This window comes from Nonomuraea sp. NPDC048916, from assembly GCF_040649575.1.
Taxonomy (GTDB): Bacteria; Actinomycetota; Actinomycetes; order Streptosporangiales; family Streptosporangiaceae; genus Nonomuraea.
Window position 1 is genome coordinate 1 of the sequence record NZ_JBEZFS010000046.1, and the last position, 52,948, is coordinate 52,948.

General features: G+C 67.1%; 44 protein-coding genes and 1 pseudogene. 29 read left to right on the forward strand and 16 right to left on the reverse strand.

The features are described 5' to 3' along the window. Window positions 1-149: 149 nt before the first annotated feature. A complete protein-coding gene (locus AB0C16_RS34540; protein WP_357689334.1) occupies window positions 150-1,151 on the reverse strand; it encodes a hypothetical protein in 1,002 nt (333 codons plus the stop codon). A 1,594-nt stretch (window positions 1,152-2,745) separates the two neighbouring features. Next, window positions 2,746-3,663: a hypothetical protein gene (locus AB0C16_RS34545; RefSeq protein ID WP_357689336.1), complete on the reverse strand. Its 918-nt coding sequence runs from the start codon at window positions 3,661-3,663 to the stop codon at window positions 2,746-2,748. A 1,457-nt stretch (window positions 3,664-5,120) separates the two neighbouring features. Between AB0C16_RS34545 and AB0C16_RS34550 the strand changes: the two genes are divergently transcribed. Further along, the gene (locus tag AB0C16_RS34550; RefSeq protein WP_357689338.1) at window positions 5,121-9,641 is read left to right on the forward strand and encodes a hypothetical protein; all 4,521 of its coding nucleotides are present in this window, start codon (window positions 5,121-5,123) and stop codon (window positions 9,639-9,641) included. 965 nt (window positions 9,642-10,606) lie between these two features. On the opposite strand, the gene AB0C16_RS34555 is transcribed toward AB0C16_RS34550, so the two are convergent. The 4 genes from AB0C16_RS34555 to AB0C16_RS34570 form a co-directional block, all read right to left on the reverse strand. Further along, window positions 10,607-11,338, reverse strand: a complete 732-nt coding sequence (locus AB0C16_RS34555; protein ID WP_357689340.1) for a M15 family metallopeptidase — start codon at window positions 11,336-11,338, stop codon at window positions 10,607-10,609. Between the two features lie 115 nt (window positions 11,339-11,453). Next, complete coding sequence (locus tag AB0C16_RS34560; RefSeq protein ID WP_357689342.1) at window positions 11,454-11,690, reverse strand: hypothetical protein; 237 nt, start codon at window positions 11,688-11,690, stop codon at window positions 11,454-11,456. Further along, complete coding sequence (locus tag AB0C16_RS34565) at window positions 11,687-12,106, reverse strand: hypothetical protein (protein WP_357689344.1); 420 nt, start codon at window positions 12,104-12,106, stop codon at window positions 11,687-11,689. The genes AB0C16_RS34560 and AB0C16_RS34565 overlap by 4 nt, the downstream gene beginning before the upstream one ends. Next, on the reverse strand, window positions 12,103-13,887 hold the full coding sequence (locus tag AB0C16_RS34570) for an MDR family MFS transporter (protein WP_357689346.1): 1,785 nt from the start codon (window positions 13,885-13,887) through the stop codon (window positions 12,103-12,105). Before AB0C16_RS34570 ends, AB0C16_RS34565 begins: the two co-directional genes overlap by 4 nt. Before the next feature lie 99 nt (window positions 13,888-13,986). Between AB0C16_RS34570 and AB0C16_RS34575 the strand changes: the two genes are divergently transcribed. Next, a complete protein-coding gene (locus AB0C16_RS34575) occupies window positions 13,987-14,550 on the forward strand; it encodes a TetR family transcriptional regulator (RefSeq protein WP_357689348.1) in 564 nt (187 codons plus the stop codon). 130 nt (window positions 14,551-14,680) lie between these two features. Here the strand turns inward: AB0C16_RS34575 and AB0C16_RS34580 are convergent, their stop codons facing one another. Continuing rightward, entirely contained in the window at window positions 14,681-15,217 is a 537-nt protein-coding gene (locus AB0C16_RS34580) for a gamma carbonic anhydrase family protein (protein ID WP_357689350.1), read from the reverse strand. Between the two features lie 148 nt (window positions 15,218-15,365). Here AB0C16_RS34580 and AB0C16_RS34585 point away from each other — a divergent pair, with 148 nt between their 5' ends. The 14 genes and pseudogenes from AB0C16_RS34585 (at window position 15,366) to AB0C16_RS34650 (ending at window position 32,043) form a co-directional block, all read left to right on the forward strand. Beyond that, window positions 15,366-16,652 carry a CoA transferase gene (locus tag AB0C16_RS34585; RefSeq protein ID WP_357689352.1) on the forward strand — a complete coding sequence of 429 codons (1,287 nt, stop codon included), beginning with the start codon at window positions 15,366-15,368 and terminating at the stop codon, window positions 16,650-16,652. A gap of 63 nt (window positions 16,653-16,715) precedes the next feature. Further along, complete coding sequence (locus tag AB0C16_RS34590; protein ID WP_357689354.1) at window positions 16,716-17,492, forward strand: enoyl-CoA hydratase/isomerase family protein; 777 nt, start codon at window positions 16,716-16,718, stop codon at window positions 17,490-17,492. A gap of 34 nt (window positions 17,493-17,526) precedes the next feature. Next, on the forward strand, window positions 17,527-18,909 hold the full coding sequence (locus tag AB0C16_RS34595) for an FAD-linked oxidase C-terminal domain-containing protein (protein ID WP_357689356.1): 1,383 nt from the start codon (window positions 17,527-17,529) through the stop codon (window positions 18,907-18,909). After that, window positions 18,906-19,991, forward strand: a complete 1,086-nt coding sequence (locus tag AB0C16_RS34600) for a (Fe-S)-binding protein (protein WP_357689358.1) — start codon at window positions 18,906-18,908, stop codon at window positions 19,989-19,991. The genes AB0C16_RS34595 and AB0C16_RS34600 overlap by 4 nt, the downstream gene beginning before the upstream one ends. 270 nt (window positions 19,992-20,261) lie before the next feature. After that, entirely contained in the window at window positions 20,262-21,443 is a 1,182-nt protein-coding gene (locus AB0C16_RS34605; RefSeq protein WP_357689360.1) for a substrate-binding domain-containing protein, read from the forward strand. 102 nt (window positions 21,444-21,545) lie between these two features. Continuing rightward, window positions 21,546-23,144, forward strand: coding sequence for a sugar ABC transporter ATP-binding protein (locus tag AB0C16_RS34610; RefSeq protein ID WP_357689362.1), 1,599 nt, complete (start codon window positions 21,546-21,548; stop codon window positions 23,142-23,144). A 62-nt stretch (window positions 23,145-23,206) separates the two neighbouring features. Beyond that, window positions 23,207-24,184: an ABC transporter permease gene (locus tag AB0C16_RS34615; RefSeq protein WP_357689364.1), complete on the forward strand. Its 978-nt coding sequence runs from the start codon at window positions 23,207-23,209 to the stop codon at window positions 24,182-24,184. Window positions 24,185-24,282: 98 nt separating this feature from the next. After that, window positions 24,283-24,990: a GntR family transcriptional regulator gene (locus AB0C16_RS34620; protein ID WP_357689366.1), complete on the forward strand. Its 708-nt coding sequence runs from the start codon at window positions 24,283-24,285 to the stop codon at window positions 24,988-24,990. Continuing rightward, the gene (locus tag AB0C16_RS34625) at window positions 24,990-26,459 is read left to right on the forward strand and encodes an amidase (protein ID WP_357689367.1); all 1,470 of its coding nucleotides are present in this window, start codon (window positions 24,990-24,992) and stop codon (window positions 26,457-26,459) included. Before AB0C16_RS34620 ends, AB0C16_RS34625 begins: the two co-directional genes overlap by 1 nt. A 101-nt stretch (window positions 26,460-26,560) precedes the next feature. Continuing rightward, window positions 26,561-27,484, forward strand: a pseudogene (locus AB0C16_RS34630) (NAD(P)-dependent oxidoreductase); the annotation flags it as partial. A 73-nt stretch (window positions 27,485-27,557) separates the two neighbouring features. Continuing rightward, window positions 27,558-28,370, forward strand: a complete 813-nt coding sequence (locus AB0C16_RS34635) for a hypothetical protein (RefSeq protein WP_357689369.1) — start codon at window positions 27,558-27,560, stop codon at window positions 28,368-28,370. Window positions 28,371-28,395: 25 nt separating this feature from the next. Beyond that, complete coding sequence (locus AB0C16_RS34640) at window positions 28,396-29,784, forward strand: amidohydrolase family protein (RefSeq protein WP_357689371.1); 1,389 nt, start codon at window positions 28,396-28,398, stop codon at window positions 29,782-29,784. A 170-nt stretch (window positions 29,785-29,954) separates the two neighbouring features. After that, window positions 29,955-31,019 (forward strand): zinc-binding dehydrogenase, encoded by a 1,065-nt coding sequence (locus AB0C16_RS34645; RefSeq protein WP_357689372.1) that lies wholly within the window; start codon window positions 29,955-29,957, stop codon window positions 31,017-31,019. Between the two features lie 394 nt (window positions 31,020-31,413). Continuing rightward, complete coding sequence (locus AB0C16_RS34650; RefSeq protein WP_357689375.1) at window positions 31,414-32,043, forward strand: GAP family protein; 630 nt, start codon at window positions 31,414-31,416, stop codon at window positions 32,041-32,043. Window positions 32,044-32,047: 4 nt separating this feature from the next. Here the strand turns inward: AB0C16_RS34650 and AB0C16_RS34655 are convergent, their stop codons facing one another. Beyond that, window positions 32,048-32,440: an SHOCT domain-containing protein gene (locus AB0C16_RS34655; protein ID WP_357689376.1), complete on the reverse strand. Its 393-nt coding sequence runs from the start codon at window positions 32,438-32,440 to the stop codon at window positions 32,048-32,050. A gap of 543 nt (window positions 32,441-32,983) precedes the next feature. Here AB0C16_RS34655 and AB0C16_RS34660 point away from each other — a divergent pair. The 8 genes from AB0C16_RS34660 to AB0C16_RS34695 all read left to right on the forward strand — a co-directional run bounded on the left by AB0C16_RS34660 (window position 32,984) and on the right by AB0C16_RS34695 (window position 42,338). Further along, window positions 32,984-33,670 (forward strand): response regulator transcription factor, encoded by a 687-nt coding sequence (locus AB0C16_RS34660; RefSeq protein WP_357689379.1) that lies wholly within the window; start codon window positions 32,984-32,986, stop codon window positions 33,668-33,670. Next, window positions 33,667-35,199 (forward strand): HAMP domain-containing sensor histidine kinase, encoded by a 1,533-nt coding sequence (locus tag AB0C16_RS34665; RefSeq protein ID WP_357689381.1) that lies wholly within the window; start codon window positions 33,667-33,669, stop codon window positions 35,197-35,199. The genes AB0C16_RS34660 and AB0C16_RS34665 overlap by 4 nt, the downstream gene beginning before the upstream one ends. A gap of 116 nt (window positions 35,200-35,315) precedes the next feature. Continuing rightward, window positions 35,316-36,401, forward strand: coding sequence for a serine hydrolase domain-containing protein (locus AB0C16_RS34670; protein WP_357689384.1), 1,086 nt, complete (start codon window positions 35,316-35,318; stop codon window positions 36,399-36,401). Window positions 36,402-36,621: 220 nt separating this feature from the next. Then, the gene (locus AB0C16_RS34675) at window positions 36,622-36,918 is read left to right on the forward strand and encodes a hypothetical protein (RefSeq protein WP_357689386.1); all 297 of its coding nucleotides are present in this window, start codon (window positions 36,622-36,624) and stop codon (window positions 36,916-36,918) included. A gap of 3 nt (window positions 36,919-36,921) precedes the next feature. Continuing rightward, window positions 36,922-40,179, forward strand: a complete 3,258-nt coding sequence (gene fdh / locus AB0C16_RS34680) for a formate dehydrogenase (RefSeq protein WP_357689388.1) — start codon at window positions 36,922-36,924, stop codon at window positions 40,177-40,179. A gap of 88 nt (window positions 40,180-40,267) precedes the next feature. Continuing rightward, a complete protein-coding gene (locus AB0C16_RS34685) occupies window positions 40,268-41,155 on the forward strand; it encodes a 4Fe-4S dicluster domain-containing protein (RefSeq protein ID WP_357689422.1) in 888 nt (295 codons plus the stop codon). Beyond that, the gene (gene nrfD / locus AB0C16_RS34690; protein WP_357689390.1) at window positions 41,152-42,195 is read left to right on the forward strand and encodes an NrfD/PsrC family molybdoenzyme membrane anchor subunit; all 1,044 of its coding nucleotides are present in this window, start codon (window positions 41,152-41,154) and stop codon (window positions 42,193-42,195) included. Before AB0C16_RS34685 ends, nrfD begins: the two co-directional genes overlap by 4 nt. After that, complete coding sequence (locus AB0C16_RS34695; protein ID WP_357689392.1) at window positions 42,192-42,338, forward strand: hypothetical protein; 147 nt, start codon at window positions 42,192-42,194, stop codon at window positions 42,336-42,338. The genes nrfD and AB0C16_RS34695 overlap by 4 nt, the downstream gene beginning before the upstream one ends. A gap of 24 nt (window positions 42,339-42,362) precedes the next feature. On the opposite strand, the gene AB0C16_RS34700 is transcribed toward AB0C16_RS34695, so the two are convergent. The 6 genes from AB0C16_RS34700 to AB0C16_RS34725 form a co-directional block, all read right to left on the reverse strand. Then, on the reverse strand, window positions 42,363-44,261 hold the full coding sequence (locus AB0C16_RS34700; protein ID WP_357689394.1) for an ABC transporter ATP-binding protein: 1,899 nt from the start codon (window positions 44,259-44,261) through the stop codon (window positions 42,363-42,365). Continuing rightward, window positions 44,258-44,797 (reverse strand): hypothetical protein, encoded by a 540-nt coding sequence (locus tag AB0C16_RS34705; RefSeq protein WP_357689397.1) that lies wholly within the window; start codon window positions 44,795-44,797, stop codon window positions 44,258-44,260. The genes AB0C16_RS34700 and AB0C16_RS34705 overlap by 4 nt, the downstream gene beginning before the upstream one ends. Window positions 44,798-44,809: 12 nt before the next feature. Continuing rightward, on the reverse strand, window positions 44,810-45,451 hold the full coding sequence (locus AB0C16_RS34710) for a MauE/DoxX family redox-associated membrane protein (protein ID WP_357689399.1): 642 nt from the start codon (window positions 45,449-45,451) through the stop codon (window positions 44,810-44,812). Further along, window positions 45,348-45,560, reverse strand: coding sequence for a hypothetical protein (locus tag AB0C16_RS34715; RefSeq protein WP_357689402.1), 213 nt, complete (start codon window positions 45,558-45,560; stop codon window positions 45,348-45,350). Before AB0C16_RS34715 ends, AB0C16_RS34710 begins: the two co-directional genes overlap by 104 nt. 155 nt (window positions 45,561-45,715) lie before the next feature. Beyond that, entirely contained in the window at window positions 45,716-46,189 is a 474-nt protein-coding gene (locus AB0C16_RS34720) for a S26 family signal peptidase (protein WP_357689424.1), read from the reverse strand. A gap of 17 nt (window positions 46,190-46,206) precedes the next feature. After that, entirely contained in the window at window positions 46,207-46,968 is a 762-nt protein-coding gene (locus AB0C16_RS34725; protein WP_357689404.1) for a BTAD domain-containing putative transcriptional regulator, read from the reverse strand. A 335-nt stretch (window positions 46,969-47,303) separates the two neighbouring features. On the opposite strand from AB0C16_RS34725, the gene AB0C16_RS34730 reads away from it, so the two are divergent. Together AB0C16_RS34730 and AB0C16_RS34735 are read left to right on the forward strand one after the other, a co-directional pair. Next, complete coding sequence (locus AB0C16_RS34730; RefSeq protein WP_357689406.1) at window positions 47,304-48,053, forward strand: hypothetical protein; 750 nt, start codon at window positions 47,304-47,306, stop codon at window positions 48,051-48,053. 40 nt (window positions 48,054-48,093) lie between these two features. Next, window positions 48,094-48,579, forward strand: a complete 486-nt coding sequence (locus AB0C16_RS34735; protein ID WP_357689409.1) for a GNAT family N-acetyltransferase — start codon at window positions 48,094-48,096, stop codon at window positions 48,577-48,579. Between the two features lie 29 nt (window positions 48,580-48,608). Here AB0C16_RS34735 and AB0C16_RS34740 read toward each other — a convergent pair whose 3' ends face one another. Further along, window positions 48,609-49,055: a hypothetical protein gene (locus tag AB0C16_RS34740; protein ID WP_357689411.1), complete on the reverse strand. Its 447-nt coding sequence runs from the start codon at window positions 49,053-49,055 to the stop codon at window positions 48,609-48,611. 161 nt (window positions 49,056-49,216) lie between these two features. Between AB0C16_RS34740 and AB0C16_RS34745 the strand changes: the two genes are divergently transcribed. From AB0C16_RS34745 to AB0C16_RS34755, 3 genes are all read left to right on the forward strand, one after another. Then, window positions 49,217-49,501, forward strand: a complete 285-nt coding sequence (locus AB0C16_RS34745) for a helix-turn-helix domain-containing protein (protein ID WP_357689413.1) — start codon at window positions 49,217-49,219, stop codon at window positions 49,499-49,501. Between the two features lie 72 nt (window positions 49,502-49,573). Continuing rightward, a complete protein-coding gene (locus AB0C16_RS34750) occupies window positions 49,574-50,107 on the forward strand; it encodes a GNAT family N-acetyltransferase (protein WP_357689415.1) in 534 nt (177 codons plus the stop codon). Between the two features lie 121 nt (window positions 50,108-50,228). Beyond that, a complete protein-coding gene (locus AB0C16_RS34755) occupies window positions 50,229-50,810 on the forward strand; it encodes a YdeI/OmpD-associated family protein (RefSeq protein WP_357689418.1) in 582 nt (193 codons plus the stop codon). 549 nt (window positions 50,811-51,359) lie between these two features. Here the strand turns inward: AB0C16_RS34755 and AB0C16_RS34760 are convergent. Continuing rightward, window positions 51,360-52,736, reverse strand: coding sequence for an IS1380 family transposase (locus tag AB0C16_RS34760; RefSeq protein ID WP_357689420.1), 1,377 nt, complete (start codon window positions 52,734-52,736; stop codon window positions 51,360-51,362). Window positions 52,737-52,948: the final 212 nt, after the last annotated feature.

Below are 52,948 nucleotides of genomic sequence, written 5' to 3' on the forward strand. Positions count from 1 at the left end.
ATCAGCGATCCGCGAGGTCACCGTCGCGAGTTCGGCATCCCAGGACACGACGAGATCGTAGGTGAGGCACAAGGTCACTTGCAGACCATCACCGATACACCCGCAGTCACGCTGGCGAACGACTTAAAGATCTACCGATGTAGTACCAGTTACCCCAGTTGGAGAAGGTGTGATCCGTGTGCTGGCAGCTTGTTATGCGGAATACCTTGAAGCAGAATGTTCAAAAGTGATGACTCCTCGCTGGTGGCATAAATTACTTGGCCTAGCCCGGAGTCCCCATGTAGGCGTTGTAAAAACGCTTCTAGGCTACGACGATCAGTCTCTTGCTGCCTAGGCTCGTCCAGTATAAGAAAACCCAAGTGACGCCCTTCCTCATGTGCAAAGGCAGCTTCCAAGAGTGCAGTATGGTATGCCCATTTCGTTCGGATAGCATCAGAGGCGCTTATCCCCAATGCGACATCGAAGCTCAGCTCAAAACCATCATTTATTGGAAGTAGAGTTCGCTCGTCAATAGTGACTTCTGCTGGGGAAAGGCTGCGCAGGCCGTAGGCGGAAAGCTGTTGTTGAAAGCTGGACCGGAAGGAGCGCAACAGCACTCTATCGCGTGGATTGCTGTCGCTTTCCCCGAGTCGAGCTCGCCTGGTTCTTACGTCGTCTAGACGGAGTGCAAGGCTGTCTAAAGCTTCGTCTATGGCGCCGATAAGCGCACCCAGTCGTTCAGCACCACTTAGTCTGCTCTCAAGGAACAGCCTCTCCTGCACCTCGGCAAGGCTCGGCAAATTTGATGGTCCCACCAATTCATCACGCAAGAGCCTAACCCTGTCGCGTGCCTCGGATAGTCTGCTCTCGGTTGCAGCTACAGAGCTTGCAAGATTAACTGCCTTGATTTCGGCAGACGCCTGCATGTTGAGTAACGTGGATCTCTCGGCATCCAGAAGACTGAGGTTATCTTCAACGGTACTTACAGTACCCGTCTCGACGCTTCTGCTATCGAGGTCCTGCTGACAGGTCGGGCATCGTCCTTCTGCGACAAGCGGGAGTTGAAGCTCGCCTCCGAGGATTCGCACTCTCTGTATATCCTGAAGTCGATGCCGATCTTGTTCGACGTGCGCCAGACGAGAAGCCAAAACATCTTGTTCGCCCTGAGACATAGTCAGTTCTTCGCGTAGGCTACGAACTATTGCGCCCAGATTGCGGACCTGCTGCTCTGCTACCTCGAGGTCTGATCGGCTTAGGACTGTGCGCTCTCCTCCCGTTATGACGTCTCCTGAGAGGGAAGCTAGCTTCTCCCGCCAACTCTGCTCAGCTGAAGGTAAGGAGACCCAACGATCCCCCTCATTCACTTCAACTATTGATCCCTGTCTCTGTGAATATGCAACGGGAGAAGAGTCGAAAATCAATGCTCTACAGCCCTCAGCAAGTGCTGCATCTTTGGCTCGCGTAACAGCCTGTCCCCACTCCCGAGCTATCGCTGCCTCTTCTTGTCGTAGGACCTCCAGAGCACGAATTCGATCTAAGGTGGATAACCCCAGTACATACTCGACAGCTCTCCTCAACGGATCGCGGATACCGTAGTGGGTAGGGACGCGAGGTGCTATGCCGGACCAGCCGAATTTCTGTTCGACATAGAAAAGTGGGAAAAGTACTTCCAAGTATAAAGGTGTTTCCCCACCCGAGTGATCTGGCACACGAGGCAGAGCCCAGCCTAGAAAATTCTCGAGAATCCTATGGAAGCCTAGTGCACTGGTTGTAGCTCTACGTTCGCGAACGAACATATCGAGGCGAGGAGCCGAAACTAGCCCTTCCTGAGTGTCAGAAAGCCATACGTGCACAAGAGTTCTTTCAACGTCAGGACTGATGGCCCAACGCTGTACGCGCAGATACTGTCCGGACGAGTTCCGCAAAGTAACTGACGCGGACGACTCCACCACCCCTACTCTTCCAGTATCTGTATCGATAGCCTGCGTCATCGCTGGCCCAAGGGGGGTACGTCGCGATGCTGAAAGAGATCCTTCGAGGCCTAAAGCAAATACGACGCTCTGGAGCAGAGTTGATTTTCCCCAACTATTATCTGCATTAAGAACATTAAGTCCAGGCTGTAAGTGTGCCCTATAGCGCGCGCGCCCTTGCGTCGTATTGACATCTAAGGCCACCGTCACGATGCTTATCACTATCGTTCCCTATTGTTTGGCTGCGTACCGGATCTCCCCTGACGTTTGCCCAGTCTTTCCCACATGCCCGATTCTGTAAACGCACCAAATCGGGAGAGCGTTCGACGCTCTTCTTGTAGTGGCATATCAACATCATTGCGTAGAGCATTCACTAAGCGGAGCCCAGCAGGTGTTAGCACTTGCCGGCCAGTGCTCTTCTGCTCGACAAGTCCAGCTGCTCGGGACAATTTCAAGGTGTCCTCTAGATGGGAATCCCAGGCCCTTAAAATCTCAGGGGCGCCAGGCTGTTTGTTCCATACAGCGCTTAGCTGTGCTGCGTTCTCAGGGTCGCGTATAAGCCACGATAGGACATGCAATTGTTCCACCGTAGCTGACTTGCCGCGACAGACAGACAGACATAGGAGAATCGAAACAACACGCCACACAACTCGGTCTCTGCCTGATAAGGGAAGCGGAACTTGCCTTACCTCAAGCCCGCTCGTGGGATGGGGGAAGCGTCGTACTCGACGAGCTCGTAGAGTACGTCCGGGTGCCGCAGTCGATTCTGCTACTTCGACTCGCGGCTCATCAGAGTTCATGCTGATGCCCTAAAACGTAGCGGACATGTTATCCACCATGCTGCGACATAGTGTTGCGCAAGTTGTTGGCAGGCGACTCTATCTAATACTGGTATGTCGTTGATGAAACCGTCAGCAAGCTCTTGCGTTAGAGCCTCTATATCACTCGCGCCGCCGTTTCCCGCCGCTAAGCGACGGTACAATTTACGATAAGTTGCATTAGCGCGCCTTGATACCGTTTCGTATGCTAACGGGTAACGGTCTTGCAGTTGCTCAAGATAGTTTTTTCCATAAATATAGTCGAAAAGTGTCTCATCGCGATATCCCGCAAGATACTCCGTGTCAGTTGCGAAGGAAGGATCGACCAGAAGTTTTTTTGTTAGGGAATCAGTTATATTTGGCTCTACGTGGACACTAAGGTCTCCATGATGTGGCTCTTGAATCTGTAACCGTATCGTGCCCGCAGGCTCGCGATACAACGCAGCCATCTCTACAGCAAAAAGAGTTCGATCGGTGTGCATAACAATCTCGAACGTGGCGTGGCACCATTTTGGGCGCGGATTCTCTCTTACCTTTTCACTCTTCTCCCGCGCATACTTAACAAGCTCCTTGTCGTCGTACTCGGGAGTAAGTAGAACCCAACGACGCACCATATATCCTGACCCAAGTAAGGCAACAGTGTCTAGTGGATTATCGACAAGCTTTCGGATATCGTCACGAATTTTTTTCTTTTGGGCGTTTGTTTGAGCCTCGACCGTGAAGCAATCTTTAGGGGCATAACATTGATATACAATTGTGTCGTCAAGGCGATATGCTTCTAGTCCGCCATCTCCCCGCACGCGATCGGGGACGAACTGTATGTCTTCTCCGTGTTTTAGGCCCAGAAGCTTGCAGCAATGCTGCTGCCACTCGCCACCGTCCCATTGCTCTCGCACTGACATTAAGCGGCCAGCGTCTGAGTGATTTTATGCAAAGCTGCCTCACTATGGTTTAGATGTGCAAGCTACAAGCCGGGGTCTCCTGACTCGGTGATGCTTTTGTCTATAAATAAAGCGTGATCGTGTAACAATTTGAATACAGAAGGCAGTGCTGTCGAAGCGTCGCATGTGGATAGATCGTCAAGTAGTCATATAGTGACTCGATACTCTTAGCTGGTCAAGGCGTTCATTGTCGATTTGGTGCATGAATCGGCTGTATGCCGGAGATGCCCAGCCGCTGGGTCGTCGCATCTCACACTTGGTGATACATCGGTTGAACTGGTAGGGCCTGGCCACGAGATCGTCATGGACCGATGGTCGACCCGGTACCGATCAGGCGGCCTGCGATCAGTCTTATGGGCCGAATGGGATCTTTGCGCCCTGCCTGTGACCATGCGGACGGCGCCCAATAGGACTCAGTCCACCCATCGGGCACGATGGCGTACGTGACCGCTTGGCAGCAGCGACCACTTGCGGAGACATCCACTGGCCGACAGCCTCCCCGTGCACTGGCCGGCGAGTGCCTTGAGCGGCATAGTCCGCCGGAAAACTAAAGGTCATGCTGCCGCGTGGCCTCCGCTCTCGGGCCTGGCAGTCCTGCGGGCGGGGTCCTCTTGCCACCGAGCGAGAAGGCGCAGGTGGGCGGGGCGTTGTACAGCAGCTAGATATAGCGACGGGGCTGGACGATGGCGTATCTCGGTGAACGTCGTCACACACCTGATGAGGCCGATGAGCCCTCTACGTCGGGGCTGGCTCCTGTATGCAGCAGGCGCTCCGACTGTGTGAGCCGTAGGGAAGATCGGTAAGCGATCTGTTGCCGCCTTGACGATCGCTGACTTCGGCATTCGCCATACGGGTTGGGGCGATCGACGCCGAGGCCCTCCTTCGTCGGGACTCGGCACCCGGGGAACCATGGCTGAGGTGACAGCAGCGCTGACAGCAACATCCCCATACGCCAGCGCCTCTGGACCGCCGTCCACGGACCTCTGACCTTGGCCTTGATCGACCGAGCAGGATGATGGGCCCGCCTGAAAAACGGACGGTCATGCTGCGGTGCGGCTCACGTTCTTCGGGCCGTGTAGAGGGCTCACCTCCGCGACGTGGGTGTTCGAGGAAGTGTGGACCTCGTCGGTGTTTCACACACCGTGCTAGTAGCATCGGGGGTTACCTCTGGGCCAACCGACACGTTACGGCCCCATCGCCGCTGTCGTAGGCTGTTTCGCACCGCCGCGGCTGTGTACGCCGCTAATGTTCTATGTGAACCATCCAACGTCACCGGCCTGCGCTCAGCGGGTCGGCGGCCGGATGGTGTCGCTGCTGGAGCGGCGGCAGCGCTCCAAACCACGCGAATCCGAGCGTGAGCGATCAGGAATATTCCAAATTGGGACGGAGTGGCATGCGGGGGGGTATCCACGTTGAGCTTCGACACGCTGCGTATGTGGAACGGTGAACAGAGCCGGGCGTTCGAGGAACTCTCCTTCCAGCTACTCAAGGATCATGTGCCATTCGGTACGCGTGCGATTCGGACCGGCAACCCTGACGGGGGTGTGGAGTGGTACGCCGTACTACCGAATGGAACCGAATGGGGTTGGCAGGCCAAGCATGTCAAGGGCATCGATGCCCTCATAACCGCCATGACTGATTCGGTCAAGCGGGTAGCTAAAGAGCGCCCAGATTTGCGCAAGCTGACTTTCGTCATCTCCTGGAATTTGGCGACCGGCAAGGCAGGGAAGGGCGGTCGGCAGCGCAAGTCCCAGCGGGAGAAGTACGAAGACAAGGTCGCAACCTGGCAGAAGACAATCCCCGGCGCAGACAAAATCGCGTTTGAGCTGGTACAGGAGAGTGACCTGCTAAATGAGCTGGCCAAGCCAGAGCATAACGGCCGGCGCTGGTTCTGGTGGGACGACTTAGTTCTCGGCCAGGACTGGCTGGAGCAACGCTACAAGCAGCAAGCCGCTGCCGCTAGCGAGAAGTACCGCCCTGATCTGCAGGTCGACGTACCTATCCAGGAAGACCTGCTTGCGCTCGGCTTCGACCAGTCGATCCTTGCCATTTTCGACCGGCTGCGCCGAGATGTCATCTCGGCTATTGCTGATCTGCACATGTCGCCAAGGGACGAAGACGAGGCTGGTGCCTCGCTCTACCAGGCCATCCAAGGCACGGCTGCAGCATTGAAAGCCACAGCAGGCGCGCTCGCGTTGCAAGCGGCCGATACTCCGACCGTCCTCGAACCGCTTAACCAGCAACTGTCGGCCTGTATGCAGGCTATCGATGCCGCCGAGGAGTACGAGCGCAGGTTGGCGGCCGAGTGGCGGGAGCTGCCGGACGACGACCCTGAAAAGGCCAAGAGACCACCGGAGCGTGCTAGTAGCTACGGCGCAGGCGGACTGCACATGGCGATCAGCGAGTTGGTTTCGTGGCTCGAATCGTCAGCAGGTCGCTCGTTTCAGCGCCGCACCTACTTTCTGACCGGTCAGGCTGGATCGGGCAAGACGCACCTGCTCCTCGACGCCACCCGGCGGGCCCTCGACGCCGGTCGACCTGCGGTGTTCCTAGCGGGCGCGCAGTTCGGTCAGAGTAACCTGTGGGCGAGCATCGCAGACCAACTCGGCCTGCAGCCAGTCGGGGCGGATGTGCTGCTCCGCTCCATGGACGCGGCTGGGGAAGCCGCCTCGATTTCCGGGCGCCGGTTCGTGATCTTCGTCGATGCGCTCAACGAGACCACGCCCGCCGAGTTCTGGCGCATTCATCTGCCTATGCTTCGAGCAGCAATAGCGCCGTACCCGCATGTCGCGCTCGCAGTCTCCTGCCGGGACACCTACCAGAATCTCGTCCTGGAAGGCGAGGAAGGCTCCTACTACGTGCGTCGCACGCACCCAGGTTTCGCTGAGCGGGAAGTCGAAGCTACGCAGCGATACTTCGCGCACTACGGTCTCGAAGCTCCCAAGATTCCGCTGCTGACTCCCGAGTTTACGCTGCCGTTGTTCCTGCGCCTGTACTGCGAGAGTCTGTCACAGACCGACGCGCGCTCCATCCCCGCCGGTCACCAGGGGCGTGTCGCCATCTTCGAGCGCTACCTTGCCGCGAAGATCTCGACAGTGTCTCGGCGCTTTCGGCCGAACGTCAGCTCCGGCTATGAGTTGGACGCGGCGAACACCCAAGTCAGCCGGGTTCTCGACGCGCTGCTTGACGAGCTCTCGCGTCTCGGTCGCGAGAGCATGAGCACTAGCCTCGCTGAGGCAACTGCCCGAGAGGCGCTACACGGCTCCAGCTTCGACGCCACGAGAATCATAGGCCTGCTTCAGGAAGAAGGAGTCCTCACCCGCGAACGCCTCTACATGGGCAACGGCAACTTCGACGAAGGTATCCGGATCGTCTTCCAGGCCTTCGCCGACTTCCTGCTCCTGAAGCGCCGGCTGGTGCTGTCCGACGACCCGTTGAACGACCAGGCGGTCAGATCATGGCTGGCAGATGACTGCAGTTGGGGGATCAACGAGGCGGCGACTGTCCTATTTCCCGAGGTGTACGGCGTTGAGGTGCCGGACTTCTTGGGCATCAAGCCAACAACCGGACCAAAACGGGAGGAGGACCGTGCCGTCAGGGAGCAGCACAACCGTGCTCGCCAGCTCTACCGCTCGCTCGTCGAGACCCTGCCATATCGCGACTCGCAGGCGATCTCCCAGCGCACCATCGACCTCCTGAATGATGCGCAGCCCTACCTGCTCCGCGACGAGTTCTACCGAGTGCTGTTCACGCTCGCGCCGCAACCTGGCAACCGCCTTAACGGCAACGGGCTGCACCAGTACCTTCTTCGGCAGCGTATGCCGCGACGTGACAGTGACTTCGGGTTCGCGACGTACCACGAGTTGTCTGAAGCCTTCAACCCCGCAGCTCGTCTCGCGCGCTGGGCGGCAGCCGGGCCGTACCCATCGTACGACGCTGAAGTCATTGAGCTGGCGTGCATCCCGCTGTGCTGGCTCCTGTCCTCTCCGAACCGCTTCATGCGCGACTGGGTCACCAAGTCGTTGGTGCAGCTGCTACGCGGTCACCTCGACGTCATGCGTGCACTGGTCGAGCGCTTCTGGACGGTTGATGACCCGTACGTGGTACAGCGCGTTATGGCCATCGCCTACGGCTCGCTGCTCCGCAGCACCCCGGCGCAGGCCAACCAGGCCAAGGCGGTTGCCGAGCTGGTACTCGCCTTGGTCTTTACCCGACCGATTCGGCCGGATGAGCTGCTGCTGGACGCTGCGCGCGGCGTCGTGCGATGGGCGGTTGCTCACCAGCTACTGCCCGCCTCAGCTGTGGGCTTGTCGCAGCGTCCATACGGGCTGAAGCCGCCAGGTCCGCCACCAACGGAGGCGACGATCGAGGCCAGTTATGGCTGGCATAAGGACCAGCCCGACGACGAAAGCTATTCGTCGATCAGTTTCTCGTTGCTCAGCATGGGAGACTTCGGCCGTTACGTGGTAGAGGCCGGCCTGCGTCACTTCTCGCGTTACCGCACGGGACAGGACTATCCCAAACGCGAATACCGAAAGCCACGCTTCATCAAGCGAAGTTGGCAGGCATTCCTCGCCTCGCTGGACGATGACCAGAAGCGGAATCTCGGTGCGTTGATAAACGACCCGGAGCAAATGGCTCATAGCAGATTGAGCTTCCTGTATAGGGGAGTCGACGATCCCCTTACCGAAGAGCAGCGGAAGTTGCTCGATGCCGTTTTCGTGTACCCCAAACCAGTCAACGACGATTACCCGGCTGACGGTGCCCGCCGTTGGATCTTCCGGCGCACCATTAGCCTGGGCTGGACGCCGAAGCTGTTCGGCCGTAAGGACCGCAACATCGGTCATGGTCGCGGGCGGGAGGGCCACAAGGCCGAGCGCTGGGGGAAGAAGTACCAGTGGATGGCGTACCACGAACTGCTGGCCCGCGTGGCGGATAACTATCAGACCTCTTGGTGGTACGGCGACAGCGAACCGTACGAGGGACTGCACCAGATCATCGGCGAGAGGGAGATCGATCCCAGCCTGCCCACGATCGATTACCGGGCCTTCAACGATAACGGTGGCAACGACACCGCGGCCTGGGACCCGCCGCTGATCCAATTGCAGGAGTGGCCGCCCGCGCGTCTTGACTTCGGCCGCTACCAGGGAGATGTCAGGCGGTTCCTGTCTGACACCGAATCCGAGCCGACGGTTGCCCGGTCCACGTTCGTCCGGGACCGCAGCGACGATGAATGGGTGGTGCTAGAAAGCTTCATAAAGCAGGTCGATCCGCTGGCCGACAAGGGGTGGCGTGGCCTTCAGGAACGCAGCGCGATCGACACACTGCTCATCGCGGCCGGTGACGCCGAGGCGTTCCTCGCCGCGCTGTCGGCCAAACCGCGCCATGAGATCCGTGACCTAGTCGACTCGCACGGCCACATCGACTGCTGCTATGTGGGCGAGGTCGGTCGCGTTGGCCCAGACTGCCCGCACCGGCACAGTACGCTCCGACCAGTAACAATCGGAGAAGAGTCATTTCAGGTCGTGCCGACCATCGAGCAGTACACATGGGAGGGCAGCATCCTTGACTGCTCCATCGGCGAATCCGCGACCACGATCCTGCCCTCAACGTTCATACAGCAGGCCGCGGGATTGACCTTCGACATGCGAGGCCCGAGCTGGCTGGATGCTGCAGGCGCGCCCGTTTTCACCTACTACGAGGTTCCAGGGAACGACAGCCGAGCGCTGCTGGTGCGGGCTTCCTTCTTGCGAGATTTCCTGGCAGCGCAGAAGCTTCAACTCATCGTATTGCATTGGTTCGAGCGGATGCGGCTTAACGATGACTATCACGGCGAGCATCCATACGTGGAGTCGAGCATCGATGCCTGGCTTGCATCGGATCTGGGTATGCGAGAGAAAAAGCCGAGGAGAACTGAACGCGACTTAGTGTGAGGGTTGGCATAGTCAGGAGATCGGGGAGATCAATCTTCGTTGCTACCTTCGCTCCCCCTGATACGAAGACATCTCTCGCACCATGCGTGATCTTGCTAACGAGAATGCTAACGGCGTTCCCGGATGTGAGTGGACATCCATGGAAGACGATCAAGTGAGAGTCCTCTCGGAGCAGGATTTTCTGACACCGGTGGACGCCTGTGGATGATCTCGAACTGGCTACGGATCAGAAGGTGCCTGGTCGGTGCTCGACTTGTCTCGACTCCAAATCTGAGTGCATCGAGGGAGGTCTTCGATGCCGCCACCCTCCGGGATCATGCCCCAGAGGAAGGGGATCAGGTACTGAGGCGGTTCGCCCAGGAGCGCGGCCAGTTCGTCCTCGGTGACGGTGAGGGTGAATGCTGAGCCCAGTCGTCCCGAGTTCCATCCTTGTTCGACGGCCCGTCTGATGCATCCGACGACAAGGACGGGACGGATCGTGATCGTTCGCTCTCCTGACCAGTTGTCCGGCCGGGCGCAGGGGAGTGACACCACAAGGACGCGGCCTGGTTCCTCGCTCGCTCAACGGCGAAGGTGAGGGGGCTCCAGCTGTTGCCTTGGCTGTAGGTCGGCTTGTGGCTGACCCGCCAGCGGTAGACGGCGCCGTCGACGGTGATGATCCGCGAGCCCTTCTTTGGCATTGCCACAGGCGCCTCCAAGCTCTGTTCTTGTTCCGTCGCTGTTCCGTGGGAGTACCGGAATCAGCGAGAAGTGATGCGAGACGTCTGCAAGCGTAACCCCTGCTCATCAACATGATCGAGCTGTTTTCGCAGGTGGCCAGATCGAAGGTCGGAGATCACCCAGATCTTCGAGGGCAGGCAGGGCACAACGAGGGCACATGAGGTTGTGAGACACCAGGAAACGCTGAGAGCTGTTGAGTGGACGAACCGCAGGTCAGGCCCAGAGCGGTGACATCGCCCCAGCTCTCAGCCGCCACCCTTGCTGAAGTGCTGGTAGTCCTTGGTGCCTGACCAGTAGCCGCCCCACTCCCAGCCGACCGAGGAGAAGGCGCGCACCACCTTGTCGCCCGGGTTGATCACGCCCTTGCCCTTCATGGGGCGCTTGGTGAACTGTTTGGCGTTCTGGTGGGCGGTGCCGCCGCCGGCGGTGACGTACGGGTTCTCGCGCGGGTTGATGTCCACGGCCTGGCCGTAGGCGTGCTTGGACCAGCTGCTCGATCCGGTGGCCGGGCGGCAGTTGAAGGCCGAGGTGTTGTCCGCCTCGATCGAGTCGAAGTCGTCGCCCTTGTAGACGTCGACGAGCCGCATCTGCTTGATCGGGAAGCGCATGTCGTACAGCTTCTTGAAGGCGGTCGTGATGTCGTCGGCGACGGTGTCGCGGACGACGAGTTCGCCGGTGTGCGCCCGGTTGTCGAAGCCCCAATAGGTCATGGTGACCAGGCGCAGGTCCTGGTAGCCGACGGGGCAGCCGGGGCGCCAGGAGTAGGGCAGCCGGTCGCGGGCGATCTTGGTGACCTTGGCGGTGAACTCCGGCGGGCCCGTCCGCGTAGGCGAAGGCGAAGGCGACGGTGAGACCGGGGCTGAAGGAGTGGCCTGCGCCGGCTCCAGCCCGGTGCGGTCCGGTTGCGCGGCCGGGGTCTGCCCGGCGCATGCGACGACCGTGAGAGTCAGGCAGGCGAGGACGGCAGAACGCTTCATCCCGCCACCATATGCGACGTCTTGCCAGCTCAGAGGGCTATCAGCGCGGTACGGCGAGCCCGTTCGGTGGCGAACTCGCCGAATCATGCCGACGCCGTGGCGTGGGCCAGAACAGCTAGTCGGCGGCGTGCTTGCCGCGGCCGGTGATTTCGCGCAGCGCGTCGGCCGCGTACGCCACGAGGGTGACGAACGACCCGCCGGACAGCAGGCCGCCCACCCACAGGTCGTTGACGGTCGCGTCGGTGTAGGCGGCGCCGCGGGGCTGGTGGCCGGTGACGAACGGCGCGGCGATCAGCCAGAGGCCGGCCACGAACAGCAGGGCGAGGGCGGTCACGCCCACTTTGGCCTTCATCGGTTGTCTTCCGCTCCGATCAGGGGGGTCGCGCCGTTCTGGCGATGTTCGCCGGTGCTGTTCAGGTCTTCGCGCAGCGCCTCGACGAGCGGGGCGAGCAGGGCGGCCAGCTCCGCGGACGACGTCTGCGGCGCGGCGGGGGCCGGTTCGGGGACGGGCTGGGGTTCCGGCCGGCGCTGCCGCACGGTGACCAGGCCGCGCGTGACGAGTTCCTCGTGGATGGACGCGACGAAGGAGGCCACGCCGATGACGCCGACGACGGTCACGCCCAGCCCGGTGAAGAACTCGGACGTGGTCGCGCCGGTCCAGTCGGCCGTCTCGGGCTGGGTGCCCAGGGCGAAGGGAGCGATCATGAGCCACAGCCCGGCCATGAGCGCGAGGGCGGCCACGACGGCGCCCGCGAACTTGCGGATCATTGAGCGATTCCTCCTGTGACGAGGTCTTTCTGAGGGGGCGCCGCCTGCGTGATCAGGGCGCGTGACGTGGGGCGCAGCACGGTCCGCGCGACGAACCTGGCGCGCTCCCGTTCGGACCGGTCATCCGGAGGGGCCATCCTGGCGACCGCCGTGAGCAGGGCGGACGGCTGTCCGTTCGCGCGCTCGACGCGCTGGGCGATGAGCTCCAGGAGGAGGCCGGCCAGGACCAGGTCGTCCTTGCCGAGCGGCTTCGGCTCCGGCGGTGTCGGCGCTGTGGTGCCCCGGAGCGGCAGCTCCTTGAGGAAGACCACGGCCAGGAATCCGAGCAGGGCGATCGGCACGCCCACGATGAAGACGGTCTCCAGGCCCCGGGTGAACGACTCGAGGACGATGCCCTTGACCGGCTCCGGCAGTCGCTGGATCGCGTCGGGGCTGCCGAGCGTGGGCGAGCCGCCGCCGGGGATCTGGATGTGCGCGGCGCGCAGCATCTCCGTCATCTCGGTCATGAGGCGGTTGGTGAGGATCGCGCCGAACGCGGCCACGCCCACGGCGCCGCCGAGCGACCGGAAGAAGGAGACGCCCGATGTGGTGGCGGCCATGTCGCGCACCTCGGAGCCGTTCTGGGCGGCGAGGATGAGCATCTGCATGGACAGCCCGAGCCCGACGCCCAGCACGCCCACGTCGAACCCGATCAGCCATCCGCTGGAGTCGACGTGCAGCCGCGACAGCAGGAACAGTCCCACGGCCACGATCAGCAGGCCCGCCACCGGGAACAGCTTCCACTTCCCGGTCCTGGTGACGATCTTGCCGGAGACGACGCCGGAGACGAACAGCGCGAGGACCATCGGCAGCGTCATGAGGCCGGAGTCGGTCGGGCTCATCCCCTTGACGATCTGCAGGTACTGCGGCAGGTAGATCATCGCGCCGAACATCGCCATGCCCACGAACAGCGAGCCGAGGCTGGTGAGCACGAACGTGGGGTTCCGGAACAACCTGGGCGGCAGGATCGGGTTGCGGGCCGTGCGCTCCGCGAGCACCGCCAGGGCCAGCATGAGCAGGCTCAGCGCGCCGAGACCGTACGTCCAGAACGAGTTCCATTCGAACTCCTGGCCGCCGAGCGTGAGAAGCAGCATCAGGGCGGTGGCGGCGGCGGTGATGGTGGTCGCGCCCCAGATGTCGATCGAGGTGTCCCGCTTGACCGTGGGCAGCCGCAGCACCTTCTGGATCACCACGGCGGCGACCACCGCGAAGGGCACCACCACGTAGAAGCACCAGCGCCAGCCCAGCCATTCGGTGTCCACGATGAACCCGCCGAGCAGCGGCCCGGCGACGGTGGAGATGCCGAAGACCGCGCCCATGTAGCCGGAGTAGCGACCCCGTTCCCGGGGCGAGACGATGTCGCCGAGGATCACCTGGGAAAGGGCCGACAGGCCGCCGACCCCCAGGCCCTGCACGGCTCGGGCGGCGATGAGCTGGCCCATGTCCTGTGACAGGCCGGCCACGAGCGACGCGGCGACGAAGAGTCCCAGGGCGGTCTGGAAGAGCAGCTTCCGCCCGAACACGTCGGACAGTTTTCCCCAGAGCGGCGTGGACACCGTCATCGTCAGCATCGTGGCCGAGGCCACCCAGGAGTACTGGTTCTGTCCGCCGAGCTCTCCCACGATCGTCGGCAGTGCCGTGCCCACCACCGAGGTGGAGATCATCGAGGTCAGCATGGCGAGCATCAGCCCGGACATGACCTCGAGGATCTCCCGGTGGGAGTACTGCCGTGTCTGGGTCATCGAGGCACCGCATTCTCTATTCAACATCGACGAACCCATCGAGTATACGCACGTTTACTAGCCGAGCGGCAAGCGACTCACCCCCGTTAGAGTTCACGGATGAACAACCTCCAGATGGAGGCGCGGCCCAGGGACCGCGCGGCCACCCGGGGCCGGCTGCTCGCCGCGGCGCGCTCCCTGTTCGCCGAGCACGGCTACGAGCACGTCACCGTACGCATGATCGCCGCCGCGGCCGACGCCAACATCGCCCTGGTCGGCCGCTACTTCGGGTCCAAGGCCGGGCTGTTCGGCGAGGTGCTGGCCGGCGAGCCGACGATCAGCCGGGTGCTCGACGGCGACCCGGAGGGCCTGCCCAGGCGGCTGGCCGAGCACACCGCGCGGCGGATGCACACCGACCCCGAGAACCCGATCCTGCGCTGCCTCGAACGCTCGGCCGGTCACCCCGAGATCCAGGACCTCGTCCACGGGCGGGTCCGCACCGCGCTGGTCGACCCGCTGGCGACATTCCTCGGCGGCCCCGACGCGCAGGCCAGGGCCCGGCTGGCGGTGGCGGTGATCCTCGGGGGCGGCGCGCTACGCCGCCACCTCGGCCCGGAGGAGCCCACACCGGCCGACGTCGAACGGCTGACCGCCGTCTTCGAGGTCTGCCTGGCCGTACGCTGACCCCCTGGGGGCTGCCCCGCGGCCCGCTCAGCCGTGGGGCCCGCCCCTGACCGAACCGCTGGAGGCACTCCGCGTTCCGTCCGTCCCGCCGAACCGGGGCCGCCACGGCCGCCCCGCCGTCGGCGCCGCCCTACGATGCGACCTCCCGCGCGTACTGACTCGCCCGTAGGACGTAACTGCCGGCGTTGTCCCGGATGCGGTCGACTTCTGTTTCGGTCAGCGCCCGCCGCACCTTTCCCGGCACGCCCGCGACCAGCGAGCCCGGCGGGATGACCGTGCCTTCCAGGACGACCGCGCCCGCCGCCACGAGGGTTCCGCGGCCGATGCGCGCCCCGTTGAGGACGACGGCTCCCATCCCGATGAGGACATCGTCGTCGACGGCGCAGCCGTGCAGCACCGCTCGGTGTCCCACGGAGACACCGCGTCCCAGGGTCACCGGGAACCCTGGGTCGGCGTGCACGACGACACCGTCCTGCAGATTGCTGTCCTCGCCGACGTGGACGGTGTCACCGTCAGCGCGTATCACGGCGGTGAACCAGACGCTGGACCGGGAAGCCAGCGTCACGGCTCCCGCGACGATGGCGCCGGGAGCGACCCACGCGTCCTCAGCCAACGTCGGTCGGACGCCCGCGAAGGAGATGAGCGGGGGAGTCTGGGGGGCAGGCAAGGTCGGTCCCTTCGGTCAGGTTCCATAGCAAGAACAGCTCTGTATACAATAGTCGAAGATTTCGCCTATGGTGAGGGCGGGACGTAACCAGCGCCCCTTAACCGGTAATGCCGGCTGGGTCGGCGCGTGTCATATGGAAGGCGGCCCCATGTCGATGGAGGACGCGGCACCCTTGGCCGGGATCACTGTTCTTGAGGTCGGTGGCTTCATCGCGGCGCCGTTCGCCACTCTGCAACTGGCTGACCTGGGTGCGCGCATCGTCAAGGTGGAAAACCCCACCGGCGGAGAGCCGGTGCGCGCCACCGGGCCCTTCGTCGCGGGTGAGAGCGCGCCGTTCGCGCGCTTCAACCGCAACAAGGAATCCGTGGCACTGGATCTCAAGTCGTCCGGGGGCCGGGACGCGTTCTTGCGGCTGGCCGCGACGGCCGACGTGCTGGTTGAGAACCTCAGGCCAGGTGCCATGGCCGCGCTGGGACTGGGTTACGACGACGTCCGTAACGTCAATCCGAGGATCATCTACGCGTCGGCCTCCGGATGGGGCCAGAGCGGACCTTTGGCGGCACAACCGGGGCTCGACATCATGGCGCAGGCCCGCGGGGGTCTCATGAGCATCACCGGTGACCCGGACGGGGATCCGGCCAAGACCGGTGTGCCGATCTGTGATCTCGTGTGCGCCCTCTACGTGGCCCTGGCGGTCACCGCCGCGCTTCGTGAACAGGCCCACAGCGGCCAAGGGCAGCACATCGACGTTTCCCTGCTCGAGTCGGGCGTGTCGCTGGCCGTTTGGGAGGCGGCCAAGTACTTCACCACTGGCGAGGTGGGTGGCCGGCTGGGCTCAGCGCACCAGAGCATGGCACCGTACCAGGCCATCCGGTGCGCGGACGGCTACGTAACCGTGGGAGCGGTGACGCCGAAGACCTGGAAGGCGTTCTGCACCGCCCTGGATCTCGAGTCGCTTCTCGAGGACACCCGATACGCCGACAGCTTCAGCCGGCACGCGCACCGCGACGAGCTGATCGCCTCGATCGAAGCGGCCACGACCGCGCGCTCGACCGCGGAACTGGTCGACGCTCTTGAGGTTGCCGGCGTGCCGTGCGCACCGATCGCCGACTACTCCGACGTGTTCACGAGCGCCCACCTGGGTGAACGTGACTTCTTCTGGGATTCCTCGCACCCGACGATCGGCACGGTCCGTCAGATCGGGTCACCGATGCGGTTCTCCAGGACTCCGGTACGCAGAGGGCCGGCCGGGCCGGTGCTCGGGGCGGACACCCAAACGGTGCTCATGTCGGCAGGGTTCACGAGTGACGAGGTCAAGGCACTGGTGGAGGCCGGCGCCGCGGCCGAGGCGGTCCTGACCGATGTGCCCGGCCACGGCGGGCACGAGGCTGCCGGACCCACCCGTCCCCGCGACCACACCGCGCCCGTTGACTGATCACGCCCCTACTCATGCTGAGCAGCCGTTCCCGGCTGCCCCGGGCTCCCAGGAGATCACGCGTTGAATACCACCGAACTGTTGGTCGAGGACGACGGAGCAGTCCTGACCGTGACCTTCAATCGTCCGCCACAGCGCAATGCGATGACCTGGGCCATGTACGACGGCCTCGTCCAGGCCTGTGATCGCGCGGACTCCGACGACGACATCCGGGTCATGGTGCTGCGGGGAGCCGGCTCAGCCGCGTTCGTCGCGGGCACCGACATCAGCCAGTTCTCGGACTTCTCCACGGGCGCCGACGGCGTCGCGTACGAGGACCGGATCGCCCGCGTGCTGGGTCGGCTGGAGGAGGTCTCCGTGCCGACCGTCGCCGGTGTCAACGGCTTCTGCGTCGGTGGCGGGATGGCCATCGCCGCCGTGTGCGACCTCCGCGTCGCCACGCGGAGCGCCCGTTTCGGGGTGCCCATCGCGCGAACCCTCGGCAACTGCCTGTCGATGAACTCGCATTCGCTACTGGTTCACCACCTCGGTCCGGCGAGAACACTGGACCTGCTGCTCCGCGCCCGGCTGCTGACCGGTGAGGAGGCTCATGCCGCCGGCTTCGTCAGCGAGCTGTGTGGTGACGACGAGCTCGACGGCGCGGTCGCCAGCGTCGTGGATCAGCTCCTGGCCCACTCCCCATTGAGCATGTGGGCGGCCAAGGAATCCGTCCGGCGACTCCGTCGCGCGCAACTGCCGGACGGTGACGACATCGTCGCCCGCGTGTTCGGCAGCGAGGACTTTCACACGGCGGTCGGCGCGTTCGCCGGGAAGAAGAAGGTCTCGTGGACCGGTCGCTGACCTTCGGAGCGCCTCGTGGCCGGGGTGTTCACCTGTGAGCGTCGACATCTCGTTGGTGGAGGAGCTGCGGGCCCTGCTCGGCGCGGACAACGTGCGGACCTCGGCGGGCGAGCTCACCCCGTACATGCGGGACGCGACGCCGCTGTTCTCCGGGACTCCCGACGTAGTCGTCTTCCCGGCTGATACCGGCCAGGTGGCGGGAGTCCTCCGCATCGCGACCCGGCACGGCACTCCGGTCGTGCCGCGAGGTGCGGGCACCAATCTGTGCGCGGCGACCGTGCCGCTGCGTGGGGGCATCGTCCTGGTCCTCACCCGCATGAACCAGATCCTCGAGGTCAGCCCAGAGGAGCTCCTCGCCCGGGTCCAACCCGGCGTGGCCACCGCTCGGCTGGCGGACGAGGTGTCCAGGTTCGGCCTGGTCTTTCCCCCTGACCCCGGAAGCCGCACGGTGTCCACGATCGGTGGCAACGTGGCCACGTGCGCGGGCGGGCTGCGCGGTCTCAAGTACGGCGTGACCCGAAACTACGTCCTCGGCCTGGAGGCGGTGTTGCCGAGCGGGGAGGTGATCCGGACCGGCGGGCGGCTCTGGAAGGACGTGGCCGGGTACGACCTGACGCGACTGTTGACCGGCTCCGAGGGAACACTGGCGGTGATCACCGAGATCACCGTGGCTCTGCTGCCTCTTCCCGCGACGGCGCACACCGGTGTCGCGTACTTCGAGACCCTCGCCGACGCCGGCCGGGCCGTGGCCGCCATCATCGCCGACGGGGTCCTGCCCTCGACCTTGGAGTTCCTCGACCACACCTGTATCGGCGTGGTGGAGGACTACGCGCAACTGGGGCTCAGGCGCGACGCCGGCGCGCTCCTGCTTTTCGGTGACGATGGACCACCCGACATGGTCGAGCGGCACGTCGCCCGGATGAGCGACATCTGCCTGGGGCAGGGAGCGCTCGACCTGACCGTGGCCACCGAGGTCGCGGCGTCTGAGGCATTGCTGGCGGCGCGGCGCTGCTCGCTGCCGGCGCTGTCGCGGCTGAACTCGCTGACCGTCCTGGAGGACGCCAGTGTCCCGCGGCCCCGTCTCCCGGAGATGGTGGAGAGGATCGAAGCGATCGCGGCACGGTATGACCTGCTCATCGGGACCTTTGGCCATGCGGGTGACGGCAACCTCCATCCGACCTGCGTCCTCGACGCCGACGACGCGGACGCCGTGTCCCGCACGCACCGCGCCTTCGCCGACATCTTCGCCGCGGCGATCGAGCTGGGCGGCACCATCACCGGGGAGCACGGTGTGGGTGCGGCGAAGCTTCCCTACCTCCGTGATCGGCTGGGTGATGAGCAGACGGCACTGCTGCGCAGGATCAAGTCCGCCTTCGACCCGACGGGAATCCTCAATCCCGGAAAGCTGGGATCATGACTCTCCCCAATCCGGACAAGCCGCTGGTGTTCCCCAGCGAGCTGCTTGACCGGTGCATTTCTTGCGGTTTCTGCCTGCCCGCCTGCCCCACCTACGCGCTCACCGGTGATGAGCAGTCATCCCCACGGGGTCGCATCAACCTCATGCGGGCGCTGGACTCCGGTGCGCTGCCCGCCGATGACCTCACGCTCCAGGAGGAGGCGTCGTTCTGTCTGGGGTGTCGAGCCTGCGAGCCGGTGTGCCCGGCGGGTGTGCGGTACGGCGAGTTGCTGGAGCACTGGCGTGACTTCCAGTGGCGCGGTCGTCGACGCCCGCTGCTGGCCGCGGTGCTGAACGTCGTGACCGCCCGGCCCTGGCTGATCCGGCTGACCGGGTGGCGCCGCCATGCCCGCAGCCCCGCCGGGCGTGGGCCCCATTTGATGCTCGGCTGTGCTGAGCGAGGGCTGTTCCCCCGGGTCAGCCGCGCGGCTCGTCGGCTCCGGCCGGAGCTGGACGCCCGGAGCTCCCAGGGCTGCTGCGGCGCGCTGCAGGCGCACAACGGTGAGCTGGAGCGCGGGCGCGCGCTCGCGCGATCCCTCGGTGCGAGCCTGCCCGGCACGATCGTCACCACCTCCGGCGGCTGCGCGGCGCACCTGGCGTCAGTGCTCGGCGCGGATCGGGTCCGCGAGGTGTCGCAGTACCTGGTGGAGACCCAGGACGGCCCACTGGGGGAGGTGATGCTGGAAGGACGGCGCGCGCGGGTGACACTTCAGGATTCCTGCCACCTGCGCAACGGCCTGGACGTCTGGCGGGAGCCGCGTGAGCTGCTGGGCCGAGTCGCCGACTACGTGGAGCTGCCGGGCGCCTCCGGCTGCTGCGGGGCGGCCGGCACGTACTCCCTGTTGCGCCGACGTGACAGCGCGCGGGTCCTGGCTCCGAAACTGGATGCGATCGAGGCGCTCGGAGTGGATTACGTGGTGGCGGTGAACCCCGGCTGCCTGCTCCAGCTGCGGATCGGTCTGAGGCGGCGCCGGTCCCGGGTGCGGGCGATACACCTCGTCGAGTTGCTGGCCGCCGCCGAGCAGGCCGGAGAGTCGCGCTGAGCCGCCGGGCGTCGTACGGGCACGCCGGCCCTCCCGGACGCCCGCGGCGCCGACTTCCTGCTTGTCAAATCCCTGCTGCCGGCGATGAGCGCAGAAACCGCACCGTAGCGGACAAAGCGGTCGCAGGTTAATCTACAGCGTTAGACAAAAGACTGTAGACAATAGTCGAAATCCTCCCTACGATCGCGTCTATCGATGGGCGCGGAGCACCGTACTTCGGGGCGGCTGAGAGTGCTCGTGCAGAACCACAAGAAGCAAGAGGTGAACCGAGTGAGGACACTCTCTGGACGTGTCGCGATCGCGCTGACCGTGTCCGCCATCCTGACGTTGAGCGCCTGCAGCAAGGACGTCGGCGATGGAGCGAAGACGGCTGCCGCTGAGCCCGCCTCCACCGAGAAGGTGGACATCAGCGCGGCCCAGGCCATCTACGAATCCATGAAGGAGATCCCGAAGTTCACCCCGCCGGGGCCGGCCTTCGACGCCACCAAGGCGCGCGGGAAAAAGATCTTCTACATTCCGCTGAACAGCGGGATCCCCTTCGACAGCCTCATTACCGAGGCCTCGGTCCGAGCGGCGAAGGCCGCTGGAGTCGACATCAGCGTGTACGCGAACCAGGGGCAGGTCTCGCAGTGGGTTCAGGGCATGAACACGGCCATCTCGCAGAAGGCCGATGTCATCGTCCTGGAGGGCGCTCCCGACACCGCGCTGCTTGGACCGCAGATCGCCGCGGCCAAGAAGGCGGGGATCGCGGTCATCAGCACACACCTCTACGACGAAGCGTATGCCGCGCAGGCGCTGAAGGAGTACCCGGACCTGACCGCCATCGTGCCGGCCAACCACTATGAAGGTGGCAGGATGATGGCGATCTCCGCGATCGTCAACACCGGGGGCCACGTCAACTCCCTCTTCATCACCTCCAACGAGGTGCAGCCGGCGGCCGGCATCGCGAAGGCTTACCAGGACGAACTGGCCAAGCAGTGCCCCAAGACGTGCAAGGTCACCATCACCAACATCCCCATCAGCGACTGGGCGACAAAGGTGCAAGGGACCGTCCAGACGGCGCTGATCCGTGACAAGACCATCAACGTGGTGAACCCCGTCTTCGACGGCATGACGCAGTACATCGCGGCCGGCATCAAGCAGGCCCGCGCGGAGGACCGAGTCAAGATCACCGCCTACAACGGCACGGCCTCGGTCCTTCAGATGATCCAGCGGCAGGATCTCGTCGTCGCGGACGCGGGTGAGCCGACGGAATGGCTCGGGTGGGCCAACATCGACCAGGCGCTGCGCATTCTCGCCGGCGTGGAACCGGTGGCCACCGAGAAGACGCCGCTGCGGATCTTCGACAAGTCCAACGTCGACGAGGCCGGCACGCCGGCGGTGCAGACGCAGGGTTACGGCGATCCGCAAGAAGTGATCAATGGCTACAAGAAGCTCTGGGGCGTCGGCTAGTCCCGACCCCGAGCACCTGCGGGCGGTCCAGATGATGCCCCGCGTCACCTGGACCCCCTGAAGGACGGATGCACAGTCGCCCCGGTGGAGGAGTGAACACGAATGAGCGTTGATGCGGTCGAGGGCGACGGAGGCGGGGGCCGCGCCCCGGGAGAGCTACGTCCGATCCTCGAGATCAGGAATCTGGCGAAGCACTTCGGCGGCGTGCGCGCGTTGAACGGGGTCGACCTCACCGTCAACAGCGGCGAGATCCACGGTCTCCTCGGCCAGAACGGGTCGGGCAAGTCCACCCTCATCAAGGTGCTGGCCGGCTTCCACCCGCCGGAGCCCGGCGCGCAGCTGAGAATCAACGAGCGGGACGTCTCTCTGCCACTGGCGGCAGGTGACTTCCGCGCTCTCGGGATGCGGTTCGTCCACCAGGATCTGGGCCTCATCAACAGCCTCAGCGTCCTGGAGAACCTGCTCATCGAGGATCTGTCGACCACAGGTCACTGGGCCATCTCCTGGCGTCAGAAGCGCAGGGCGGCCCGGGAGCTCTTCGAGAAGTACGGCGTGCGGATCGACCCCGACTCCACCGTCGACGACCTGCGGCCGGTGGAGCGGGCGATGCTCGCGATCGTCCGCGCCGTCAGCTCCATGATGGATGCCGACCACAGCCGGTCGGGCGGCCTGCTCGTCCTCGATGAGCCCACCGTGTTCCTGCCTCGTGACGACACGGAGCTGTTGTTCTCGCTCACCCGGAAGGTGGCGGCCACCGGTGCCGGCGTGTTGTTCGTGTCCCACGACCTCGACGAGGTCAAGGCACTGACCGACCGAGTGACGGTCTTTCGCGATGGCGCAGTGGTCGGAACGGGCCGCACCCAGGACCTCGGCCACGACGATCTGGTGCAGATGATCGTGGGTCACCAGGTGTCCTCGGTCCGCCACCCGTCGCTGGAGGAGATCAAACGGTCGGCCGTGGTCGCGCAGGTCACGGACGTGAGCGGCCAGCAGGTCAAGAACGCCAGCCTGACCGTGCACGCGGGCGAGACCCTCGGGATCACCGGACTTTCCGGCTCCGGTTTCGAAGACCTGCTCTACCTGCTGTTCGGTCTCAGCCCGTCGGCGCGGGGCACGCTCACGATCGAGGACGTGACGTACGAGATCGCGAACCTCGACCCCGCACGCGCGTTGCGGGCCGGCCTCGCCCTCGTGCCCGCCGACCGCAAGCGGGACGGTGCCGTGCTTTCCCTGTCGGTGCTGGACAACGTGTCCATGCAAGTGCTCGATGACTACCAGAGCGGGCCGATCCTCCGCCGGCGTGCTCTGGCCAGGGAGTCGCGCCGGGTCCTCGACAGGTTCGACGTCAGGCCGGCCGACCCCACGCTGACGGCCTCCAGCCTGAGCGGAGGCAACCAGCAGAAAGTCGTCATGGCGAAGTGGCTGCAGACACGGCCTCGGGTGCTGCTCGTGCACGAGCCGACCCAGGGTGTCGACGTGGGGGCGCGGGAGGAGATCTACGCCGTCCTGCGTCAGGCCGCCCAAGACGGCATGGCCGTGCTCTGCGCGAGCTCGGACCACGAGCAGCTGTCGCTGATCTGTGACCGCGTGCTGATCTTTCGGCAGGGAGCGATCATCGCCCAGGTCGCCGGGGCCGACGTCACCAAAGAGCGCATATCCGAGCTCTGCTACGGCCAGAGCGACGTGGTTGAGAGGACCTGATCATGACAACACAGGACGAGATCATTCGGAATCCACCATCGGCAGACCCAGGTGTCCGTGGGGTGACCCGCGAGGAGGGACGAGCCAGGTTTCTGCTCCGCCTCCAGCGGGTCGCTCTGCCGCTCGCATGGCTCGCTCTCATCATCGGCTTCGGAAGCTACAGCCCCGACATCTTCCTTACGGCGGCCAACTTCCAGACCATGCTCGGGTCTCAAGCCGTGCTTCTGGTCCTCACACTCGCGTTGATCATCCCACTCACCGCCGGTGACTACGACCTGTCCGTCGCGAGCGTCATGGGGCTGTCGGCGATGCTGCTCGCCGTACTCAACGTCCGCAACGGCTGGTCGCTCGGCGCGGCCATCGTGGCCGTCCTGCTCATCGGCGTGCTGATCGGTCTCGTCAACGGATTTATCATGATCTATTTCGGGATCGACTCGCTCATCGTGACCCTGGGCATGGGAACCCTGCTCGGCGGGCTGACGCTGTGGGTATCCAACTCCGAGACCATCTCCGGCGTCGGTATCGGGCTCGTCGACGCGGTCACGAACTACCGGATCTTCGGCATCTCGCTGTCCTTCTACTACGGGCTGCTGCTGTGTGCGCTCATCTGGTACGTCTACGAGTTCACCGCGCTGGGCCGGCGACTGCTCTTCGTGGGACGGGGCCGGAGTGTCGCCAGGCTCAGCGGGGTCAAGGTCAGCCGGGTCCGCATCGGCTCCCTCGTGTGCTCATCCGCGCTCGCCGCGCTCGCCGGAGTGCTCTACGCCGGCACGACCGGCGGCGCCGACCCGAGTTCGAGCGCGACATTCCTGTTGCCGGCGTTCGCGGCGGCCTTCCTCGGGGCCACGAGCATCATGCCGGGTAAGTTTAATTCCTGGGGCACCCTCATCGCGGTGTATTTCCTCGTCACCGGGATCACCGGCCTGCAGCTCCTCGGCGTGGAGAGCTTCGTGCAGCAGTTGTTCTACGGCGGCGCCCTGCTCTGCGCCGTGGCCTTGTCGCAGCTGACCCGTGGCCGCGTGCCCCTCGAAAGTAATTGACGGCGTGCAGCAATGACCGTTGCGAGAGGCATCGGTGTCAGGATCACCCTGGGGTGAAATCTCATCCCGGAATCAGGCTAAGCCGTGGAGGTCGAGTGATGTCCGAATCGCCGTGGGGTGGCGGCAACTCCCTTGGGGTGGCGAAGTTGTCGGTCCCCACTTTGGTAGAGGTCGCCATCACAGAGATCCGCAAGCTGATCCTTTCCGGACAGCTCAAGCCAGGGGAGCGGCTCATCGAGGAGCGGCTGACCGAGATCCTCGGGATCAGCCGGCCGCCCGTGCGCGAGGCTCTGCGGGTTCTCCAGCGTGACGGCATCGTGCAGAGCCAGCCGCGACACGGGTTCATCGTCGTCCCCATCACCGCGAAGGACGTACGGGAGATCTACTCGTTGCGGATGGCACTGGAAAGGCTGGCGGTGGACCTCGGCGTGCCCGTCCGCGATCCGGCCAGACTCGCGCCGCTGCGGACGGCCCTGGACGAGATGCGTGCGGCGGCCGAACTGAACGACGACGAGGGCATCCTGTTCGCCAACAGCGCCTTCCACCGAGCGCTGATCGCGCTGCCCGGACACAGCCGTCTCGAACGCGCCTATGACTCGCTGGTCATGCAGCTCAGCCTCTGCATGGCCTACAACCTGAAGTTCAGGCAACGTCTGCACCGGGGCTCACAGGACTCGGTCGTACGGCACGAGTCTCTGCTGCGGAAGATCGAACTCGGGGACAAGGACGCGCTGATACACGAGATCGAGCACCACGGTGCCGAGACGTTTCTCGACCATCTCGACGAGCTCATCGGCGGAGACTAGTGCAGGACCGCGATCAGCCGAGTCGCGCGGCGCCCGGCATCAAGGAGCAGGCCGCGTCGGCGATGTCGGCCGCCGAGGTGGCCCGTCTCGTCGCCACCCGCCGTGTCTCGGCCAGCGCGGTCATCGAGCAGGTGGTCGACCGAATGCGCCGGCTCAACCCGGAGCTGAACGCCCTCGTCGCGCTGCGTTGCGACGAGGCGCTGGAGGAGGCCCGGCAGCTCGACGGCCGGATTCGCTCCGGTGAAGCGGTCGGCGCGCTCGCCGGGGTTCCCTTCACCGTCAAGGACGTCATCGCGACCCGCGGTCTCGCGACGACCTGTGGCAGCCGTGTCGTCGCCGGGCGCATCACGGACCACGACTCAACCGTGATCACGCGCATGCGGGCGGCCGGCGCGATCCTCGTCGGCAAGACGAACTGCTCGGAGTTCGCGTTCTCCATCGACACCGACAACGACCGCTACGGCCGCACCCGAAATCCGCTGGGTCCCTTCACGCCCGGCGGCTCCAGCGGAGGAGAGTCGTCGGCCCTCGCCGCCGGACTGTCCGCCGCCGGGCTCGGCACGGACTTCGGTGGATCCATCCGCTGGCCGGCGCAGTGCACCGGGGTGGTAGGACTGCGCCCGACGGTCGGACGCGTCCCGGGTTCCGGACAACTGCCGGGCGTCAGCCCAGACGGATACCGGCCGCCCAATCCCCTCACCCTGCAGGGCAGACTGCAGGTGATCTCGCCGATGGGCCGTGGCGCCGACGACGTGGAGCTGATCCTGCGGGTCATCGCCGGGCCGGACGACCTCGACCCCGCGGCGGTGCCGGCCCCTCTCGGGCGGGCCGACGCGGTCCGCCTGGAAGAGGTGGAATGCCGCTGGGGCGTACGTGCCGGGGACATGACGGTGGCGGACGACGTGGCGGCCGTGGTCAGCCGTGCGGCGGAGGCGCTCGCCCGGCACGGCGCCCGCCTGTCCCCGGGTCTGCCCGGCGCACTGGAACGCGCCCACGACCTCTTCTCGACGTTGCGGAGAGCCGAGCCGTACACGGAACTGCGCGGGATCGTGGCGCGTCAGGAGGACCAGCTCACTGCCCACACCCGGAAGATGCTGGCGGGGTCGCGACCCGAGACGCACCGCCGTCTCTCCGAGCTGTGGGTCGAGCGTGACGTCCTTCGCCGGGAGCTGCTGACGTGGCTGCACGGAGACCGGCTGCTCCTGCTGCCGGTCTCCACCGTCCCGCCGTTCGTTCCGGGGACGATCCCCTCGCTCTCCGGCCGCGAGCTGGAGGAGGCCGACGTCGTGGCCCCCTGCCGGCTGGTGTCGCTGTTCGGCCTGCCGGCCATCTCCGTCCCCTTCGGACGCGGCGCCGAGGGCGCGCCCCTGTCAGTGCAACTGGTCGCCCCGCCGTTCCGGGAGGATCTGCTGCTCGCCGCTGCCAGGCACCTGCACGACCCCGGATCAACGGAAGCCGGGGCGGACTGAGTGTCAAGGACGACCCTGATGTCACCCCGGATCCCGGATAACACCGACCGGCCCCCTATCGCACCGCGACCTGTCCGCGTCGGCGACGTAGACGCACACGTAGGCACAGGGGCGGTCGTGCTCCTGCCCTTGGAAGAGGTACAGCAATGACCACCGTCGGCTTCATCGGCCTTGGCATCATGGGGCTCCCCATGGCCCGCAACCTTCTCGCGGCGGGCTTCGACGTGACCGGCTTCAACAGGAGTCCCGCGCGCACCGACTTGCTGGTGGCGGCCGGAGGCACGCCCGCGGACGACCCGCACCAGGCGGTGGCCGGCGCAGAAGTGGTCATAACGATGCTCCCCGACGGGCCGGACGTCGAAGACGTCCTGCTCGGACCGGCAGGTGTTCTCCAGGAGTTGTCTCCGGGCGCGATCGTCATCGACATGAGCACAGTGCACCCCTCGGTCGCCCGCCGAGTCGCCGAGGAGGGAGCCCGGCGCGGTGTCGGCGTGCTCGACGCGCCGGTGTCCGGTGGCGAGCAGGGCGCCGTGAACGGTTCGCTGTCCATCATGGTGGGGGGCGCCCAGAGGACGTTCGAGGCGGCCCTGCCCGTCCTGAAGGCCATGGGCGGCACCGTCACCCTGGTCGGGGGACCCGGCGCCGGGCAGACCGTCAAGGCGGCCAACCAGCTGATCGTCGCGGTCACGCTGGGCGCGGTGGCCGAGGCGCTCACGATGCTCGAAGCGGTCGGCGTTGACACCCACGCCGCGGTCGAGGTGCTCTCCGGCGGGCTCGCCGGCAGCAAGGTCCTCGACACCAAGGCCGCCATGATGCGTGACGGTCGATTCACCCCCGGATTCCGCACGGCCCTGCACCACAAGGACATGGGCATCGCCATGGTCGTGGCACGAGAAGCCGGCGTGGTGACCCCGCTGGGGAGCATCGCCGCCCAGGAGATCTCCAGCCTCGTCGCGCAAGGCAAGGGCGACCTTGATCACTCAAGCCTCAAGTTCCTCGTCGACCGACTGTCCGGGCGAGCATGACGACTCCCGAGCAACCCGTCCACGTGCTGCCGGCCCCGGCCCCGGCCCCGGACCAGGTCAAGGGCGGCGCGGCATGAGCACCGACGAATGGGCTGCCTCAGGTGCGATGCCGGCGGCGCAGGCGCGCCGCTGGGCCGCGAAAGCCGCGCGGCTGGTGACGCCTCTGCTGGAGCTGCCTGAGGTGCCGGCCGCCCCATCCGAGGTGGAGGTCGTCGCTCATGACTCCGTCGCCGACGGTCCTTATGGCGCGCTGATGTTGACCTGGCCGGAGGCGGCGAGGGACCGGCAGCTCATCCACCACCTGCCGGACGGGATGTTCTTCCTACGGCTCCTGGAGCGGGTCTACGCGCCGGTGCTCGACCGGCGACCGCATCTCAGGCACCTCCTCGGCAACCGCACGCGCCTTGAGATGGCCGTGACCAACGATGTCCTCCAGGTCCAGCTCGACCCCGGTCTCGAGACTTACAGCATGATCCGTCATCACGCCCTCATGCTGTTCGAGTCGACGCTGTGGCTGGACGGTGCCAGTCGCGCGGCCTGGGGCGAGCTCTACGAGGCCGTGGCCGACCTTGCCATGTCCGCACGCCGGAACGTTCCATCGCGCAACGAGCTCGCCGACATCGAGGCCGCCGGTTTCGACGCGATGCGGCGCAACGGCAGCCTCTCCGCCGATCCGGACGCGTCGGAGTGGCTGCTGGACGGGCCGGATCTGCGGCCGGTGCACACCTACCAACTGTGGGCCACTGCGGCGATCACCGTGCTCTGGCGGGACTACCAGGACCACATGACCCGGCGAACGGCGCCCGAACCGTCGTGGCACACCCGGCAGCTCTGCTCCTACCGCGATGACGACTACCTGACCGAGAACCTGCGGACGTGGCTGTGAGCCACCTCGTGAGAAAGGCCGCCTCATGGAAAAGCTCGATCTTCTGATCACCGGTGCGCGAACCGCCACGCACGATTCGCGGCTGCGCAACATCGGCGTCAGAGACGGTCGCATCGTGGCCTTCGCCGACGCGTCCGAGGACCTCGGCGACGCTCCTGTCGTGGTCGACGCGGCCGGCCGCTGGGTGATCCCCGGCGCGATCGACACGCACTCGCACATCGGGCAACTGGCCTCGGAGTACGCGGATCTCCCCGGCTTCAGCCGCGACGAGAACTACGCGTTCGAGACGCGTGGCGCCGTGGCCGGCGGGGTCACCACGGCACTCAACTACGTGAAGTTCGGACAGGGCTCCCTGGTCGAGGCCTACCACGACGGCGTCGGCGCCGCCCGCCGGGAGTCACGGATGGACATCCTCTTCCACGGCTACGTGATGAACGAGGACCAGTTGCTGGAGGTGCCCGAAGCAGCGGCGGCGGGTATGCGCACGTTCAAAATGTTCATGCCGTACCGCGGGAGCGAGGCTCGCGACCTTGGGGGGATCGGCAGCCTGAACCACGCGCAGATGCGGCGTGCGTTCGAGTCCATCGCCGCGCACGGGGGTCAGGCGCTCGTCCACGCGGAGGACGGTGACATCGTGGAGCACTGCATGCACCAGGAGATCGCCCAGGGCATGCCCACGCTGGCCTCTTATGAGCGCGGCCGGCCGGTGCAGGCCGAGGGAGACGCCGCGTGGACAGCGCTCTACCTCGCCGAGCACGCGCGCTGTCCGGTGACCATCGTGCACGTGTCGAGCCTGGAGGCGATCCGTGTACGGCGCGCGTCCGGCTACCCGTGGGCGGCGCTTGAGTCGTGTCCGCACTACGCCGTCCTGAACACGGCCTCGCCGATCGGAGCACAGGGCAAGGTCGCACCACCGCTGCGGAGCCCGGAGCTGGCGGCCGCCATCTCCGACGCCGTCATGGCCGGCGAGATCGACTTCTTCGGCTCGGACCACAACGTCTGGCCGGCCGCGGCCAAGACCGATCTGATCGGTGGACGGGCAGGGCTGCCCGGTATCGGGCTCATGCTGCCGCTGATCCTCACCCACTTCGTTCACGAGCGGGGAATGAGCATGGAGCGCGCGATCGAGCTCACCTCGACGAACGCGGCGCGGCGGTTCGACCTTCCCCGCAAGGGCTGGCTCGGCGTGGGCGCCGACGCCGACATCGTCGTGCTCGACACCGGAGAGCGCACGGTCCGGGCCGCGGAACTCTTCTCCGCGGTGGACTTCTCGCCCTACGAGGGTCTGACATTGCGGTCCTGGCCCCACACCACCATCTGTGGAGGCCGGCTCGTCTACCAGGACGGCGAGATGGTGGCCGACGATCACAGGGGGACGGTGCTGAACGAAGCCCGTGGCGCCAACCCGGCCTGACGGCGCGGCCGATCGGCACGCCCTGTCTCGTGGGGTACCCGGTCAGGCCTTGCCGGCGGTCCGAAAAATCCCAGCCCGGACGGGCTGACGAAACCCGCGGCTGCGGAGCAGCCGCGATCAACACGATGTGGAGTTGCATCATGCCAGGCGGTGCCGAACGGTCCCACGCAATGGTCCTCGAAAGGCCGGGACACTTCGTCAGGGAGACGTTCGATATCCCTCAGACGGGAGCGGACGAGTTCCTGCTGCGGGTCGAGTTGGTGACCATATGCGGCGGCGATCTCATCGAGTACCAAGGCGGTAACCGCAAAGCGAAATACCCGCTTCTCATGGGACATGAGCTCGTGGGAACCGTAGAGGCAGTGGGTGACCGCGCTGCCGAAGCCCATGGCATCGACGCGGGAGACCGCATCATGGTTGAGCCTTACATCCGGTGCGGACGCTGCCCGGCCTGCGTCGCGGGTGACTACCACTTCTGCCGCGAGGGCCTGACGTACGGCGTGACCATTCCGAGCACCCGGGAACCCCACCTCTGGGGCGCCTACTCGCAGTACATGTACGGCGCTCCCGGAGCACGCGTCCACCGCATCAACCCCGACGTTCCGGCTGCGGCCGGTGCTCTCACCACGGTCGTCGCCAACGGCGTCCGTTGGGTACGGAAGCGGGCCAACCTGCGGATGGGGGAAGGGGTGATCATCACCGGTCTGGGCGTCCAAGCACTCAGCTCGATCATCGTCGCCCGGCTGGCCGGCGCCGGGCCGATCGTCGTGGTCTGCCGCGAGACGAACCCCGAACGGCTCGCCCTCGCGCGTGAGTACGGAGCCGACATCATCTACAACACAGAAGAGCTGCGGGCCGATCCGTCCCTGCGGCAGGAGTTGCAGACGCACCGGCTCCAGGTCGGCATCGAGTGCACCGGCGCCGAGGAGCCTTACCGGATCGCGGTGGAGGCCCTGCAGCCAATGGGCCGGCTCGTCGCCGTGGGCACGCGCGGCGGCCGCCCGTTGAGCGTGGATCTCGACGGGATCGTCTTCAAGGAGCTCGACATCCTCGGTGGCCTGGGCCAGGCCGGTGACACCGAACTCGCCGCCGACATCGTGAACTCAGGCGAGTTCGCGGTGGAGAAGATGGTCAGTCACGTGCTGCCGCTGGCTCGGGCGGACGAGGCCATCCAGATGTGTATGGAGGGGCGCGAGGACGTGATCCACGTGGGCCTCGACCCGTGGGCGGACTGATCCGGAAATCGGAGACAGTGTGCCCCTCGAAGCCTCGCCCGTTCCTACCGGGCGAGGCTGGGCGGGGTGTCGGTGTGGTCGCTGTCGTCGGTGTGTTGGAGCAGCGTCTTGGTGTGCAGCCAGGCCCTGAAGTACGGCTCCCAGCGTCAGACTGTTTCACGGGGTCCAGCCCGCCAAAGCCCGTCGACGTCAGCGAACGACCGCGTCGTGCAGCCTCGCGGAACGCACCGCACCCGCAAGTGACGATCAAGGCGCCAAAACAACCAGGCCTGATCCCCAGCCCGATGATGTCAGGGCAGGGAGAGACAGCGCCGTCCGGGTAGGGCAAGGAGAGACAGCGCCGTCCGGGTAGGTCAGGGAGTGCACCAGCGCCGTCGTGACAGGAAAGGCGCCGATGAATCTGCAACTGCTTCCACTGGCCGTCACCATGATGGCGGGTCCTCAGATCATGTCGGCGATCATCCTCGTCATGCATAGACGTGCGGTGCGGGTGTCGCTCGCGTTCCTGGCGGGCGTCGCGATCGCGGTGATCGTGGGGGTGGCGCTGGCCCGGCTGCTCGCCCACCTGCTCTCCAGCGCCGTCTCGCTGGGCGCCCCCACCGACAGCGGGTCAGTGGGTTCGATCATTCAGTTCGTTCTGGTCGGCCTGCTGGTGGCCGTCGCGATCAAGAACTATCGGGGCCGCGCGACGTCCGAACCACCCGCATGGCTCGGCAGGCTGCTCGACGCCGGACCCGGCCGGGCCTTCACCACCGGGCTGTTGCTGGTCCTGCTGATGCCCACCGACATCATGGCGATGCTCACCGTCGGCGTGAACCTGGAGCAGAACGACTCCCCGCCCGCGGCGGCGATCCCGTTCCTGCTGGCGACGCTGCTGCTGGCGGCCCTGCCCCTGCTCGGCTACCTGGTCTTCCGGCGGCGGGCCGTGGCCGTGATGCCCAAGGTCCGCGACTGGATGGACTCCCACGGCTGGCTGATGAACATCTTCGTGTGCCTGCTGTTCATCGTCCTCATCGTGACGTGACGCGCTACCCGGCCAGGACCTTGGCCTTGGCGCGTTCGTACTCCTCCAGAGTGAGGTCGCCGTGGTTCTTGAGATCGGCCAGCCGGGTGAGCTCGTCGGCCCGGCCGGTGGTGCGGCCGACCCGGCGTTCGACGGCCTCGTAGTAACGGGACTCGCGATCGACCATCGCGGCGACCTCGCGCCGGCCCATTCCCTTTCCGCGCGCGATCAGGTAGACCAAGACGCCCAGCAGCGGCAGCACGATGACGAAGATCGTCCAGCCGGCCTTGCCCCAGCCGTTGAGCGTGTCGTCGCGGAAGATGTCGGCGATGACCCGGAAGAGCAGCATCACCCACAGAATCCAGAGGAAGAACCACATCATGGTGAGGAAGATGTTGAGTAGCGGATAGTTGTCCATTTCGGTGGTCCCTCCTGTGGTTGAGCGTGCCGGAGCGGTCTGCTCCCACCGTCACCGGAGAGCGGTGGCGTCCGCGGCCCGGCGCTTGTCGCATCGTCAGGGCCCAGATGACCAAGACGTCCAGCACGCTGAGCAGCAGGGCCCGGATCGGGTAGTGCGGCAGGAACATGAAGTTCGCGATGGCGCTCAGGCGGCGAGGACGATGCCGATCACGCGTGCCCGGGTCTGGCCGGAGAACACGGCCAGACCGGTCAGGAAGACGAGTCAAGCCATACATGGCGCACTCGACTCTTTATTGCCCACAGGTCAACTGCCGAATCTGACAAAAGGGATAAAACGGTGAAGCTTTGGCTTGCCAGTCCTTTGAGTCAGGTTGGCGTCCGCGTGCGACGCCGGAGCAGCGCTCGGCCGTCCGGCCGTGGCCCCCGTGCTGATCCCGAACGCCGCGTGCGCCGCTCGGGGCCTGGATACTGGTGATCGCGCCGGCGGACCGGGGACTTCGAGAGGCAGTCGACCCGCCGGTCACGGACACGGGAGCGCTCGATGACCGGCTACCAGATCCTCGCCGTCGACGACGACCAGGCGATCCTGCGCGCACTCCGGCGCGGGCTGCGCTTGGAGGGGTTCGGAGTGGACACCGCCGACTCCGGGCGGCGGGCGCTCGAACTGGTCGACGCCCGCCGCCCGGACGCCGTCGTCCTCGACGTGTCGATGCCCGGTCTGTCGGGCATCGAGGTGTGCGCGCGCCTGCGGGCGGCCGGGGCCGAGGTGCCGGTGCTGATGCTGTCGGCCATGGACGAGGTGGCCGACCGGGTCGCCGGGCTGGCCGCGGGCGCCGACGATTACGTGGTGAAGCCGTTCGCCCTCGACGAGCTGGTGTTACGCCTGCACGCTCTGCTGCGCCGGGCGGGTCGCGCTCCCGGGGCGACGGTGCGGGCGGGGCCGCTGACGGTGGAGCCGGACGCCCGCCGGGTGACCTTGAACGGCCGGGAGGTCGAGGTGACCCGGCGGGAGTTCGACCTGCTGGAGGTGCTGGCGCTCAACGCCGGCATCGTGCTGTCCCGCGAGGTGCTGCTGGAACGCGTCTGGGGCTACGACTTCGAGGTGACCGGCAACGCGGTGGACACCTTCGTCGGCTACCTGCGGCGCAAGCTGGAGGCCGACGGCGAGCCGCGCCTGGTCCACACCGTGCGCGGGGTCGGCTACGTGCTGAGGCATCCCCGGCCGTGAAGCTGTCCACCCGCTTCGCGCTCTGCCTCGCCGTGCTCGTGCCGCTGATGGTGTCGCTGGTGGGGGCGCTCGTGCTGAGCCTGGTCTCGGCCGACCTGCGTGCCGAGCGGGACAGGGAGCTGGTCGTACGGCTCCGGGCGCTGACGCCGATGGCCGCCTCGTACGCGTGGCGGGCCCGCGTGATCCCCGCGATCCCGCCCGACTTCCTCGAGCAGCGGCTGACCGCGGCCGGTGGCGAGGGCGGCGTCTACATCGACGTGAACGGCGCCGAACCGCTGGTCATCGGGGACGTGCCCGCGACCCTGCCGACACCGGACGCCGGGCCGGCCGACGTCGCCGAGGGCGAGCGGCGGTGGCGGTTCGTGGCCGCGGACCTGGGACGACGCGACAGCGGTGCCCGGCTGTGGCTGTTCGACCCGGAGGAGCGTCTGGCCGGGCAGATCTCCCTGCTCACCGAGCGGCTGGTGACGGTCACGCTGGCCGCGGCCGGGGTGGGCGCCGTGGCCGGGCTCGCGCTCGGCAGGTTCGCGGTGCGACCGCTGGCGACGCTGAGCAGGCAGGCCCGGGCGATCGACACCCCGGCCCGTACGGAGATCCGGCTGGCGACGAGCTCCGGAGTCGCCGAGATCGACAGGCTGGCGACGCTGCTCAACGATCTCCTCGACCGGCGCGACGCGGCGGTGGTCCGCACCGGAGAGGCACTGGAGACCGCCCGCGCCTTCGCGGCCACCGCGGCGCACGAGCTGCGGACCCCGCTGACCAGCATGGGCACCAACGTCAGCCTGCTCGGCCATCCCGGCCTGGATCCGGCCGAGCGCGCCGAGATCATCGCCGACCTGGGCGCCGAGCACGCCCGGGTCCAGCGGTTGATCACGATGCTGCGCCAACTGGCACGCAGCGAGCTGCTCGACCCCGGGACGTTCGCCGAGACCGACCTGAGCGAGATCGTCGGCGCCGCCGCCGACGACGCCCGGCGCCGCCACCCGAAGGCCACGATCACCGCCTCGGCCGCCGGGCCCCTGACCGTGCGGGGCTGGGCGGAAGGGCTTCGGATGATCGCCGACAACCTGCTGGACAACGCCGCGATCCACGGGCGCGACGAGCACGGTCGGGCCGTGATCACGGTGGATTTGTCCGCCGACGGCGAGGACGTGGTCCTCATCGTCCGGGACCGCGGCCCCGGGATCCCGGACGGCGACCGCGAGTCGGTCTTCACCCGGTTCCACCGGCGTTCCGGCAGCCCCGGCTCCGGCCTCGGGCTCACCCTGGTCCGGCAGCAGGCGGCCCTCCATGGCGGCACCGCCACCGTCGCCACCGCCACCGTCGCCACCGCCACCGTCGCCACCGCCACGGCCGCCGGGACCGGCACGGCCACCGTGACCGCCGCCGGGACCGGCACTGCCGCCGGTACTGCCGCCGGTACTGCCGCCGGGACCGGCGATGGCTCCGGGACGTGCGTGGAGGTGCGCTTGCCCGCGGCCGGTCACCCGCCGGACCGCCCCGCCGGAGGCCGCTCCTGGCTCGAATAGCGCCGCCCACCACGGATCTGCCACGGATCTGCCAGAGATCTGCCAGAGATCTGCCAGAAACATGCGTAACCATCGCGACCTGACGTGAGAACCCCCTCATAGGAGGCAACGTGCGCATGACCCACCTTCGACGCATCTCGGCGGTCGCCACGCTCGCGCTGGCCGTCGTCCCGGCGGCAGGCGTCTCCCCGGCATCGGCCGCGGCCAAGCCGGCCACCCCCGACGTGGTGCGACCTTCGGCGAACCCCGTCAAGCTCCAGAGCGCGCCCAGATCGCTCTCCGTGACCTACACCTACGAAGGGGAGCGGCGAACCTTGGCCGACTTCCTGACCCGTACGAAGACCAACGGCTTCCTCGTGCTCGACGGCCAGAAGATCGTGACCGAGCGCTACGTCGACGCCGGCCGCGATACCAGGTTCCAGTCCTGGTCGATGGCGAAGTCCTTCACCTCGGCCGCGGTCGGCATCGCGCTGCGCGAGGGGCACATCCGCTCGATCGACGACCCGGTCACCAGGTATCTGCCCGAGCTGCGCGGGTCCGGCTACAACGGCGTGTCCATCCGCAACCTGCTGCGGATGTCGTCGGGCATCGAATGGGACGAGCGCTCCGACGTGCCGCGGGTGCAGGTGGCCGCGAACAAGGGCCTCCCGGTCAAGAAGATCGCGGCGCGTCAGGTGCGGGGCTGGGCACCCGGGAGCGCGTTCGAGTACACGAGCATGAACTCCTTCGTGCTCGCCCGGCTCGTCAGCCAGGCCACCGGGACGCCGTACCACCGCTATGTGGAGAAGAAGATCTGGCAGCCCGCGGGCATGGCGGCCACGGCGCAGATCGCCAACGACGGCAACGGCGACAGCCTGGGCTACTGCTGCATCTACGCCACCGACCGCGACTTCGCCCGGTTCGGCCTGCTCTATCTCCGCAAGGGCAAGGCGAACGGGCGGCAGGTGGTGCCGGCCTCGTGGATCAAGACGTCGACCAGGCCCTCCTCCTCCGTCAATCCCCGCTACGGCCTGCACTGGTGGCTCGGCGGCGAGGGTGAGCGCGACTTCCTGGCCGCCGGGTTCGGCGGGCAGTTCATCTACGTCTCGCCCGAGCATGACGTGGTCGTCGTCAAGTCGACCACCTCCACCACCCCGCCGGACCAGGACGAGGCGCTGACCGTGTTCCGCGCCGTGGCCGCCGAGGTGGCGAGGACCCGCTGATGTCCTATGTGAGAGTCGTCCACCCCGTCCCTCTCTCCGCCTGACCGGCCGTCCCGCGTCTCGCGCCGTCCGCCGCCGCCGGGACCCAGGCTGCTTACTGTCCGCTTTTTGCTGGATTCTTTGCGCAACGTTCTGTAGGCGGCGGCTTATCGCTGGTTTTCCACCGGGGACGAACGCGGAGGACGTTGTCATCCGGTAGGCGAGACGGACGGGGAGCCGCATGCCGAGCAAGGAACAGGTGCTTCGGCTCGTGTCGCAGGGGCACGACTACGACGAGATCGCCACGACCCTCGGCATTCCGCCGGGTCAGGCGTACTTGATCGCGACGGGCATCCCGGCCGACAACAGCGGCACCCTCACCCATGACGAGCGTGCGCGTCCCGGCATCCTGCTCTCGCACCCCCAGCGTCTGGTGAATCCCCGGGAGGTGAACCCCGTCACTCACGGTGGGGTGTCCGCGTGGATCCGCAGCCGGATCAAACCGGACAAGCAGCTGCGGGCGGCTGGAGGGAACTGAAGCATGGATCTGCGCGACGGATTCGGTTCGTGGCCGGTTCTGCGGCAACTGACCGGCAAGGATCGGTACGGCAGGGCGGCGGCCGTGCAGTCCGGGCACAGCGAGCAGGTGGAGGCACGCACGGCGAGCGCCGACCGGGTGGTGAAATCGGTCTGCCCGTACTGCGCCGTCGGATGCGCGCAGAACGTGTACGTCCGCGACGAGAAGGTCGTGCAGATAGAAGGCGACCCCGATTCCCCGGTCAGCCGGGGCAGGCTGTGTCCCAAGGGCGCCGCCTCGCTCCAGCTCACGACCGGCCAGAGCCGCTTGCACAAGGTCCTCTACCGGCCGCCGCACGGGAGCGACTGGCAGGAGCTCGACCTCGAGACCGCCATGCACATGATCGCCGACCGGGTGATCGCCACCCGCCGCGAGACCTGGGAATGGGAGTCCGACGGCAAGCGCACCGCCCGGACCATGGGCATCGCGAGCCTCGGCGGCGCCACCCTGGACAACGAGGAAAACTACCTGATCAAGAAGCTGCTGACCGCGCTGGGCGTGGTGCAGATCGAGAACCAGGCCCGGGTGTGCCACAGCTCGACCGTCGTCGGGCTCGGCACGTCGTTCGGCCGGGGCGGCGCCACCACGTTCATGCAGGACATGCAGCACTCCGACTGCATCGTCATCGAGGGCTCCAACTTCGCCGAGGCGCATCCGGTGGGCTTCCAGTGGGTGATGGAGGCGAAGGCGCGCGGCGCCACGGTGATCCACGTCGATCCGAGATTCACCCGGACGAGCGCCATGGCCGACCTGTACGTGCCGATCCGCGCCGGCACGGACGTGGCGTTCCTCGGCGGCATCGTCAACCACGTCCTGCGCAACGACCTCTACTTCCGTGAATACGTCCTCAACTACACGAACGCCGCCGACATCGTCAACGACGGCTACCGGGACACGGAGGACCTCGACGGCCTGTTCTCCGGGTTCAACGCGGACACGCGGCACTACGACTTCGACACCTGGCAGGTCGAGGGCATGTCGGTGCCGGCCGCCTCCGGCAGGCGCGAGAACCCGGCGTTCCAGGAGCTCACCAAGAACGGGGCCTCGATCCGCGCGGCCTGCCGCAGCGAGATGCACGGCTCCGGCGGCGTGTCGCTGGAAGGCGAGCCCCGGCGCGACGAGACGCTCACCGACCCGCGCTGCGTGCTGCAGATCCTCAAGCGGCACTTCTCCCGCTACACGCCCGAGATGGTCAAGCGGGTCTGCGGCATCTCGCCCGACCTGTTCGCCGAGGTCTGCCGGCACCTGACGGAGAACTCCGGCCCGGAGCGCACCGCGGAGTTCGTCTACGCCGTGGGCTGGACCCAGCACACAGAGGGGTCGCAGTTCATCCGGACGGCCGCCATCCTGCAACTGCTGCTGGGGAACATCGGACGACCCGGCGGCGGCATCCAGGCGCTGCGCGGCCACTCCAGCATCCAGGGCTCCAGCGACATCCCGACCCTGTTCAACCTGCTGCCCGGGTACATCCCGATGCCACACGCCCACCAGCACGAGTCGATGGACGACTTCCTGCGGGCCGACGCCGGCTACCGAGGCGGCTGGTCGAATATGCGGGCCTACCTCGTGAGCCTGCTCAAAGCCTGGTGGGGCCCGGAGGCCCGGCCCGACAACGACTTCCGCTTCGGCTGGCTGCCCCGCCTGACCGGCAGTCACAGCACGTACGACACCGTCAGGCTGCAGTTGGAGGGCGCATGCAAGGGCTACTTCCTACTGGGAGAGAACCCCGCGGTCGGCTCGGCCAACGGCAAGACGCAGCGGACGGCCATGGCGAACCTCGACTGGCTGGTGGTGCGCGACTTCAACCTCATCGAGAGCGCCACCTGGTGGAAGGACGGCCCGGAGATCCAGACCGGCGAGCTGCGCACCGAGGACATCGCCACCGAGGTGTTCTTCCTGCCCGCCGCCGCGCACACCGAGAAGAGCGGCGCCTTCACCAACACCAACCGCATGCTGCAGTGGCACCACCGGGCCGTCGAACCGGCCGGGGACGCCCGCAGCGACATGTGGTTCATGTACCACCTCGGCCGGATCATCCGCGAGAAGCTGGCCGGGTCCACCGACGAGATGGACGCCCCGGTCCTCAAGCTCACCTGGGACTACCCGACGGAAGGCTCCGACGCCGAGCCGATCGCGGAGATGATCCTGGCCGAGATCAACGGTTGGAACGCCGCGGGCGAGCCGCTGTCGTCGTACACCGAGCTCAAGGCCGACGGCTCGACGGCGTGCGGCTGCTGGATCTACTGCGGGGTCTACGCGGACGGCGTCAACCAGGCGGCCCGCCGCAAACCGGCCGACGAGCAGGACTGGATCGCGGCGGAATGGGGCTGGGCCTGGCCGGCCAACCGGCGGGTGCTGTACAACCGCGCCTCGGCCCGGCCGGACGGGCGGCCCTGGAGCGAGCGCAAGAAGCTGGTCTGGTGGGACGAGAAGGAACGCAGGTGGACCGGCTACGACGTGCCCGACTTCATCGCGACCACGCCGCCGGACTACCGGCCCGCCGAGGGCGCGACCGGCGACGCCTCGCTGTCCGGCATCGACCCGTTCATCATGCAGGCCGACGGCAAGGGGTGGCTCTTCACCCCGGCGGGCGTGATCGACGGGCCGCTGCCCACGTTCTACGAGCCGCAGGACTCGCCGGTGGTCAACGCCCTGTACGGCAGGCAGCGCAACCCGGCGCGGGTGCTCTATCCGGGAGAGCACAACCGCAACCACCCGAGCGGCAACGAGCCGGGCGCTTCGGTCTTCCCGTACGTGCTCACCACCTACCGGCTCACCGAGCACTTCACCAGCGGGGCGATGAGCCGCACCGTGCCCTACCTGAGCGAGCTGCAGCCGGAGTTGTTCTGCGAGGTGTCGCCGGAGCTGGCGGCCGAACGCGGCCTGGAGCACGGCGGCTGGGCCACGATCATCACCGCCCGCAGCGCCATCGAGAGCCGCGTCATGGTGACCCAGCGCATGGTGCCGCTGCAGCTCGACGGCCAGGTGGTGCACCAGGTCGGCGTGCCGTTCCACTGGGGGTCCAACGGCCTCACCACGGGTGACGCCGCCAACGACCTGGCATCGATCGTCCTTGACCCGAACTCGCACATCCAGGAGGTCAAGGCGATGACCGCCGACATCCGCCCCGGCCGCCGCCCTCGCGGCCCGGCCCTGCTCGACCTCGTCCGCGAGTACCAGGAACGCGCGGGCATCACCGAGAACACCGGAATGGAGGTCTAGGGCGATGGCCGCAGAGCTGAGCCAGGGCTCCACGTCGCTGGAGGAGGACCCCGCCGCCGACAACGGCTACGGCGAGCGCCCCAGGCGCATGGGCTTCTTCACCGACACCTCCGTCTGCATCGGCTGCAAGGCGTGCGAGGTGGCCTGCAAGGAGTGGAACGCCGTCCCCGAGGACGGCCTGACCTTCACCGGCATGTCCTACGACAACACGGCCGGACTCGACGCGGACTCCTGGCGGCACGTCAAGTTCATCGAGCAGCCGCGCCGGCTGGGACACCAGGAAGCCGAGGTGTCGGTCGCCGCCATACCGGAGCAGGTCGTGGAGGCGGCGAGCGCCCGCAGCCCGGTGTCGCTGGGCATGCCGTCGCCGCTCTCGCCGGACGGGTCCGTCGGCACCGCCCAGGACATGGACTTCCGCTGGCTGATGGCCTCCGACGTCTGCAAGCACTGCACGCACGCCGCCTGCCTCGACGTGTGCCCGACCGGATCGCTGTTCCGCACCGAGTTCGGCACCGTGGTGGTGCAGGACGACATCTGCAACGGCTGTGGCTACTGCGTGCCGGCCTGCCCGTTCGGCGTCATCGGCAAGCGCGAGACCGACGGCGGGGCGCACAAGTGCACCCTCTGCTACGACCGTCTCAAGGTGGGCCAGGAACCCGCCTGCGCCAAGACCTGCCCGACCAACTCCATCCAGTTCGGCGAGCTGGACGAGTTGCGCGAGCGGGCCGCCCGCCGCCTCGGACAACTGCACGAGGCCGGGATGACGTCCGCGCGGCTCTACGGCCACGACCCGGACGACGGGGTCGGCGGGACCGGTTCCATGTTCCTCCTGCTCGACGAGCCGGAGGTGTACGGCCTGCCACCGGACCCGGTGGTGACGACCCGGGATCTGCCCGCCATGTGGAAGCACGTCGGCCTCGCCGCCGCCGGGCTCCTGGTGGGCCTCGCCGCCATAACGTGGGGGAGCCGTCGATGAGCACGTACAGCCAGACCGACGTCCGGATGGACGACGACCCCGCGCTGCGCCCGGAACGCGAGGCGACGGTCGGATCGGCCGGCCGCACCGAACGGCGTCGCCGGCGCGGCGAGCGGCTCATGGTGCCGAAGGCCGAGTTCCGCTCCTACTACGGGCTGCCGGTCCTCAACGAGCCGACGTGGGAGGCGCCCAGCATCGCGGGCTACCTCTTCCTCGGCGGCCTGATGGGCGCGTCGTCGGGGCTGGCCGCCGCGGCCGAGCTCACCGACCGGCCGCACCTGGCCCGGGCGGGCAAGGCGGGGGCGCTGTGCGCTCTGGGCGGCTCGCTGTTCCTGCTCGTCCGCGACCTCGGACGGCCGGCGCGGTTCGTCAACATGCTGCGGGTCTTCAAGGTGACCTCACCGATGAGCGTCGGCACCTGGATCCTCACCGCGTACGGGCCCCAGGCCGGCCTCGCCGCGGTGACCGCCTTCACCGGCAGGTACGAGGGCCTCGGCCGGGTGGCGGCCATCGGCGCCGGGCTGACCGGGGCCGGGGTGGCCACGTACACCGCCGCCCTGATCAGCGACACCGCGGTGCCGCTCTGGCACGGCGGATACCGGGAGATGCCGTTCCTGTTCGCCGGCTCCGCCCTGAGCGCGGCGGGCGGGCTGGGAATGCTGGCCGCTCCGCTCGCCGAGGCCGGACCGGCCCGGGGAGCCGCCGTGGCCGGCGCGGTGGTGGAGGCCGCCGCCGTCAGGGTGATGAAACGCCGCCTCGGGCCCGTCGGCGAGCCGCTCAACCAGGGCGCCGGCCGGTTGCTCCGCCTGGGCGGAGCCCTCGGCCTCGCCGGCGCCGCCCTCGGCCACTTCGCGGGCCGCCGCAGTCGTACGGCGGCGGTGATCGCCGGCGCGGCGCTGCTGGCGGGATCCGTGTGCACCCGTTTCGGGGTGTTCCATGCCGGGGTGGCCTCGTCCCTCGATCCGGAGTACACCATCGGCCCGCAGCGGGCGGGGCTCACGCAGTCCGAGACCAACGAGACCGAAAGGACCACCTCATGAAGCGAAGTGTCGCCTACCTGCCGTTCCTGGCCATCGTCCTGGCCACCTGCGGCATCGCCTGGCTGGCCGGCCGCGACTCCGGCCCATCGGCCCGCCTCCGGCGGACGCCGTCCTCACGCCGAGCCCGCCGATCCCGTCGATAGCCGGGAGCGCGCACCCGCGGCCCCTCACCCCGGCCCAGCCGTCTGGGCCGGGAGGGCCTCCGGGCGGTATCCGTTGGCCTGGAGGGTGAACAGCCGGGCGTACTCGCCGTCGCGGGTGACCAGCTCGCTGTGGGTGCCCTGCTCCACGATCCGCCCGTCGGCGAGCACCACGATGAGATCGGCCTCGCGTACGGCGCTGAGCCGGTGGGAGATGAGCAGGCTGGTGCGCCCGGTCCGGTGCCGGCGCAGGTCGGTGTGCAGGTCGTGCTCGGCCTCCGCGTCGAGGCCCGCGCTCGGCTCGTCCAGGATGACCAGGTCGCGGTCCTCTCGCAGGTACACCCGGGCGAGCGCGACGCGCTGCCACTGACCGCCCGAAAGCAGGACGCCCGCCGTCGCCTCGTCCTCACCCGGGTGCCTGAAGTTGCGGCTCAGCATCGTGTCGTAGCCGTGGGGGAGGTTCGCGAGCGTCTCGTCGATCCCGGACAGCGTGGCGGCCCTGCGAATGAGCTCCCGGTCGGACATGACGGAGATGTCGCCGACGCCGATGTTCTCGGCGGCGGTGAAGTCGTAGGCGACGCAGTCCTGGAAGACGGCGGCGATCCGGTCGCGCAGATCCGCGGGGTCGATCTCACGGAGGTCCACCCCGTCCCAGAGCACCGCGCCCCGCTGGGGGTCGTAGAACCGGCAGAGCAGCTTGACCAGCGTCGACTTGCCGGACCCGTTGAGGCCCACCAGAGCCAGCGCGCTGCCGCAGGGCAGGAACAGATCGACGCCGCGCAGCACCCACGGGTGCGCGTCGTCGTAGCGGAACCACACGTCGCGGAACTCGATTCCGTGCCGGAGCGGCGGCGCCTGCTTCGGCGCCTCCAGCACCGGCAGGTCCGGTTCGGCCCGTACCACCTCGCGGTAGTGGCCGAACAGGAGCAACGACTCGTACACCCCGCCGACCGACCCGACCAGCTCCGCGAGGCCCGACTGCACTCCGGCCACCGCGGCGATGAAGACGGCCACGTCACCGATCGACAGCGCGCCGCCCGCCGTCCCGGTCACCACCCAGATCAGGCCGGCGCCCGCGGTCACCGCGCCGAGCGCGCTGAGCAGCGTCTGCGCCTTCAACTCGCGTGCGTCGACCGCCCGTTCACTCTCCTGGGCATCGCGGACATCGGCCAGCAGCCGCCGCCGGAGGAACTCACCGAGCCCGAACAGGCGAACTTCCTTGGCGAAGTCGAGCCCGGTGAGCAGTCTGGCGAAGAAGGCGCTGCGGCGGCCGAGCGGACTGATCAGCCACTGCATGCCGGCCCGGAGCCGGCTCAGGGCCACCTCCGCGATGACGGTCGGCACCGCGGCGAGCAGCACCACTGCGGTCATGACCGGGCTCAGCAGCGTCAGGGTGACGACGAAGCCGACGACCGAGATGAGCGTCCGCAGCACGGAGATCGCGGGCAGGACGATCTGGACGGCCGCCGTCTGGCCCGTCTGTTCGGCCAGCCGCAGCCGGTCGAGGAACTGCGGCGTCTCGAAGCGCGCCAGCCCGGCGAACCGGTTCACCGCACCGAACAGCTCGTCGCGAGCGAGCAGGTCGAGCCGCCGGCGCAACTGCGCGTCGAGGTAGCGGTTGAGATGGGGAAGCGTGGTGGTCAGCAGGCCGACGATGGCCAGCCCGGCCGCCAGCCCGGCCAGCAGCGCCTGGTCACGCCGCGGGCTGCTCAACTCGTCGAGAAGCAGCTTGGTGAGCCAGGCGCCCGCGACGGGCCAGATGCCCGACAACACCGACGTGGCGATGGAACCGAGCGCCAGCAGCGGGCCGGCTCGCCAGACCATCGTCCACGCGGCGCCGGCCCGCTCCCAGAGCGGGCCGGCGGCCGAAGAGTGCCGCAGGTCCGGGGGTGAGCCGTCCGCACGGTTCCGTGCGGCGCGGATCACGCGTGAACCGGCCGGTCCAGCTCCATCACGGCGATGGAGGCGGCCCGCACCACTCCCTCGGAGGCGAGATAGAAGGCGGGAAAGGCCCTGGCCTCGAACGCCTTCTCGATCGGGCCTCCCCAGGGCTGGCGGACCACGCTCGCGATCGGCCGCAGCTCCTCGATCAGCCGCTCGGCCTGGGCACTGTCATCTCCCATGATCACCGCCACCGCCGCGGGGCGGCCGACGCGCCGGTCGGTGATGAAGCCGACGAGATCCGGCAGTTGGTCCAGGCACACCGAGCACTCCGTGGAGAGCAGGGCGACGATCTCGGGCGAGGTCACCCGGCTGTCGATCGGCTCACCGTCGACGGACTCGGCCTCGAACGCCGGGAGCGACGTCCCGGGCGCCAGCAGCGCCTGGGCCGGGCTCCCTGCCCTGATCGCCGCGAGCTGTTCGGTGTGCTCCCGTAACCGACGGATCACCGCCAGCATGAGCACCAGGTTGACCAGGCACAACAGCCCCAAGACGACCATTCCCGCGACGAGAAACGGCACTCCGCCTTCCTTTCAGGACCGGGCCGGCGGGGAGGCCGGCGCGAACAGTGAGGCGAGATCGTCGGTGAACACGACCCCGATGAAGACCACCAGGGCGGCGCCGACGGCGACCACCACCCCGCCGGGAAGCAGGGTGGTGTCGCCGGCGACGACGTGAGTGGTGGCACCGGCCAGCGCGCTCGCGACGAGCACCGCGTTGCGCACCAGGTGCACGCGGCTCACCGGCGTGTCGGACCATCCGAAGCACCCGCAGGACACAGTCACGGACCTGCGGAGCGCGAGCCACAGCGCGGCGCTGAACGCCATGAGCGCTCCGGCGGCCGCGCCGAGGCCCCAGACGGCCGTGACGGGCAGGGCTACCGCGATCGCGATGAGGAGCTCGACGGCGACCACGAGATAGCCCAGCCGAACCGACCCGACCGCCGGCACGAGCGCGGACAGGGTGCGCGCGAACGCCTCCCGAGACGACCGGTCACGCACCTTGCTCACCGCGCTGATCAGGAACACCGCCCCGATCAGACAGCGACAGGCCAGTGCCACGTACTCCAACTCAGCAACAGTCGTAGCACGTGACGACGCAGTTCCTGTTGTTGCTGCACCACCGCAGTTTCGAGGAGCGGTCGAGCCAGCGGTAGCAGTAGTAGTGGCAGTCACCGATGGAATAGAGGTACGTGCCCTTGCACAGCGGGGCCGCGTCCGCGCTGCTGCTGGGCAGCAGCAATCCGAGCAGCTTGTCGCCCAGGGCGTTGACCTTTTTGATCATGGTTCTCCCTTACGCATCGACCGGGCCCACGTCCGCTCCAGCGAGCGCGGGACCCATGCCACCTCCACACCGCGGTTCGCCGTCACCCTCTCAAGGAGCTCTACCAGAGTCCTACCGGAGCACTACCGGATCACTACCGGATCACTACCCGGTCGCTACCGGCGCGGCGAATCGGGCTCGGGTCGCGAGGGCAGACGCCTGGTCACGACGCCGACCAGGCGCTCAGCCGGCAGGAAACCCCAGGTCCTGGAGTCGTAACTGTCCAGCGCGTCGCCGAAGACCACGAGACGACCGGCCGGGACCGGCGTCCCGGCCGGTCGCCCGCAGGCGTCGACGGCGGCTTCCGGCAGAGGGTCGCCGGGAACGGCCACGACCCGCTTGATGCTCCAGCCCCCGCGTGCCGGACCGGGAGGTGATGGCGACCCGTCCCAGCCCGCCCGCGACGGCGGCGTGTGCAGCACCACCACGTCGCCGCGGGACGGCAGCCGGGTGGTCTCCCTGCGCACCAGGACCCGGTCGCCATCGGTGAAGGCCGGGCGCATGCTGGCGCCGTTGACCGTGATGACGAGGTAGCGGCGTCGTACGGCCACCAGACCGACGGCCACGGCGACGCCGGCGGCGATCGCCATGCTCACCCGCCGGCCCCTCATGGCGCGGACAGCATCTGGGCCGCCGGTGTCTCGATCAGTATGGCGTGCTCGATGTCGCGCAGTTCGCTGCTCGGCTCGATGCCCAGCTCCTCACGCAGCCGCCCGCGGATGCCGTGGTAGGCGCGCAGGGCCTCGACGCGGCGGCCGCACCCGTACAAGGCGATCATCAGTAACGCGTACAAGCGCTCACGCAGCGGATGGGTGTTGATCAGCGGCTCTATCTCGGCGGCCACCCTGGCGTGTCCGTCGAGCGCCAGCTCGGCGTGCATGCACTCCTCCCACGCGATCAGCCGTTGTTCCTCCAGGTGGGTGGCTTCCGCGGCGAGCCCGGGCACGCCGTCGAGCGCCCGCCCGAACCAGCGGGCCAGGGCCCTGCGGAAGCAGATGACCGCCGCGGGCAGGTCACCCGCCGCCATGGCGGACGAGGCCTGTCGCACCTCTCTTCTGAACACCTCCACGTCGATCTCACCCGGGTCGGCGTGGAACAGGTATCCCGAGGAGACCGTGCTGATCCGTTCGCCTCCGGTGGCCGTCTGACCCAGCATCTGACGTAACGCCGAGAGGGTCTTCTGTATCTGCGCCTGTGCGGTGAGGGGAGGGCGGTCACCCCACACGATGTCGACCAGCCTGTCGGTCTCCACGACCCGATTGGCGTTCAGCGCCAGAGACGCGAAGACCGCGCGCTGGCGATGCCCCCGGAACCATTCACGGCAGGCCTCGCCGCGAACCTCCGGCGGACCAAGAAGCCGAAACTCCATATACACCCCGTAGAAGCTCACATACCCACAAACTGGACGAAAAGGCAGTTATTGCGATATAAGCTACTAATTCCGAATTATGCGCCATGGCCTATTGGCTCACTAGGGGACCGCAATGGCGATGCGCAATCTCGGCTTTAATGTCATGGAATCGATACGGGGTTCGATGTCTCCGAGACTGGTCACGTGGAACGGACCTCGTTGATCCCCGTGGCGAGGATGCCGACCCCCCTTCGGTGAGCGTGGCGCAGCCGAAGATCAGGCCGCCGCCGCCGGAGGACAGGTGAGAGGATGTCCTCGCAAACGATCTTCGACGACGGCAAAGGGTCTTTTCAATGGGCGAGGAGCGCAGCAGGAGGCTGGCCGGGATCAGGTCGAAGCTGGAGCTGCTCAAGCAGGTGGAGGCCGAGCACGGCTTCGGCGTCGTCATCGAGGAGCCGAGGGAGCTGGAACCCATCCCTGAGCTTCCCGCGGAGGTGACGGACGTGTTCGGCCTGTTCCACCGGCTGGGCGGAGACTACGTCCGCTTCCAGCAGCCCCCCGAGATAGCGAGCCGCCAAGCCTGGGCTGACCGCCACATCAATCCGTACTGTCCATTGGGCAATCCACTTCACATCGGCTGTGAGCGCTACGGCGCCCCCGAGGACATCGAGTGCGGCAGCGGCATCTATCTCGACCTCCGGGATGGCGACGTCTACTTCTGCGACGGGGACGACTACGTCTTCGCCTACAAGCACACCGACGTCGAGATGGTCGACACCACGGAGTTGGCACTCGACATCGTCACGTTCTTCGACTTCCACGTCCTCGGCGAGGGCTATCCCCAGCTCATCGCGTCCGTCATCGGGGGGCACGCCGTCAACCGCCGTAAGCGGCGGGGCCGGCACCGCGACAGTTGGATGAGACTCCTGGAGAAGAGCGGCCTCGCCTCGGCGGACGCGTGGGAGAAGGCCGCCTGCCAGGATCCCGACGGCACGGATCCCGACGGCACGGATCCCGACGGCACGGATCCCGACGGCACGGATCCCGACGGCACGGATGCCGCCGAAGGGCGTGCGAGCCGGTCGGCATCCGCGTGCCGCTGACTGTTTTTTCACGTGGGAGTCCGATGCCAGACTGCCGATCATGAGTAGTGGACAGTCCACTGTCGTGATCCGGCCCTACAGAGATGAGGACCGTGATGCCCTCGTCGCGCTGGCCCCGCGCCTGACCGAGGGGGTCGCGACCTGGCGGGATGCCGACGCCGTCGCCATGGCCGTGCGCGGCTGGGTCACCTTCTCCCTTGACCAGGGGGATGGCGACAACCACGGCGTGCTGGTGGGGGTCCGCGGCGGCCGTGTCGCGGGCTTCGTCACCGTGACTACCCGCCGGCACTTCACCGGCCAGACGGACGCCTACATCGGCGAACTCGTCGTCGCCGCCGAGGCGGAGCGCATGGGCGTCGGGCGCGCTCTGGTGGGGGCCGCCGAGTCCTGGGCCCGCGACCGAGGTCTGCGGCACATCACGTTGGAGACCGGTGCGGCCAATGTCCGAGCCCGGAGTTTCTACCGGGCGCTGGGGTACGCGGAGGAGGAGGTACGGCTGAGCAAGCCGGTATCGGCTGGCGATTAGGCGACGTCAGCGGTGCCTGACCACGGCGGTCACTGGGGCCAGTTCGCGATGATTTCGGGCTTGATGGCGTCGACGTGGCACTTGAAGGTCCTGCGCAGGCCGAGGTCGTAAAGGCAGACCTTCACGTCCACCCGGCTGATCTCTCCGTCCGAGGTGAGCCGGAAGGAGCTCTTGGCCGAGCAGGTCGAGCGGGGCCGGCTCCATCCGGTGCCGCCGCCCACGTAGTGGAAGCGGGCACGGGTATAGGCGCAGTGGCCGCGGTGCGTGTCGCGGTCGTAAAGCCTGCCTTGCACGGTGAACGTCTCGGCGCTGAAGTCGGTGATCCAGACATCGGCCTTCGCGTAGCCGGAGTGTCCCGCCGACGACTTGACGGGCCCCCAATGGATGCGGGAGGCCGTGGCCGCCTGCGCCGAGGCCGGGACACCCGCGCTGATCACGAAGGCCAGGACCGCACCGATGACATGTGTCTTTCCCATGACCAGGACGGTAGGAGACGCGACTTGGAAAGATCTTGCATCCGGCTGGGGCCTCCAACCGAGACGCCATCGGCATGCGCGGCGATTGCGGGATCGTTGCCCGTGCATGGGCGGACGCATCGTGCCTTGGCAGGCGGTCGTTGCGGTGCTACCTGAGGTGCATGAGGCATCCCGATGGTGGTGGTCTGACCGCCGAGCAGCGCTTACGCCGGGAGCAGGTGCGAATGCGGGCGGCCGACCGCTTCGCCGAGGGCGCCACCGACGCGCAGGTGGCCCGAGAGTTCCGGGTGTCGCGGATGTCGGCCAACCGGTGGCGGCGGGCGCTGGAGAACGGCGGGCGTCAGGCGCTGGTCTCCAGGGGCTGCCCGTGCGGGGAAGCGGGCGCGTGTCGGTCGCCGGCCTGCTCGCCACCCGCCCCGACAGCCCGGACCACCGGCTGCGGATGATCTATCGGATGCGGACCCACCGCGAGAAAACCGGCTGGCGGACGGCCTCGGCCCTGCGGAAGACTCCCGTGTGTGGACCATTTCAGCGGTGGCGGCCGTCGCGTGACCACCGACCGGATCGAGGCAGACCGGCTCACGCTGACGCCTCTCACGGTGGAGGACGCCGACGACATGGTGGGCGTCCTCGCCGGTGAGGGCCTGTATGCCTTCATCGGGGGAGGGCCGCCGGACCTGGACGACCTGAGGGCCCGGTACACCAGGCTGGCCACGGGGCACTCCCCCGACGGCCGGCAGGAATGGCTCAATTGGATCCTGCGGCGCAGGCACGACGGCCGAGCGGTGGGCACCGTCCAGGCGACCGTGACCGACGGAGGGCGGCGGGCCGAGATCGCGTGGGTGGTGGGGATGGCCTGGCAGGGGCGCGGGTATGCCTCGGAGGCCGCCGGGGCGCTGGCCGAATGGCTGCGTGGCCAGGGCATCGGTCTCTTCCAGGCCCACATCCACCCTGGTCACGAGGCATCCATGAAGGTAGCGGCCAGGATCGGTCTACGGCCCGCGGACCTCGTCGAGGACGGCGAGCGCCTGTGGCAGTGGGAGCGGAGCTGAAGCCGCGAATCCCTTTTTCAACCTCGGATTCTTGCCCTTACCGACCTGGACTTCCAACCCCCCGTAACCCCAGCTATTAAGCCTCTCTCTAGTTCCCCCGATTGAAGGAGTGCTTCAAGTCGTGACGGAAAAGCAAGATCTCCCCACCGTCGCCTTCCCCTCCCAGGCCGCGTTCGAGAAGTGGCTCGAAACCGAGCACGACGTGTCGCCGGGGCTCTGGCTGAAAATCGCGAAGAAGGAGTCCGGCATTCCCTCTGTCAGCTACTCCGAGGCAGTCAACGTGGCGCTGTGCTTCGGCTGGATCGACGGGCAGAAGGACAAGTTCGACGCCGAGCACTGGCTGCAGCGCTTCACCCCGCGCAAGCCCAGGAGCAAGTGGTCAAAGGTGAACTGCGGCCGGGCCGAGGAGCTCATCGCCGCCGGGGCGATGCGCCCGGCCGGCCTGGCCCAGATCGAGAAGGCGAAGGCCGACGGCAGATGGGAGGCGGCCTACGCCTCGCAGAAGACCGCGACCGTGCCCGACGACCTCCAGGCGGCGCTGGACGCCGACCCGGTCGCAGCGGAGTTCTTCGCCACGCTCAACAGCACGAACCGCTACGCGATCCTCTATCGCGTCGGCGACGCCAAGAAGCCCGCCACCCGGGCGGCACGGATCGAGAAATTCGTCGCGATGCTGCGGGAGAACAAGAAGATCTATCCGTGAGCTCATGGAACGCGGTCACCCACCCCGGATGGTGTTGCCACCAAACCGCATGAGCAGCTTGGATCTTGCCCGCCCCGATCGGTTCAGCCTGGACCACCTGGCCTTGCTGGTCCTCCTGGAACGGCGCCGTACGGGGCTGGATTGCAACCAGAACTGCAACTGGAAGAGTTCCGAGTGGCCAGGCTGCCACATGCACGTCCTGCGCTCACGCTGCTGGGTTCACGTGATCATTCCCGTGTCATTTGATCACATAGCGTCGGCCGAAGGGATTCCATTCGAGGGTGATGAGAGGGCCATATTTTGTGGCCAGCCTGCGGCGTAAATCTTGGTCGAAGGTGTTGGTTTCGAGGACGACCCGGTTGAGCTCCGGGCGGATCCCCATGGCTAACCTCGATCTTTCGTGATCTTGTCGTGGTCGATTGAACGGTCCGGCTGAAGGTTGAATGCGTGCTGTGGCCAGCACGTTTGCCCGGTTGTCGCTCCGGGTGGGCGGGGTTCCACGGGCCCGCGGGTGTCCTTTCCTGGTCGTAGGGTCGGTTTGGTGGCTGGTCAGGGTGGGGCGGGCAGGGCTTGCAGGCGCTTCAAGGCGGTGAGGATGTCGTGGGCCCAGGGCCAGTGGGCGGCGATGCGGAGGCGTAGCCGGCGGCCGCCGCGGACCAGCCGTCCGGCCACGGCGAACAGTCGCAGGCGCAGGCGTTTGGGCTCGTAGGTGCGGGCCGCGGTGCCGGGCAGCGCGAGCATCTGCATCCAGGTGAGGAGTTCGCAGGCCAGGGCGACGAGTTCGCACCAGATCTGGTTGCGGGCGAAGTGATGCAGGGGCAGGTTGGCCAGGCCGGTGTCCTTGGCGCAGCGGATGCGGTCTTCGGCGCGGGCCCGGCGACGGTGACGCAACTCAAGGTCGGCGAGCTGACCGCGTTTGGCGTCGGTGACGAAGCAGGTGACGCGGTTGCCGTCGACGTCGGTGAAGCGCAGCTGGGCGCCGGGATGCGGGCGTTCCTTGCGGGCGATGACGCGCATCCCTTTGGGCCAGCCCGACAGGTTGAGCAGCCCGGTCAGTTCGGCCACCCAGGCGCCGGGCCGTACCTGACGGTCGGCGTCGTAGGCGGGCGTCCAGGCACTCTTCGGCAGGCGCAGCACGGCCTGCTGCACCTCCTCGGTCATAGTGAACCCGATCGAGTACGACAGCCGCCGGCCGGGCTTGGCGAGCCAGGACAGGAACTCATGCGTACCACCGCCGGAGTCGGTGCGGATCAGCACCTGCCGTCTGCGGTGCCGGGGCAACTGGGCCAGCGCCAGGCGGGTGGCCTCGATGTGGTCGGCGGCGGTGTTGGAGCCGGCGTTGCCCGGCCGCAGCACGATGGCCAGCGGTTCGCCGGAAGCGCCCGGGCCGTGGTCGGCGAAGACCGTCATCGGGTGGAAGCCGAAAGTGTGTTTCCAGGTCGGCGCGGCGTGTTGTTTGTCGGAGTGGGCGATGACGATGGTGGCGTCGAGGTCGAGGGGAATCAGCTCACCATCACTGCCCGGCGCTGTGGCGCCTGCCAGGTCCCAGGCACGTTCGCGGGCGAGGGTCCGGGCCGCGCGCAGGGCCTTGAGCGCCTTGACCTCGTCGCGGGCGAGCCGGTCGATCAGGCGGGAGACGGTCGGGTCAGAGGCCACGTGCCCGAACAGCTCGGGCTGGGCGCGCAGCAGCGCGATGTCGGCCAGGCAGTCCCCGCCCAATGCGAGGGTGACGGCCAGATCGGCCACGATCTTGCCGGGATCGTGCACGGACCGTGCCGGCCGCCAGCGCTGCAACTGGGTCGATAACGCTTGGTCCAGGCCGGTGAGCCGGAGGGTGTGGAGCAGCAGCAGGGCGCCTGCGTGGGAGACGAGTCCCGAACCGTCCGCGGACACCGCGATCTTGCGCTGGGACGCGATAGCCTTCACTCGGAAAGTGCCTTCTGATCTGGTGTGGACAGGACTCTAGACAAGCCCCATCCTCCCAGTTCAAAGCAATGCCGGTGAGTTAAGGCATTTGTGCTGGTGAGAGCGCTTTTCTTAAGATTGTGATCTTGTAGCTGGCCTTGGTGGCTGGTTGCGCAGTGTCACGCTTCTTGGTTGGAAAGGTGTTCTTGGCCGGCTTCTTGACACGCTCGCAC

Coding starts and splice junctions, on each gene's coding strand:
- AB0C16_RS34655 (WP_357689376.1), bottom strand. CDS start 32,440: ATGGACAACTATCCGCTACTCAACATCTTCCTCACCATGATGTGGTTC.
- fdh (WP_357689388.1), top strand. CDS start 36,922: ATGGATCTGCGCGACGGATTCGGTTCGTGGCCGGTTCTGCGGCAACTG.
- AB0C16_RS34565 (WP_357689344.1), bottom strand. CDS start 12,106: ATGATCCGCAAGTTCGCGGGCGCCGTCGTGGCCGCCCTCGCGCTCATG.
- AB0C16_RS34670 (WP_357689384.1), top strand. CDS start 35,316: ATGACCCACCTTCGACGCATCTCGGCGGTCGCCACGCTCGCGCTGGCC.
- AB0C16_RS34735 (WP_357689409.1), top strand. CDS start 48,094: ATGAGTAGTGGACAGTCCACTGTCGTGATCCGGCCCTACAGAGATGAG.
- AB0C16_RS34540 (WP_357689334.1), bottom strand. CDS start 1,151: ATGTCTCAGGGCGAACAAGATGTTTTGGCTTCTCGTCTGGCGCACGTC.
- AB0C16_RS34650 (WP_357689375.1), top strand. CDS start 31,414: ATGAATCTGCAACTGCTTCCACTGGCCGTCACCATGATGGCGGGTCCT.
- AB0C16_RS34610 (WP_357689362.1), top strand. CDS start 21,546: ATGAGCGTTGATGCGGTCGAGGGCGACGGAGGCGGGGGCCGCGCCCCG.
- nrfD (WP_357689390.1), top strand. CDS start 41,152: ATGAGCACGTACAGCCAGACCGACGTCCGGATGGACGACGACCCCGCG.
- AB0C16_RS34560 (WP_357689342.1), bottom strand. CDS start 11,690: ATGAAGGCCAAAGTGGGCGTGACCGCCCTCGCCCTGCTGTTCGTGGCC.
- AB0C16_RS34570 (WP_357689346.1), bottom strand. CDS start 13,887: ATGACCCAGACACGGCAGTACTCCCACCGGGAGATCCTCGAGGTCATG.
- AB0C16_RS34740 (WP_357689411.1), bottom strand. CDS start 49,055: ATGGGAAAGACACATGTCATCGGTGCGGTCCTGGCCTTCGTGATCAGC.
- AB0C16_RS34730 (WP_357689406.1), top strand. CDS start 47,304: ATGGGCGAGGAGCGCAGCAGGAGGCTGGCCGGGATCAGGTCGAAGCTG.
- AB0C16_RS34675 (WP_357689386.1), top strand. CDS start 36,622: ATGCCGAGCAAGGAACAGGTGCTTCGGCTCGTGTCGCAGGGGCACGAC.
- AB0C16_RS34645 (WP_357689372.1), top strand. CDS start 29,955: ATGGTCCTCGAAAGGCCGGGACACTTCGTCAGGGAGACGTTCGATATC.
- AB0C16_RS34715 (WP_357689402.1), bottom strand. CDS start 45,560: ATGATCAAAAAGGTCAACGCCCTGGGCGACAAGCTGCTCGGATTGCTG.
- AB0C16_RS34745 (WP_357689413.1), top strand. CDS start 49,217: ATGAGGCATCCCGATGGTGGTGGTCTGACCGCCGAGCAGCGCTTACGC.
- AB0C16_RS34695 (WP_357689392.1), top strand. CDS start 42,192: ATGAAGCGAAGTGTCGCCTACCTGCCGTTCCTGGCCATCGTCCTGGCC.
- AB0C16_RS34620 (WP_357689366.1), top strand. CDS start 24,283: ATGTCCGAATCGCCGTGGGGTGGCGGCAACTCCCTTGGGGTGGCGAAG.
- AB0C16_RS34575 (WP_357689348.1), top strand. CDS start 13,987: ATGAACAACCTCCAGATGGAGGCGCGGCCCAGGGACCGCGCGGCCACC.
- AB0C16_RS34555 (WP_357689340.1), bottom strand. CDS start 11,338: ATGAAGCGTTCTGCCGTCCTCGCCTGCCTGACTCTCACGGTCGTCGCA.
- AB0C16_RS34685 (WP_357689422.1), top strand. CDS start 40,268: ATGGGCTTCTTCACCGACACCTCCGTCTGCATCGGCTGCAAGGCGTGC.
- AB0C16_RS34600 (WP_357689358.1), top strand. CDS start 18,906: ATGACTCTCCCCAATCCGGACAAGCCGCTGGTGTTCCCCAGCGAGCTG.
- AB0C16_RS34720 (WP_357689424.1), bottom strand. CDS start 46,189: ATGGCGATCGCCGCCGGCGTCGCCGTGGCCGTCGGTCTGGTGGCCGTA.
- AB0C16_RS34585 (WP_357689352.1), top strand. CDS start 15,366: ATGTCGATGGAGGACGCGGCACCCTTGGCCGGGATCACTGTTCTTGAG.
- AB0C16_RS34725 (WP_357689404.1), bottom strand. CDS start 46,968: ATGGAGTTTCGGCTTCTTGGTCCGCCGGAGGTTCGCGGCGAGGCCTGC.
- AB0C16_RS34635 (WP_357689369.1), top strand. CDS start 27,558: ATGAGCACCGACGAATGGGCTGCCTCAGGTGCGATGCCGGCGGCGCAG.
- AB0C16_RS34660 (WP_357689379.1), top strand. CDS start 32,984: ATGACCGGCTACCAGATCCTCGCCGTCGACGACGACCAGGCGATCCTG.
- AB0C16_RS34640 (WP_357689371.1), top strand. CDS start 28,396: ATGGAAAAGCTCGATCTTCTGATCACCGGTGCGCGAACCGCCACGCAC.